At 65.6% G+C, this 51808-nt stretch carries 51 protein-coding genes (1 of these 51 only partly in view); 28 read left to right on the top strand and 23 right to left on the bottom strand.

The features are described 5' to 3' along the window. Nucleotides 1–1083: 1083 nt before the first annotated feature. A complete protein-coding gene (locus tag MJ956_RS16550) occupies nucleotides 1084–1929 on the top strand; it encodes a hypothetical protein (RefSeq protein ID WP_253965539.1) in 846 nt (281 codons plus the stop codon). Beyond that, nucleotides 1926–2300 (top strand): DUF2019 domain-containing protein, encoded by a 375-nt coding sequence (locus tag MJ956_RS16545; RefSeq protein WP_253965538.1) that lies wholly within the window; start codon nucleotides 1926–1928, stop codon nucleotides 2298–2300. The genes MJ956_RS16550 and MJ956_RS16545 overlap by 4 nt, the downstream gene beginning before the upstream one ends. A gap of 27 nt (nucleotides 2301–2327) precedes the next feature. Here MJ956_RS16545 and MJ956_RS16540 read toward each other — a convergent pair whose 3' ends face one another. Further along, the gene (locus tag MJ956_RS16540) at nucleotides 2328–2618 is read right to left on the bottom strand and encodes a DNA-3-methyladenine glycosylase I (protein WP_256477916.1); all 291 of its coding nucleotides are present in this window, start codon (nucleotides 2616–2618) and stop codon (nucleotides 2328–2330) included. Nucleotides 2619–2658: 40 nt separating this feature from the next. Continuing rightward, the gene (locus tag MJ956_RS16535) at nucleotides 2659–5304 is read right to left on the bottom strand and encodes an ATP-dependent helicase (RefSeq protein ID WP_253965537.1); all 2646 of its coding nucleotides are present in this window, start codon (nucleotides 5302–5304) and stop codon (nucleotides 2659–2661) included. Between the two features lie 231 nt (nucleotides 5305–5535). Here MJ956_RS16535 and MJ956_RS16530 point away from each other — a divergent pair, with 231 nt between their 5' ends. After that, on the top strand, nucleotides 5536–6441 hold the full coding sequence (locus MJ956_RS16530; protein ID WP_253965536.1) for a dienelactone hydrolase family protein: 906 nt from the start codon (nucleotides 5536–5538) through the stop codon (nucleotides 6439–6441). A gap of 200 nt (nucleotides 6442–6641) precedes the next feature. After that, nucleotides 6642–7112: a chemotaxis protein CheW gene (locus MJ956_RS16525; protein ID WP_253965535.1), complete on the top strand. Its 471-nt coding sequence runs from the start codon at nucleotides 6642–6644 to the stop codon at nucleotides 7110–7112. 11 nt (nucleotides 7113–7123) lie between these two features. Here MJ956_RS16525 and MJ956_RS16520 read toward each other — a convergent pair whose 3' ends face one another. Further along, on the bottom strand, nucleotides 7124–7549 hold the full coding sequence (locus tag MJ956_RS16520) for a MerR family transcriptional regulator (RefSeq protein ID WP_253965534.1): 426 nt from the start codon (nucleotides 7547–7549) through the stop codon (nucleotides 7124–7126). Nucleotides 7550–7626: 77 nt separating this feature from the next. Here MJ956_RS16520 and MJ956_RS16515 point away from each other — a divergent pair, with 77 nt between their 5' ends. The 5 genes from MJ956_RS16515 to MJ956_RS16495 are packed head-to-tail and all read left to right on the top strand — an operon-like array spanning nucleotide 7627 to nucleotide 10182. Continuing rightward, nucleotides 7627–8025: a mercuric transporter MerT family protein gene (locus MJ956_RS16515; RefSeq protein ID WP_253965533.1), complete on the top strand. Its 399-nt coding sequence runs from the start codon at nucleotides 7627–7629 to the stop codon at nucleotides 8023–8025. A gap of 10 nt (nucleotides 8026–8035) precedes the next feature. Further along, on the top strand, nucleotides 8036–8371 hold the full coding sequence (locus tag MJ956_RS16510; RefSeq protein ID WP_253965532.1) for a heavy-metal-associated domain-containing protein: 336 nt from the start codon (nucleotides 8036–8038) through the stop codon (nucleotides 8369–8371). Between the two features lie 6 nt (nucleotides 8372–8377). Continuing rightward, nucleotides 8378–8596, top strand: coding sequence for a mercury resistance system transport protein MerF (gene merF, locus MJ956_RS16505; protein ID WP_253965531.1), 219 nt, complete (start codon nucleotides 8378–8380; stop codon nucleotides 8594–8596). Continuing rightward, nucleotides 8596–8820, top strand: a complete 225-nt coding sequence (locus tag MJ956_RS16500) for a GDCCVxC domain-containing (seleno)protein (RefSeq protein WP_253965530.1) — start codon at nucleotides 8596–8598, stop codon at nucleotides 8818–8820. Before merF ends, MJ956_RS16500 begins: the two co-directional genes overlap by 1 nt. Before the next feature lie 9 nt (nucleotides 8821–8829). Continuing rightward, the gene (locus tag MJ956_RS16495) at nucleotides 8830–10182 is read left to right on the top strand and encodes a dihydrolipoyl dehydrogenase family protein (protein WP_253965529.1); all 1353 of its coding nucleotides are present in this window, start codon (nucleotides 8830–8832) and stop codon (nucleotides 10180–10182) included. Nucleotides 10183–10213: 31 nt separating this feature from the next. Here MJ956_RS16495 and MJ956_RS16490 read toward each other — a convergent pair whose 3' ends face one another. Continuing rightward, a complete protein-coding gene (locus MJ956_RS16490; RefSeq protein ID WP_253965528.1) occupies nucleotides 10214–11593 on the bottom strand; it encodes a cation:proton antiporter in 1380 nt (459 codons plus the stop codon). A gap of 387 nt (nucleotides 11594–11980) precedes the next feature. Between MJ956_RS16490 and MJ956_RS16485 the strand changes: the two genes are divergently transcribed. Beyond that, on the top strand, nucleotides 11981–12409 hold the full coding sequence (locus MJ956_RS16485) for a DUF4112 domain-containing protein (protein WP_253965527.1): 429 nt from the start codon (nucleotides 11981–11983) through the stop codon (nucleotides 12407–12409). A 128-nt stretch (nucleotides 12410–12537) separates the two neighbouring features. Further along, a complete protein-coding gene (gene chrA, locus MJ956_RS16480; RefSeq protein WP_253965546.1) occupies nucleotides 12538–13761 on the top strand; it encodes a chromate efflux transporter in 1224 nt (407 codons plus the stop codon). 7 nt (nucleotides 13762–13768) lie between these two features. Here the strand turns inward: chrA and MJ956_RS16475 are convergent, their stop codons facing one another. Further along, on the bottom strand, nucleotides 13769–14224 hold the full coding sequence (locus MJ956_RS16475) for a methyltransferase family protein (RefSeq protein WP_253965526.1): 456 nt from the start codon (nucleotides 14222–14224) through the stop codon (nucleotides 13769–13771). 139 nt (nucleotides 14225–14363) lie between these two features. On the opposite strand from MJ956_RS16475, the gene MJ956_RS16470 reads away from it, so the two are divergent. Beyond that, nucleotides 14364–15371: an OmpA family protein gene (locus MJ956_RS16470; RefSeq protein ID WP_253965525.1), complete on the top strand. Its 1008-nt coding sequence runs from the start codon at nucleotides 14364–14366 to the stop codon at nucleotides 15369–15371. Nucleotides 15372–15465: 94 nt separating this feature from the next. Further along, nucleotides 15466–16566, top strand: a complete 1101-nt coding sequence (gene ampH, locus MJ956_RS16465; protein WP_253965524.1) for a D-alanyl-D-alanine-carboxypeptidase/endopeptidase AmpH — start codon at nucleotides 15466–15468, stop codon at nucleotides 16564–16566. 334 nt (nucleotides 16567–16900) lie between these two features. Here ampH and MJ956_RS16460 read toward each other — a convergent pair whose 3' ends face one another. Further along, nucleotides 16901–17863, bottom strand: a complete 963-nt coding sequence (locus MJ956_RS16460; RefSeq protein WP_253965523.1) for a helix-turn-helix domain-containing protein — start codon at nucleotides 17861–17863, stop codon at nucleotides 16901–16903. Between the two features lie 282 nt (nucleotides 17864–18145). Here MJ956_RS16460 and MJ956_RS16455 point away from each other — a divergent pair, with 282 nt between their 5' ends. From MJ956_RS16455 to MJ956_RS16445, 3 genes are all read left to right on the top strand, one after another. After that, nucleotides 18146–18487, top strand: coding sequence for a hypothetical protein (locus MJ956_RS16455; protein WP_253965522.1), 342 nt, complete (start codon nucleotides 18146–18148; stop codon nucleotides 18485–18487). Between the two features lie 17 nt (nucleotides 18488–18504). Further along, nucleotides 18505–18864, top strand: coding sequence for a hypothetical protein (locus MJ956_RS16450; protein WP_253965521.1), 360 nt, complete (start codon nucleotides 18505–18507; stop codon nucleotides 18862–18864). 88 nt (nucleotides 18865–18952) lie between these two features. Next, on the top strand, nucleotides 18953–19399 hold the full coding sequence (locus MJ956_RS16445) for a hypothetical protein (RefSeq protein ID WP_253965520.1): 447 nt from the start codon (nucleotides 18953–18955) through the stop codon (nucleotides 19397–19399). Between the two features lie 73 nt (nucleotides 19400–19472). On the opposite strand, the gene MJ956_RS16440 is transcribed toward MJ956_RS16445, so the two are convergent. Further along, complete coding sequence (locus MJ956_RS16440; protein WP_253965519.1) at nucleotides 19473–20693, bottom strand: type III PLP-dependent enzyme domain-containing protein; 1221 nt, start codon at nucleotides 20691–20693, stop codon at nucleotides 19473–19475. A 186-nt stretch (nucleotides 20694–20879) separates the two neighbouring features. On the opposite strand from MJ956_RS16440, the gene MJ956_RS16435 reads away from it, so the two are divergent. Then, entirely contained in the window at nucleotides 20880–22184 is a 1305-nt protein-coding gene (locus MJ956_RS16435) for an amidase (protein WP_253965518.1), read from the top strand. 590 nt (nucleotides 22185–22774) lie between these two features. Here MJ956_RS16435 and MJ956_RS16430 read toward each other — a convergent pair. The 3 genes from MJ956_RS16430 to MJ956_RS16420 form a co-directional block, all read right to left on the bottom strand. Further along, a complete protein-coding gene (locus MJ956_RS16430) occupies nucleotides 22775–23626 on the bottom strand; it encodes a DUF6544 family protein (RefSeq protein WP_253965517.1) in 852 nt (283 codons plus the stop codon). A gap of 153 nt (nucleotides 23627–23779) precedes the next feature. Next, complete coding sequence (metF, locus tag MJ956_RS16425) at nucleotides 23780–24700, bottom strand: methylenetetrahydrofolate reductase [NAD(P)H] (RefSeq protein ID WP_253965516.1); 921 nt, start codon at nucleotides 24698–24700, stop codon at nucleotides 23780–23782. A gap of 14 nt (nucleotides 24701–24714) precedes the next feature. Next, a complete protein-coding gene (locus MJ956_RS16420) occupies nucleotides 24715–25728 on the bottom strand; it encodes an ArsR/SmtB family transcription factor (protein WP_253965515.1) in 1014 nt (337 codons plus the stop codon). A 132-nt stretch (nucleotides 25729–25860) separates the two neighbouring features. Between MJ956_RS16420 and MJ956_RS16415 the strand changes: the two genes are divergently transcribed. Beyond that, nucleotides 25861–26358, top strand: a complete 498-nt coding sequence (locus MJ956_RS16415; RefSeq protein ID WP_253965514.1) for an SAM-dependent methyltransferase — start codon at nucleotides 25861–25863, stop codon at nucleotides 26356–26358. Between the two features lie 3 nt (nucleotides 26359–26361). Then, nucleotides 26362–26730: a DUF2293 domain-containing protein gene (locus MJ956_RS16410; protein WP_253965513.1), complete on the top strand. Its 369-nt coding sequence runs from the start codon at nucleotides 26362–26364 to the stop codon at nucleotides 26728–26730. A gap of 42 nt (nucleotides 26731–26772) precedes the next feature. Here MJ956_RS16410 and MJ956_RS16405 read toward each other — a convergent pair whose 3' ends face one another. Then, a complete protein-coding gene (locus MJ956_RS16405) occupies nucleotides 26773–27348 on the bottom strand; it encodes an MOSC domain-containing protein (RefSeq protein ID WP_253965512.1) in 576 nt (191 codons plus the stop codon). 144 nt (nucleotides 27349–27492) lie between these two features. Beyond that, nucleotides 27493–28128: a DedA family protein gene (locus MJ956_RS16400; RefSeq protein WP_253965511.1), complete on the bottom strand. Its 636-nt coding sequence runs from the start codon at nucleotides 28126–28128 to the stop codon at nucleotides 27493–27495. A gap of 175 nt (nucleotides 28129–28303) precedes the next feature. Here MJ956_RS16400 and MJ956_RS16395 point away from each other — a divergent pair, with 175 nt between their 5' ends. Further along, nucleotides 28304–28705, top strand: a complete 402-nt coding sequence (locus MJ956_RS16395; protein ID WP_253965510.1) for a hypothetical protein — start codon at nucleotides 28304–28306, stop codon at nucleotides 28703–28705. Between the two features lie 16 nt (nucleotides 28706–28721). On the opposite strand, the gene MJ956_RS16390 is transcribed toward MJ956_RS16395, so the two are convergent. Together MJ956_RS16390 and MJ956_RS16385 are read right to left on the bottom strand one after the other, a co-directional pair. Continuing rightward, nucleotides 28722–29075 carry a response regulator gene (locus MJ956_RS16390; RefSeq protein WP_253965509.1) on the bottom strand — a complete coding sequence of 118 codons (354 nt, stop codon included), beginning with the start codon at nucleotides 29073–29075 and terminating at the stop codon, nucleotides 28722–28724. Nucleotides 29076–29088: 13 nt separating this feature from the next. Beyond that, nucleotides 29089–30570 carry a sensor histidine kinase gene (locus tag MJ956_RS16385; RefSeq protein WP_253965508.1) on the bottom strand — a complete coding sequence of 494 codons (1482 nt, stop codon included), beginning with the start codon at nucleotides 30568–30570 and terminating at the stop codon, nucleotides 29089–29091. 666 nt (nucleotides 30571–31236) lie between these two features. Between MJ956_RS16385 and tkt the strand changes: the two genes are divergently transcribed. Continuing rightward, nucleotides 31237–33246, top strand: coding sequence for a transketolase (tkt, locus tag MJ956_RS16380; RefSeq protein WP_253965507.1), 2010 nt, complete (start codon nucleotides 31237–31239; stop codon nucleotides 33244–33246). 125 nt (nucleotides 33247–33371) lie between these two features. Here the strand turns inward: tkt and MJ956_RS16375 are convergent, their stop codons facing one another. The 6 genes from MJ956_RS16375 to MJ956_RS16350 all read right to left on the bottom strand — a co-directional run bounded on the left by MJ956_RS16375 (nucleotide 33372) and on the right by MJ956_RS16350 (nucleotide 37810). Beyond that, entirely contained in the window at nucleotides 33372–34784 is a 1413-nt protein-coding gene (locus tag MJ956_RS16375; RefSeq protein ID WP_253965506.1) for a multicopper oxidase family protein, read from the bottom strand. Between the two features lie 125 nt (nucleotides 34785–34909). Beyond that, the gene (locus MJ956_RS16370; RefSeq protein ID WP_253965505.1) at nucleotides 34910–35380 is read right to left on the bottom strand and encodes a c-type cytochrome; all 471 of its coding nucleotides are present in this window, start codon (nucleotides 35378–35380) and stop codon (nucleotides 34910–34912) included. Nucleotides 35381–35444: 64 nt separating this feature from the next. After that, entirely contained in the window at nucleotides 35445–36131 is a 687-nt protein-coding gene (locus tag MJ956_RS16365; RefSeq protein WP_253965504.1) for a L,D-transpeptidase, read from the bottom strand. 61 nt (nucleotides 36132–36192) lie between these two features. After that, a complete protein-coding gene (locus tag MJ956_RS16360) occupies nucleotides 36193–36471 on the bottom strand; it encodes a hypothetical protein (protein WP_253965503.1) in 279 nt (92 codons plus the stop codon). A 239-nt stretch (nucleotides 36472–36710) separates the two neighbouring features. Continuing rightward, nucleotides 36711–37199 carry a cupredoxin domain-containing protein gene (locus MJ956_RS16355; RefSeq protein ID WP_253965502.1) on the bottom strand — a complete coding sequence of 163 codons (489 nt, stop codon included), beginning with the start codon at nucleotides 37197–37199 and terminating at the stop codon, nucleotides 36711–36713. A gap of 242 nt (nucleotides 37200–37441) precedes the next feature. Then, on the bottom strand, nucleotides 37442–37810 hold the full coding sequence (locus MJ956_RS16350; RefSeq protein WP_253965501.1) for a hypothetical protein: 369 nt from the start codon (nucleotides 37808–37810) through the stop codon (nucleotides 37442–37444). Nucleotides 37811–38339: 529 nt separating this feature from the next. Between MJ956_RS16350 and MJ956_RS16345 the strand changes: the two genes are divergently transcribed. Continuing rightward, on the top strand, nucleotides 38340–39689 hold the full coding sequence (locus tag MJ956_RS16345; protein ID WP_253965500.1) for a UDP-glucose dehydrogenase family protein: 1350 nt from the start codon (nucleotides 38340–38342) through the stop codon (nucleotides 39687–39689). A 42-nt stretch (nucleotides 39690–39731) separates the two neighbouring features. On the opposite strand, the gene MJ956_RS16340 is transcribed toward MJ956_RS16345, so the two are convergent. The 3 genes from MJ956_RS16340 to MJ956_RS16330 all read right to left on the bottom strand — a co-directional run bounded on the left by MJ956_RS16340 (nucleotide 39732) and on the right by MJ956_RS16330 (nucleotide 45652). Further along, complete coding sequence (locus MJ956_RS16340; protein WP_253965499.1) at nucleotides 39732–41675, bottom strand: polysaccharide biosynthesis protein; 1944 nt, start codon at nucleotides 41673–41675, stop codon at nucleotides 39732–39734. A 259-nt stretch (nucleotides 41676–41934) separates the two neighbouring features. Further along, the gene (locus tag MJ956_RS16335; protein ID WP_253965498.1) at nucleotides 41935–42609 is read right to left on the bottom strand and encodes a GntR family transcriptional regulator; all 675 of its coding nucleotides are present in this window, start codon (nucleotides 42607–42609) and stop codon (nucleotides 41935–41937) included. 94 nt (nucleotides 42610–42703) lie between these two features. Next, a complete protein-coding gene (locus MJ956_RS16330) occupies nucleotides 42704–45652 on the bottom strand; it encodes an FAD-binding and (Fe-S)-binding domain-containing protein (RefSeq protein ID WP_253965497.1) in 2949 nt (982 codons plus the stop codon). A 157-nt stretch (nucleotides 45653–45809) separates the two neighbouring features. On the opposite strand from MJ956_RS16330, the gene MJ956_RS16325 reads away from it, so the two are divergent. From MJ956_RS16325 to MJ956_RS16300, 6 genes are all read left to right on the top strand, one after another. Next, nucleotides 45810–47006 (top strand): pyridoxal-phosphate-dependent aminotransferase family protein, encoded by a 1197-nt coding sequence (locus MJ956_RS16325; protein ID WP_253965545.1) that lies wholly within the window; start codon nucleotides 45810–45812, stop codon nucleotides 47004–47006. Between the two features lie 50 nt (nucleotides 47007–47056). Then, the gene (locus MJ956_RS16320; RefSeq protein WP_253965496.1) at nucleotides 47057–48025 is read left to right on the top strand and encodes a TRAP transporter substrate-binding protein; all 969 of its coding nucleotides are present in this window, start codon (nucleotides 47057–47059) and stop codon (nucleotides 48023–48025) included. A gap of 138 nt (nucleotides 48026–48163) precedes the next feature. Beyond that, on the top strand, nucleotides 48164–48685 hold the full coding sequence (locus MJ956_RS16315) for a TRAP transporter small permease (RefSeq protein ID WP_253965495.1): 522 nt from the start codon (nucleotides 48164–48166) through the stop codon (nucleotides 48683–48685). Further along, nucleotides 48685–49965: a TRAP transporter large permease gene (locus tag MJ956_RS16310; protein ID WP_253965494.1), complete on the top strand. Its 1281-nt coding sequence runs from the start codon at nucleotides 48685–48687 to the stop codon at nucleotides 49963–49965. Before MJ956_RS16315 ends, MJ956_RS16310 begins: the two co-directional genes overlap by 1 nt. A gap of 4 nt (nucleotides 49966–49969) precedes the next feature. Further along, the gene (locus tag MJ956_RS16305) at nucleotides 49970–50752 is read left to right on the top strand and encodes an enoyl-CoA hydratase/isomerase family protein (protein WP_253965493.1); all 783 of its coding nucleotides are present in this window, start codon (nucleotides 49970–49972) and stop codon (nucleotides 50750–50752) included. Then, nucleotides 50752–51808 carry the 5' portion of a CaiB/BaiF CoA transferase family protein gene (locus MJ956_RS16300; protein WP_253965492.1) on the top strand. It continues 158 nt past the right edge of the window, so the window shows 1057 of its 1215 coding nt (coding positions 1–1057); it begins with the start codon at nucleotides 50752–50754; its stop codon lies beyond the right edge, outside the window. Before MJ956_RS16305 ends, MJ956_RS16300 begins: the two co-directional genes overlap by 1 nt.

Raw genomic sequence — 51808 nt, 5'->3', positions numbered from 1 at the left:
TTCCATGCCGACCTCCTGGCTATCGAGGGGGCAGTTCCTCATGGCGCCAGGGGGTCAGTTTGCCGTGTCGCCTGACAGCTGTTGTACTCTCCGAATCCTGCCACCTCCCTTCCTCCTGTTTCAATCGGTTTCTCTGTCCAACCCTTAAGCTTCGCGGCTTCCGCCGCCCCCGGCGAGGTCCATGCGCTGCCGGCTCCTGCCGCTCCTTGCGCGGTGTTCAAGCAAAGCAATCCGCATATGCCTCCGCGTCGGTCCCATTTTCCCCCGGGCACGGCCGTTCCGTCTCGCCGCGCGGCAATCGCCCTCCCCGCTGCAACGCCCGAGGCTTTGAGAACCGGCGCGAAAAAGCGCCTCCGCACCCGATCGGGTCGAAGCGTTGGATTTTCTGTCCCGCCCTTAAGCGTCGCCTTGCGGCTCGCTGGTGGGCCCCTGTTGCCGTCTCGTCTCGGACGAGACGAGCGGCGGGACGCCGGAGGCGAACCCTCCGACTGTTTTACGTCATGCGGTCCGCCTCCGGCATCCCGCGCGGCGTTTACCCAACCCTTCGACACGCAAACCCCGCCTCTTCATGGGTTCGTGTGCGCTGCCGGCTCTTCACGCCCCTGGCGGGGGCGTTCAAGCGGACCGATCCGCAGACCCCTCATTAGTGGGGGACGGTCCGGCGGAGCAAAGGGTCGTCCGGGCCGGGCCTTCTCCGGAAGAAGCCCCGTCGCGGACACCGCACCGCCAGGGATTTCTCCCCCTTGGCCCAACGAACGATCCCGGTGATCATTCGCGCCCGTTCCGTGGGCCGGCGGTGAGGGAAGTATGCGGGAGGCGGAAAGGGTGGGGAGAAAATTCTTGAGCGGGCGCGGGTTTGAGCAAGTACGCGGACCTCCCATCGCTCGTGGAAACATATGAGGCGCAGGCATCCAAACCGCGTCATTGTTGTCGCGGCGCCTCGTCGACGGCTTTGCAGATTAACTGAGCCTTTGATCACGGGAAAGGAGCGATATCTAGCCGCCTCGTATCCCGGTCAGTCCCCACCGAACTTATCCCCGTCGTTCGGCGGTCCCGTAGCATCGGGACGGTCGGTGGCGAGGGATGGGCATGGAAAGACGAGAGGCCAGAGAGGACAGTGCGGCAGCGGATATGCCGCTCGCCAGCTTGCGAGCCCAGATCGCCGGCCTGCGCCTTACCGTCGCGGCGCTGCGGCTGACCTCGCGGGCCGTCAAGGCCGGCTTCCGCCCGGGTCAGGAACGCCATCCCAAGGGCAGCGGGCGCATTTCCGGCCGCTGGCGGCGCGTCACCGGCCGCAAGCCTTTGCAGGTCGACATCCCCGGCCCGAAAAAGAAACCGATAGGGAGCGGTTCGCCCAGAACCCCACCCAAGAGCCGACGTCTAAAGCTGCCGAAACCCGGCATCGGCCACAATGGCGGCCCGCCGCTGGAAGACCCGCCGACGATTCCCAGGCAGGAACCGCCAACGCGGCGGCTCCGCCATATCGTGGTGAAGGCTGTGGTTCGCTTCGCCGCGCGCGCCTTGAGCCGCGGAGCAGCGGGTCCGATAGCGGTGTTGCTGACGGCGATCGATGTCGCACGGTGGATGCAAACCTACTATTCTTGGATCGAGGCCTATTTCGAGGCGCCGAAAACCCTTGCAGAACTCCAGCGAGGCGCGGCTCAAGGTAAACGCCACGGGTATGATATCCACCATATCGTTGAGGAGGATGCGGCCCTGAAGGATGGTTTTCCGGACTCTATGGTCAACGGCCCGAGCAACCTCGTGCGGATCTCGCGGCTGAAGCATTGGGAGATATCGGCGTGGTATCAACGGACCAATCCGAAATTCGGCCAACAGTCTCCGCGCCAGTATCTTCGAGGCAAGAGCTGGGAAGAAAGGCTACGGCTTGGCATCGACGCGCTACGAAATGCGAAGGTTCTGAAATGATGATCGTCCCCCAACTTACCGAGCTCACGGTCGACGACATCGTCCGAGAGTACATCGCGATCGGCCTTGCCCAGGACAGGGCGATAGAAGCGGACGACACCAGCACGTTCAATCGGCTGGCGCGTCGCCAGTTCGCGTATGAGAAAGAACTGAAGCTGCGTACCGGCGATCAGCGACGGGCGCTGATCCCGCTTCTCGAACATCCCAACGCGCAAATCCGGTTGAACGCGGCCCATGCGACGCTCGTCGTGGCACCACTCCTTGCGCGCGAGACGCTGGAAGCCGTCGCGGCGTGGGAGTTGGGACCGCAGGCTCTCGATGCGGGAATGGCGATTCAAATGCTCGACGACGGGCGGTTCGTGCCGGAGTGAGGCTCGCGGGCTACGGTGACAGCCGCGCTACCCCCGTCCTGGCCGCTGGAACGCGGCGCGCGCTTCCTCGCATTCGGCGCGCACGCAACAGCCCTCGACCTGGTCGTCGACGAAGCCCATCGCCTGCATGAAGGCATAGATTGTGGTCGGGCCGACGAAGCTGAAGCCGGCCTTCTTCAAGGCTTTCGACAGGCGCGTCGAGGCCGGCGTCGCCGGGTTTGCGGCAAGCCATGGGCCGGTGACGAAGGCCGGTCGCCCGGCGGCGGTCGGCTCATGCGCCCAGAGGAACGCGGCGCGCTCAATGTCGGATTCGTCCATCGCCGCCACAGTACGCCCTGGCCGTGTAGCGCCGCGCCCCTCACACCCCCTCGACAAACCCCTCCAGCACCCGCTTCTGGCCGGCCTTGTCGAAATCCACCGTGAGCTTGTTGCCCTCGACGCTCGCGACGGTGCCGTTGCCGAACTTTTGGTGGAACACCCGGTCGCCGCTGGCGAAGCGGCTGTCCTCGGCGATGACGGATTTCGCCACCAGTTCGCCCTCGATCTCGCGCGGGCCGCCCTTCCGGGCCGAGGCGTAGAGGCCGAACCCCTGTTTCGGCGGCTGGTTGTGGCCCCTGCCCGCTGCCGCGCCGGCGCGCGCGTTCGACCCGGCGCCGCCGCCATAGTCGATCTGCCGCGTGCGGCCGCCGGACCAGCCGTCGCCGCCCGAACTGCCTTTGCCCCCGGCAAAGCCGGCATTCGCCGCCTGGGCCCTTCGCCAGCCCGGCGTCTGGTAGGCGTTTTCCTGAAAGGCCGCGGCGCCATCCCAGCGCGAGGCGCCATAGCCGCCGTAGGTATTGGTGTTGGCTTCCATCACCTCGACATGCGCCTCGGGCAGCTCGTCGAGAAAGCGCGAGGGGATGGTCGACTGCCACAGGCCGTGGATGCGGCGGTTGGAGACGAACCAGATCTTGGCCCGGCGCTTGGCCCGCGTGATGCCGACATAGGCGAGCCGGCGCTCTTCTTCCAAACCGCTTCTGCCGCCCTCGTCCAAAGCGCGCTGATGGGGAAACAGCCCCTCCTCCCAGCCGGGCAGGAACACGGTCTCGAATTCCAGCCCCTTGGCGGCGTGCAGCGTCATGATCGAGACGGCGTCGAGATCGGCGTTCTGCTCGGTGTCCATGACCAGCGCGACATGTTCGAGGAAGGAGGCGAGCGACTCGTACTCCTCCATGGAGCGGATCAGCTCCTTCAAGTTTTCCAGCCGGCCCGGCGCCTCGGCCGAGCGGTCGGCCTGCCACATCGCGGTGTAGCCGGACTCCTCCAGGATCTGCTCGGCCAGCTCGGTGTGCTTGGTGGAATCCAGCAGCCCGGCCCAACGGACGAGGTCGGTGACGACGCGGCGCAGCGCGTTGCGCGGCTTCGGCTTCAGCTCTTCCGTCTCGACCATCTCGCCGGCAGCCGCGATCAGCGGGATTTCGCGGGAGCGGGCGTAGTCGTGCAGCAGGCGGATGGTGGCATCGCCGAGCCCACGCTTCGGCGTGTTGACGATGCGCTCGAAGGCGAGGTCGTCGGCGGGCTGAACGACGCAGCGGAAATAGGCCAGCGCGTCGCGCACCTCCATGCGCTCGTAAAAGCGCGGGCCGCCGATGACCCGGTAGTTGAGGCCCATGGTGACGAAGCGGTCCTCGAAGGTGCGCATCTGGAAGGAGGCGCGCACCAGGATCGCCATGTCGTTGAGGTCGTGGCTGTCACGGCGCTGCAGATCCTCGATTGCCTCGCCGATGGCGCGGGCCTCTTCCTCGGAGTCCCAGCCGGCATTGACCTCGACCTTCTGGTGCTCGGGGTCGGAGAAGTCGGTGAACAGCGTCTTGCCGAGCCGGTCCTCATTGTGGGCGATGAGGTGGGAGGCGGCGCCGAGGATGTGGGCGGTGGACCGGTAGTTGCGCTCCAGCCGGATCACGGTGGCGCCGGGAAAGTCCTTGTCGAACCTGAGGATGTTGTCGACCTCGGCGCCGCGCCAGCCATAGATCGACTGGTCGTCGTCGCCCACGCAGCAGATGTTGATCTGCTGCCTCTGATCTTCGCTCACGGCCGAGCGCTCGCTTCGCTCGCTGGCCTGCGCGGGCGCGGCCTCACCGGCCGACGGGCGTTCGCCCTTGCGGCCTGCGGCCGGGGCGCGTGTCTCTGCGATCGCGGTTGAGTCCCGCCGCGTCGGCCTTTGCGCCAGGAGTCGCAGCCAGAGATATTGCGCGACATTGGTGTCCTGATACTCGTCGACCAGGATGTAGCGGAAGCGCTTGTGATACTCGGCCAGAACGTCCGGGTGGGCGCGGAAGATCGCGATCGGATGCAGCAGCAGGTCGCCGAAATCGCAGGCGTTGAGCGATTTCAGCCGCGCCTGATAGGCGGCGTAGAGCTCGCGGCCCTTGCCGTTGGCGAAGGCGCGCGCGTCGCCCTCGGGAATGTCCTTCGCGGTCAGGCCCTTGTTCTTCCAGGCGTCGAGCATTTGGGCGAAGCCGCGCGCCGGCCAGCGCTTGTCGTCGAGATTTTCGGCCTGAATCAGCTGCTTGATCAGCCGGATCTGGTCGTCGGTGTCGAGGATGGTGAAGTTGGATTTCAACCCGACCAGCTCGGCGTGGCGGCGCAGGATCTTCACGCCGATCGAGTGGAAGGTGCCGAGCCAGGGCATGCCCTCGACCTGTTCGCCGACGAGAAGGCCGACGCGGTTCTTCATCTCCCGCGCCGCCTTGTTGGTGAAGGTGACGGCGAGGATCTGCGACGGCCATGCGCGACCCGTCGCCAGAATATGGGCGATGCGCGTGGTCAGCACCCGCGTCTTGCCGGTGCCGGCGCCGGCGAGCACCAGAACGGGCCCCTCGGTGGTCTCGACGGCGGCGCGCTGCTCGGCGTTGAGGCCGGCGAGATAGTCGGGCGCGCGGGAGCCACGGGCGGCCATGGCGCGGGCCGCGATGGAGCCGGCCCGGGGCGCGGCGGGGCCGGAAGGATCAAGGGAATCGGTCATCGCCCGCAATGTAATGAATCGGGCGCGGAACACTAGAGCGCCGTGCGTCCGTGCGGACGCACGAAGGACGCTCTAATACTTTGATTGAGCATCGGAATTACCCAAAAAACGGATTCCACTTTTTGGTCCGATGCTCCAGGGGAACGCCCCCGGGCGCGACCAGCGCGCCGCACTTCACCCGGCGCGGCGGTTGGGCTACGCTTCGACGAACCTGCGCAGGGAGCCACGACCATGGACGCCAAGACCCCCAAAACCCGCAATACTCCGACAATCACCCAGGCGATGATCGACGCCTATGACGAATACACGCATCTGACGCTGGACCGGCGCGGCTTCATGGCGAAGCTGACGCGGCTTGCCGGCTCGGCGACGGCCGCCGCCGCGATCGCGCCGCTGATAGGCGCATCGAAGGCGAGCGCCCAGATCGTCGACCCGCAGGATGAGCGGCTGACGACGGTGTGGGCGAATTTCCCCGCCGCCGGCGCCGAAATGAAGGCCTATGTCGCCAGGCCGAAGGACGCCGAGGGACCGCTCCCCGGCGTCCTCGTCATCCACGAGAACCGCGGCCTCAACGCCCATATCCAGGACGTGGCGCGGCGGTTGGCGCTGGAAGGCTTCGTCGCCGTCGCGCCGGACTTTCTGTCGATCGACGGCGGCACGCCGCCGGACGAGGACAAGGCGCGCGAGATGATCGGCGCGCTCGACGGCGACAAGACGGTCGAGCAGGCGGTCGCTGCGCGTGAGTGGGCGGCGAGCGAGGCCGGCACCAGCGGCCAGGTCGGCGCGGTCGGCTTTTGCTGGGGCGGCGGGCTGGTCAACAGCCTCGCGGTCGCCGACCCGGAGCTCGGCGCCGGCGTCGCCTATTACGGCCGCCAGCCCGACGCGGCGGAGGTCGCCAGGATGAAGGCGCCGATGCTGCTGCACTATGCCGGGCTCGACGAGCGCATCAATGCCGGCATTGATGCCTATCGCGCGGCGTTGGAAGAAGCCGGGGTGGAGCATGAGATCGTCGTCCATGAGGGCGTCAACCACGCCTTCAACAACGATACGTCGGCGGCTCGCTACGACAAGGAAGCGGCGGACCGCGCGTGGGAGACGACGGTGGCCTTCCTCAAGGAGCATCTCGGCGGGGCGTGACGGGTCGCCGCACGCCGCGATGGGCGCGACGCGACGCGGGCGAACGCGGCGCGGCGCGCCACCGGTCGCGGATTCGTGGCGTCGTTGACCCAATTTTAACCCTCGCCTGCCGCCAGATTGTTAATCCAAATGCCGTCTGGTCGTCGGATCGAATCCGTCGCTCGGCCGATCCCTGCCGCGACGCGTGGAGGGTGAAGGCGATGAAGACCCAGGACTATCACGACGGCGGCCCGCTCGAGGTCGTCGCCTTCCGTGTCAACGACCAGGAATTCTGCGTCCGGACGATTTCCGTCCGTGAGATCCGGGGGTGGTCGCAATCGACTCCCCTGCCCAATTCCTCACCCGACATTCTGGGCATGATCAATCTGCGCGGGACGATCATTCCCGTGGTCAGCATGGCCCAGAAGCTCGGCATGACCGCCGCGCCGCCGAATCCGCGCAGCGCCATCGTGGTGGTCGAGGTCCACGACACGGTTCTCGGCCTGCTCGTCGACCGCCTGTCCGACCTTTTGACCTTCGACGGCTCCACCATCCAGCCGGTGCCGGAAATGACCGGCGGCTACGACAAGAAATATACCGAAGGCATCATCGCGCATGCCGAGGGAATGATCTGCTTTCTCAATCTGGACCGGATGTTTCCCGAGGCCGCCAGGCTTGCGGCGGCGGCATAGAGCATCGCCGCTCAGACGTCGGCCGTCTGGAACAACGCATCCAGGATCGGGCAATCGGGCACATTGCCGCCCTCGCATTCCGCCGAGACCGCAACGAGCGTAACCTCCAAGCGCTTAAGGTCGGCGATCTTGGCGCGGATGCCGTCGATATGGCGGCGGGTCAGCGCCAGAACCTCGCCGCACGTCGTATCGCGCGCATCGGCGAGGCCCAGCAGGCCCCGCAATTCCTCGATCGAGAAGCCGAGTTCGCGGCCGCGCAGGATGAAGCCGAGCCGCGCCTGATCATCGGGCGCATAGAGCCGGTGACCGCCCTCTGAGCGTTCAGGAATGCCGAGCAGGCCGATCTTTTCGTAATAGCGGATCGTCTCGCTGTTGCAGCCGGCGCGCCGCGCCAGTTCGCCGCGCTTCAGGGTCGCTCGCGGAGCCGTGATCGCCATGGCGGAAAAAACCTCTTGAACCTGTAGTAGCTACAGATCGTAGATGTTGGTCCACCCGAAAGCGAGGGCCAGTCGATATGAGCGACACAACAGCCGAGATCGGAAGAAAAGACGCGCTGCCTGCCGCCCCGGAGCGGCGCGAGGGCTGGTTCGCGGGCGGCGGCGTCGTCGGCGCGGTGCTCGCCTCGTCCTGCTGCATCGCGCCGCTGGTTCTGGTCACGCTGGGCATCAGCGGAGCCTGGATCGGTAATCTGACGGCGCTGACCCCCTACCAGCCATATTTCGTCGCCCTGACGCTGGTGTTTCTCGGGCTCGGCTTTTGGCAGGTCTATTTCCGCCCGAAGGCGGCCTGCGCGGTCGGCGCCACCTGCGCCCGCCCCCTTGCCTCGGTCATCACCCAGAGCGCCCTATGGGTCGCCACCGTCCTGGTCATCCTGTCCATGACCAACTCTTGGTGGGCACCGCTATTTTATTAGGAGACCACCCATGACACGCATTTCGACGATGTTGCTGGCCGCCGCGATGCCGAGCGCCGCCGGACTTGGCGCGGCTCTGCTTGCCCCGGCAGTGATCGCGCAAACGCAGACGGAAACCGCTCCGGCGCTTCAGACCCAAACCTTCGCGATCGAGAACATGACCTGCCCGACCTGTCCGATCACCGTCAAACTGGCGATGAGCGGCCTCGACGGCGTCAATTCGGTGGAGGTCAATCTCGACGCCAAGACCGCGACGGTGGTGTTCGATCCGGCCCGCGTATCGCCGGACGATCTCGCCGAAGCCTCGACCAATGCAGGCTACCCGGCAACACTCGTCGAAAGCTGACCGGCCATGAAGGACAGGACGCTTCTGACGACCGGCATCGTCGGCTCGGTGATCGCGGCGATCTGCTGTTTCACACCGGCGCTGGTCATCCTCCTCCCATTCGTCGGGCTCGCCGCCTGGCTGGCCTTTGCCGACTACGTGCTGTTTCCGCTGTTGTTCCTGTTTCTCGGCATCACCGCCTACGCCCTCCTGCTACGCCACCGACACAAGAAAGCCGCCTGCTGATGGAACTTCGCTCCACCCTCACCTGCCCGCAATGCGGACACCAGGAAACCGAAACCATGCCGACCGACGCCTGCCAGTTCTTCTATGACTGCAAGGGCTGCGGCGCGCTGCTGAGGCCGAACGCCGGCGACTGCTGCGTCTATTGCTCGTTCGGCAGCCTGCCCTGCCCGCCGATCCAGGAAGCGCGGGCAAGCGGCGAGACCGCCGCCTGCTGCGCGAGCTAGACAGCGCGCATGACCAGGAGTTTCGACCTCGTCGTGCTCGGCGTCGGCATGGCCGCCGTCAGCGCCGCCAACAAATGCGCCGCCGCCGGCTGGTCGGTCGCGGTCGTCGACGAACTGCCCTATGGCGGCACCTGCGCGCTGCGCGGCTGCGACCCGAAGAAGATGCTGCGCCGGGGCGCCGAGATTCTCGACGCCGCCCGCCTGATGCGCGGCAAGGGCGTTGCCGGCGATCTCAAGATCGACTGGCCCGATCTCATGGCGTTCAAGCGCAGCTTCACCGACAAGATGCCGGACAAGATCGAAAGCGGCCTCGACAGGAACGGCGTCAGCACCTTCCACGGCCCGGCGCGCTTCGTGAGCGAGAATACGATAGAGATCGGCGGCGAGACCCGGCTGCAGGGCCGCCACGTCCTGATCGCCACCGGCGCCGAGCCCCGGTCGCTGGAATTTCCGGGCGCCGAACACCTCATCGACAGCACGCGGTTTCTGGAGCTGGCGTCGCTGCCCCGCCGCATCCTGTTCGTCGGCGGCGGCTACATCTCCTTCGAGTTCGCCCATATCGCGGCGCGGGCCGGCAGCGCTGTGCGGATCCTCCAACGGGGCGAACGGCCGCTGAAGCGCTTCGACCCCGATCTGGTCGACAGACTGGTCGCGCGCGGCGGCGAGGCCGGCGTCGCGGTGACGACCGGCATCGACCTCAATTCGGTGGAACGGAGCGGCGCCGGCTACACGGTCCATGTCGAGAGAGTCGGCCAGCCGGCGATATTCGCCGCCGATCTCGTCGTCCACGGCGCCGGCCGCGTGCCGGCGATCGACCGGCTCGCCCTCGAAGCGGCCGGGGTCACGGCCGGCAAGGGCGGCGTCCGCGTCGACCGGCACCTCAAAAGCGTCTCCAATCCGGCGGTCTTTGCCGCGGGCGACGCCGCCGACACAAACGGCCCGCCGTTGACGCCGGTGGCGGTCGCCGAGGGCAAGGTCGCCGCCTCGAACATGCTGAAGGGCGATCACGCCACCGTCGATTATCGCGGCGTGCCGAGCGTCGTCTTCACGATTCCCGAACTTGCCCGCGTCGGCATGACGGAATCCGAGGCGCGGGAGCAAGGCCGCAACGTCCGCGTCGCCTTCAACGACACCAGCGGCTGGTACTCCAATCTGCGGGTCGGCGAGACCTGCGCCGCCACCAAGATCCTGATCGACGCCGACAGCGACGAGATTCTCGGCGCGCATCTGCTCGGGCCGGACTATGCCGAGATCGTCAATTTCTGCGGCCTCGCCATGCGGCTGGGACTGAAAACCCGCGATCTGAAATCGATGATCGCGGCCTATCCGTCAGTCGGCTCCGACCTCGGCTCGATGCTGTAGCGCCGGCCGGCGACGGGAGATAAGGGCGCCCTCACTCGCCGGGGGCCGTCTGCCCTTCCGGCGGCGGGGCCTTCACGCCCGCACCGGTCTTGCGCGCCGCCTTGCGCCGCCGCAGCGCGCGCCTGAGCGCCCGGCGCCGCGTCTTCAGCCAGTAGCCGAAATCCTCGACCCGCTCGACCCGGTCCTCGTAGAGTTCGGCCAGCGCGTGCCGGAACTCGGCGTAGCCGAAGCGCGCCTCGCCCTCCAGATGCCGCATGACGATCATCCAGGCCGGCGAGACCAAGAGCGAGACCGCCGTCACCGCCAGCGCCAGGCGATAGACGTCACCGCCGATGGCGCCCGAGGCGAAGGCGACGGCGGCGAGCACAAAGGAGAATTCGCCGATCTGGGCCATCGACAGGCCGGCCTCGACGGCGGTCTTGTGCGGCAGTCCGGCGAGGCGGATCAGCATGACATTGACCACGCTCTTGGCGATGATGACGAACACCGAGGCGATCAGCACCAGGATCCAGTTCTCGATAATGTAGTCGAGGTCGATCAACAGCCCGATCGACAGGAAGAACACCACGAGCAGGATCGCCTGGATCGGCTCGACCACATGAATGACCGGCGAGCGCAGGGTCGATGAGCCGACGACGAGGCCGGCGATGAACGCGCCATAGGCGGGCGACAGGCCGAGGAGACCCGACAGGGACGCGGCGGCGAAGCAGAAGGCGAGCGAGCCGAGCGCCAGGATCTCGACGTTGTTTTCCACCGCCGAGGCAAAGGAGGGCTTCAGCTTCGGGCTTCGGCCGAGATACCACAACAGCGCCCCGAGCAGGGCGACCGCCACGACGATCTTGATGACCAGCGTGCCCCAGTCGGCCGCCTCATCGCCACCAAGCGAGGCGGCGATGATCAGCATCGGCACCACGGCGATATCCTGGGCGATCAGCACGGCGACGGCGATGCGGCCCGGCTCGGCGCGCAGCTCGCCGAGATCCTCCAGCACCTTCATGGCGACCACGGTCGACGACAGCGCGATGATGAAGCCGAGGATGATCGCCTCGGCGAGCGTCGCCTTGGAAATCAGCATCAGCCCGAAGGAGATCGCCATCGCGGCCAGAAGCTGGCCGCCGGCGATCTGCACCGCCGGTTTCAGCGATGCGACGAACGCCTTCAGCGACAGCTCCATGCCGATGAAGAACAACAGCATCAACACGCCCATCTCGGCGAGCATGGTGACGTTTTCGTTCGAGGTGGAGATGATCTCGAGCCCCGAGGGCCCGAGCAGCACACCAGCAAGGATGAAGCCGACCAGCGGCGGCTGCTTGAGCCGCATCAGGCCGAGGCCGACGGTGACCGCCACGACGATGACGAAGGCGATCTCGGTCAGTCCCGTGCCATGGGCGCCGACGACGGCTTCTTCCACGCGTGTCTCCTCGTTTCTGGATCGAATCGCTTAGAGCGCCGTGCGTCCATTCGGACGCACAAAGGACGCTCTACCATTTTGATTGAGCATCGGATTAATCCAAAAACCGGATTCCACTTTTTGGTCCGATGCTCTCGCCGCCAAATGATAGCGCAACCTTGGCGTGGGTGTGTCGTGCCCGGCCGAAAATCCGCCGAACGACCGGAAGTTTCAGGGCGCGCGCCCGATCCTCGCGGCTTGCTGTCGATGCCGCGGCGAGCGCGGATCGACGGTCATCGCGGGCGCGACCGGCAAGGCCGGCCGGGCCGCATCTGTTCGCACGGCCCTGTCAGCACCATATGCCCGCCTTCGGAGCCGCGCGCGGCTTGCAGCATCGAGGAACCGCCCATGCCGACCGCCGACCCGACGCAACTGGCCGATCATCGCCGCCGCCTCAAGCGGGTCGCCCGTGTCGCGCGGCTGATGGACACGGCGATCCGCATTCCCGGCACCGGCATCCGCTTCGGCGGCGATTCGATCATGGGGCTAATCCCCGGCGTCGGCGACGCCGCCGGCGGCCTGATCGGGGTCTACATCATCAACGAGGCGCGCCGGCTCGGCCTGCCGACGCACAAGCTCGTCAAGATGGCCGGCAATCTCGGCGTCGACTTCGCCGTCGGCTCGGTGCCGCTGGTCGGCGACGTGTTCGACGTCGTGTTCAAGGCGCACCGGCGCAACCTCGACATGATCCTGGACCATTTCGGCGAGGGCGACCTGTCGGCGCAGGGCGACATCGACCCGGAGGCGATGAAGGACATCACGCCGAAACGGGGTTAGCCAGCGGCGGCGAGCACGGGGCAGGCTTCGCAACGTCCTCGGCGCGTGGCATCGTCCGCCGACAAGTGGACAGGCCGCGGCGGGAACATGGCGTGAGGGAAATCGAAGGTTCGAACGCTGGTAGCGGGATTTCTGAGGATGGCGCGGGCGTAACCGCGCCCCCTGCCCCTGACGGCACTCCCGGCGAGGTCTTCGGCGCCTTCCTCAAGCTCGGGCTGACCTCCTTCGGCGGACCGATCGCTCATCTCGGCTATTTTCGCGACGAGCTGGTGACGCGGCGCAAATGGCTGGACGAGGCCGGCTATGCCGATCTGGTGGCGCTCTGCCAGTTCCTGCCCGGCCCGGCGTCGAGCCAGACCGGCTTCGCGCTTGGGCTGATGCGCGCCGGACCGCTCGGAGCGCTGGCTGCCTGGACCGCCTTCACGCTCCCCTCGGCCGTCCTGCTCCTCCTCTTCGCCTATGGCGCGGACGCCTTCGACAGCGGCGTCGGCGCCGGCATCGTCCACGGGCTGAAGATCGTCGCCGTCGCCGTCGTCGCGCAGGCCGTCCTCGGCATGACCAAGGCGCTGACGCCGGACCGCATCCGCGCGAGTATCGCCGTCGCGGCCGTCCTGATCGTCGTCTTCCTCGCCGGCCCGCTCGGGCAGATCGCGGCGATCGTCGGCGGGGTGCTGGGCGGTCTGGTCCTTTGCCGGGACGGCCCCGCCCCGCAAGCGACGCACATCGCCATTCCGATCTCGCGCGGCGTCGGCATCGCGGCGCTGGCGCTGTTCGCGATCCTGCTCGTCCTCGGGCCGTTATTCGCCGCCGCCCAGCCGTCCGGGGCGCTGGCCCTGTTTAACGCCTTCTACCGGGCCGGCGCGCTGGTCTTCGGCGGCGGCCATGTCGTGCTGCCGCTGCTCGAAGCCTCGGTGGTCGCGCCCGACTGGGCCAGCGCCGACGCCTTTCTGGCGGGCTATGGCGCGGCGCAGGCCGTGCCCGGACCGCTTTTCACCTTCGCCGCCTATCTCGGCGCGATCGTCACACCGGAGCCGAACGGGATCGCTGGCGCGGCGATCGGGCTGGTCGCGATCTTCCTGCCGGGATTGCTGCTCGTCATCGGGCTGCTGCCGTTCTGGGACGCGTTTCGCCGCCGACCCTTCGCGCAGGCGGCGATGCGCGGCGCCAACGCCGCCGTCGTCGGCATTCTCGGCGCGGCGCTCTACGATCCGGTCTTTACCAGCGCCATCGGCGCACCCGCCGACTTCGCACTCGCGCTTCTGGGCTTCGCGCTGCTGATGGCCTGGAAGGCGCCGCCGTGGATCGTGGTGGTGGTCTCGGCCCTTGGCGGCATCGCGCTGACGGGCCTGTGACACCGGCTCACCAGCGGCGGGTGCGGCGGAAGTAGGCCTCCGCCTCTGTCCCGAAAGTTTGCCGGAGCCCCGCTTCCTCGCCCATGATGAAGCGGTGGGTGATGACGAACGGGAAGACCGCCGCGACGATCAGCGCCGACAGCGCCCCGAACCAGAGCGCCGCGCCGAAGAGGGCCAGCGTCATGCCGGTGTAGATCGGGTTGCGGTTGAGCCGATACGGCCCCTCGACGATCAGCGCTTTCGGCACATTGCGCGGCTCGATCGGCGTCCGCTTGCGCCAGAACCACAGCGCCGACCACAGGATGACGGCGATGCCGCCGAGGAAAAGCGCGATACCGATCGCCGTCGTCGCCGGCGCGGCGAAGCGCCACAGCGGCAGCCACGAAGCGACGAGCCATTCGGCGAGGATCGCTCCCAGCGCCCAGACCGGCGGCAGATCGGGAAAGTCGCGGTGTATCGTCATGACGGCTCCTTTGGTGGAGGATCTTAAGCCAACATAGGTCGCGTCAGCGGGCCTGTGCCACCCTCCCGCGGCCGCGATCTTGCCGCAACGTTTGGTCGGTGTATCATCCGATCTCACGGTGAGCTTTGGAGGGACCGCCATGCAACGCGCGACCGGCCTGGGACTGTCGCTGTTCGTCTCCATCGCGATGCTGGCAATCACCATGCCCGCCGGTCCCGCGCTCGCCCAGGAGGATATCGCGGGTGCCACCGACCACCCGCTGGTCGGCCGCTACCAGGGTTCGGTGATCACATTCCACGAGACCAAGGCGTATGAGGAACTGACGCTGCCGGACGCGACGCCACCGCGCAATTACCGGGAGGCGCCGGATTCCTTCCAGACCGAGCTGGCCGGCAAGCTGACCTCGATCCGCTACGAGGGTCCCGCCGACCGCTCGATCCTGGAGGTGATGCGCAATTACGAAAAGGCACTGAAAGACGACGGCTTCGAGATCCTGTTTTCCTGCCGAGGCAAGAAGGAATGCGCGCCGAACACGTCCTCGGTGGCCCCGCTCTGGGACGCGGCGCGCGGCGGCATCGGCATGCCGAGCACATGGGACAGCACTCTCTACACATTGGCCCGCAAGGACGACCCGGCCGGTCAGGTGACGGTGGGGCTCCTCGGCGTCGAGACCCGCGCTAGCAACACCCGATCGCTGACCCCGCATGTCGCGATGACGATCGTCGAGGGCGAGCCGATGCAGACCGACCAGATCGTGCTGGTCGAGGCGAGCGCGATGGAATCGGCGATCGCCAAGGACGGCAAGATCGCCGTCTACGGCATCAATTTCGATTTCGACAAGGCGGACATCACGCCGGACTCAAAGCCGCAGATCGACGAGCTCGGCAAGCTCCTGACCGACAATCCCGAACTCGCCGTCCTGATTGTCGGCCACACCGACGGCGAAGGCGGATTCGACTACAATCTGTCGCTGTCGCAGCGCCGCGCCCAGGCGGTCGTCGACGCGCTGGCGCGCGATTACGGCATCGCCGCGACACGCCTGCAGCCGGCCGGCGCCGGCCCGGTCTCGCCGGTCGCCAGCAACCGCACCGAGGACGGCCGGGCAAAGAACCGGCGGGTCGAGATCGTGGAGCGTTACAAGGGGTGAGCCGGACAACGCCAGCCGGTCATCCGCCACGATTGATCCCGAACCATTCAAAGTGGCCCGCCCCATCGGGCGCCAGGAACTGAAGGAATTCCGGATGCGTCTTCTGCTTGCCGCGATCGCCGTTTGCGCCGCCGCTCTCCCCGCCTACGCAGAGGACCCGCTGCTGGACGACGCGGTCAGCTTCACCGGCCAGATCTTCCACCTCGATACAGCCGTGCCGGGGCTGGTCATCGCGGCGGTCCGGGGCGGCGAAAGCGCCGTGTTCGGCTTCGGGGAGACCGCCAAGGGCTCGGGCCAAGAGCCCGACGGCGACACGCGCATCGGCGTCGGGTCGATCACCAAGACCTTCACCGGACTGACGCTCGCCCATCTCGCCGCCGCCGGCACGGTGGATCTGACCGACGCGGCCGGACCGAATGTGGGCGTCGTCGAGACATTGCCGGAGCGTGAGCACCCGATCCGCCTCGTCGACCTCGCCACCCATTCGAGCGGTCTCGGCCGGGAGCTGAAGCCGGTCGACGGCGCGGAGAAATACAGCGACGCCTCCTTCGCCGGGACCCTCGGCGGCGATCCCCTGCTTTTCACGCCGGGAACCGGCATCCTTTATTCCAACATCGGCTTCGACCTTTTGGCGATGGCGCTGTCCGGCGCCGCGGACCGGCCCTACCGCGACCTTTTGCGGGAAACCGTGCTCGATCCGCTCGGGCTGGATGCGACAGGCTACGAGCGGCCGGACGGCGACAACGTGATGACCGGCTATGACTGGAACGGCGGGGAAATGGACCCGGGCGAGCCGATACCCAACCGGTTCGGCGCGTCCGCCCTCCACACCACGGCGAACGACATGATCCGGTATCTCGAATGGAATCTCGACCGCTTCGGCGACGGGATGGAGGCCCGAACGCTGAGTCACGCCGCCTATCTCGTTCGCGACGGCCTCGATCCAGTCTACGGCATGGACGAATCGGGCCATATGGACGCGATGGGTCTCGGCTGGGTCGTCATGATGCCACAGGACGACCGCCCGCTGATCCTCCAGAAGGCGGGCGGCGCCAACGGCGTGTTCAGCTACATCGCCTTTGCGCCGACCAGGGGCGTCGGCGTTTTCATGTCGATCAACCAGTTCAACTTCTCCGCCTCGATAGCGATGGCCGAGGTGGCGAACCAACTCATCGCAACCCTCGCGCCGCGCTGAAGAAGGACAGGGCGGAGTGGGCAAAAAAGCCCGTCCGGGCCTCTCCGGAAGAAGCTCCGTGGCGGACACCGTTCGCCAGGGATTCCTTTCCTTGGCCCAACGAACGATCCCGGTGATCTTTCGCGCCCGTTCCCTGGGCCGGCGGCGAGCATCGCCCCGAGCGCCCTCACGGGCGGCAGATCGGGAAAATCGCGGGGCAACGCCATGGTCAATCCTTGCGTCGGTCGCGGTCGGGCTGTGACAAACAGGTCCAGGATTGCGCCGAGCCCCACCGTGCCCGCCCGGCCGGAAGGTCCTTTTAAGCGGCGGTCGCTCGACGCCACGCGGCGCCCGGTTATGCTTGCCCCGCCACGAGGAAGAGGTCGCGGCGAAAACGGCCCGGCGACACGCCGAACAGATCGCGAAACGTTCGGCTGGCGTGGCTGTCCGAGGCGAAGCCCGCCTCGAAGGCGAGTTCGGCGATACTTCGCGCGTCCCCCGGATTGCTGAGCAGCGCATGCAAGCGGGCCGCGCGCCGCGCCTGCACATAATGCGACACACCGCCCAGCGGTTTGAAAAGTTCGTAGAGGACCGAGCGCGAGAGGCCGGATTCAGCTGCGATCATGGTCGGGCTGAGGTGTTTCACCGTCAGCTTGGCTTCCACCAGCGCGCGTGCCCTCGCGAGTTTCTTGCCGCCCGGCGCGTCGCCATCAAAAGCCGCCGTCGGCGCCTGCAGAGCGATCGCCAGGAGTTCGCCGAAAGCACGAACCGCCCCGGCAGCCCCGGCGGCTGGAATGGCATGGGCGTGTCGCATGAGCGCGACCATAACGGCGGCGAGCAGGCCGGCCCGCGCTGCGTCGATTACGGTTCCATGCGGGTCGCCCGCCCAGGGCGCCGCCGCTTCGATGAACGCAGGCGTCAGGCGAACTGTCATGAGATGGATGCGGTCAGCCGACATGCGCAGCGGCCGACCGGTATTGAACAGGGCGATTTCGCCCTCGCGGATTTCGATCGGGCGGTCCGGCAGTTCGACCCGCAGCGTTCCGGAAACGGCCAACTGAAGAAATACGGATCCGTTGGCGTTGGAGGACGGCGCGTGGCGCTCGTGGCTCATGTCATGAAGCCGGCATTCATACAGAACGAGCGGCCCCAACCGTTGCGTTTCCACCTGCGCGAACGACTCCGGGCCCGCAACGATGGTGTCGGCGATCTCGCCAAGCAGCGCCCGATAGATCGCGGACCGATCGACCGATGCCCCGGCGATAATGTCGAGCGGGGGAAGAGCGTCTGCCGCTGGCGAGACAAGATCCGCGATCATCTTCATTTCTGCGAGAGATGACGAAACACACCCAACGAGAAGCCGTCGGTAACATCGAGCCCAACGGCTTTTCCATTCTAGCAGGTATCGCAGGCGTCGCCATCGGTTTGCGAGCATCGCCGCAAATTTTTGCCGACACGGCCGGACCGGCAGCCAAGAAGTCTGGACAGATAGATATATTCGGATTCTCAGCGACGGGATAAAAATCGTCTGTCGCGTCGACGGCAAGGCCTTCTTGCGATCGGGATGCTTCCCGTCTTCACCTTCAGCAAGGACTGCCTGATGTCGGGTTCGCTTTCGTCACTCTCTTGCCTGCCCCTCGCAGTGGCTCTCATCGTGTCGCTCGCGAGCGTTGCCTCCGCCGAAAATCGCGACGTCACCATCACCCACGCCAGCAGCCACGCGATGATCGCGTTCTTCACGTCGAACACCGGTACGAACAACTGGGAAGAGGACATTCTCGGCGTCGACGTGCCGGCGGTCGATGGAGCGATCGACGTGACCATCGATGACGGCTGCGGCTATTGCGTCTTCGACTTCGATGCGACGTTCGCGGACGGGTCCGGCGCAGTCATGACCAAAATCGATGTCCGCGCGATTCCGCGGTTCGACTTCACCGATTGAGCAAAGGGAGAGAGTTCATGAAAACAGCGCTTTTAGCGGCCCTGGTCGCCATTGCCGGCATCGGCGTCGCCGGTCCTTCCGTCGCCGACCCGTCCGGCAATTACGACATCAGCGGCGTCAACCCGGATGGCACGACCTACAGCGCGAGCGTGCTTGTGTCCAAGGTCGGTGACGTCTTTGCGCTGACCTACACGCTGAACGACGACAGCAAGGTCTCCGGCAGCGCCATCGGCGACGACGAGGTGCTGGCGATCGGCTACGCCCAAGAGGACGACACCGGCGTCGCGCTGATGTTCTCCGAGGACGGGAAGTGGAAGGGCGTGTGGACGTATCTCGGCGCCAAGGGACTCGGCACCGAGGAATGGACGCCGCAGTAAAGCCGCGAAGCATGACGATGGGAGGGCCGGTCACAGATGGTGACGCTGCCCTCCCGTTTCGACCTTTCCCAAACGACGGTACTCATCCATGTTCCGACTTCCGTCCGTTATCGTTCTGCTGACATGCGGCCTTCTCGTCCCGCTACCGGCCATGGCTCAACCGGCCAAGGACGTCCTCGGCCAGATCGAAGCGCTGCACGGCGATGCCGATGGCTTCAGCGCCGCGTTCGACGTGCTGCAGCAGGCGATGGCCGACGGCGACGCGGCGACGGTGGCGGAATTCGGCTCCTATCCGCTGACCGTCCGTGCGAATGGCGAGGTCTACGACGTCCTCGAAGCGCAGGATCTGATCGACAATTTCGACAGTCTGATCGCACCGGATACCCAGGCCCGCGTCGCCAATCAGGATGTCGGGGATCTGATGGTCAACAGCGAGGGCGTCATGATCGGCGCCGGCGAATTGTGGCTATCCGCCGTCTGCGACGACAACGCCTGCAGCAGCGCCCGCTGGCGGATCATCGCGATCAACAATTGAGGACGGCGGAATTCGGGGCGGCTCATCGGTCATCGCAACCAACTGCCCGCGCCCGATTTACTCTACTCCTCCCTCAATCCGCCATCGTTTCCAGGCTCGCATAGCCCTCCGCCGCGGCGCCGGCGTCGAAGGGCGTGGTCACTTCGACGAAGCTGTCCGGGTAAAAGCCGTTGAAGCGGGTTCGCAGCGACAGCGAATAGGCGCCGATATGGCCGATCTCGATCCAATCGCCGGTGTCGACGGTCTCCGGCAGCCAGAACGGCCGCGACAGGATGTCGACCGAGTCGCAGGTCGCGCCGCAGACCTTGAAGGCCTGGATGTTCTTCGGATCGCCATTGCGGCGCGTCCGCGCCGGATCGGGGATGAAGCGCGCCGGTAAAGTGATCTTGCCGGTCCATGAATCCGACAGCGACGCCCAGATGCCGTCATTGATGTAGAGCCGCTTGCCCTTGCGCAAGAGCACCCGGACGATCAGCGAGAAGGCTCTCGCGACGATCACGCGCCCCGGCTCGGCGACCAGCGGCAGATCGTCGAAGGCCCGTTCGACGAGATCGGCGCGCAGCCGCGCCATGATCTCGTCCTGCCCCGGCATCTCGCGCTTTTTCCGGCGCGGGTCGTGGCCATATTCGGCCGGAAAGCCGCCGCCGACGTCGAGGCCGGCCAGCGGCACGTCGGCGCGGTTCCTCACCCAGTCGGCCGAGGCCAGCGCCCGCTCATATGTCTCCGGGTCCTCGATCTGCGAGCCGACATGGAAGCACAAGCCGACCTTGAAGCCGATCTTGTGACAGCGCTGCAAAAGCTCGACCGCGTGGGCGGGCGCGGCGCCGAACTTTTTCGACAGTTCGTAGGCGGCGCTGCCCTTGGTCTGCAGCCGCACGAACAGGGTGATGCTGCCCGGGTCGAGATCGAGGGCGCGGACGATCCTGAGGATCTTGGCCACCTCGTCCTCATGATCGAGCGACATCACCCGGATGCCGTAGGTCTCCAGCGCCAGACGGATGTCCGACTGCGCCTTGACCGGATGCATGTAGAGCATCTCGGCGTCGGGCTGGGCCGCGGCGACGGCGGCGAACTCGCCCGGCGAGGCGACGTCGAAGATCCTGATGCCCGCCTTGCTCAGGGTTTCGAGTACCATCGGCTCGCCATTGGTCTTGACCGCATAGGCGGTGTCGCCGGGAAACGCCGCCATGAAGCGCTTCGCGTCGGCGGTCAGCACATCGGGGCGGAAGCAATAGACCGGCACGTCGGGGCGCAGCGTCAGGGCGGCGTCCTTCGCCGTTGGAAAACTCTGCAAGGCGTCTCTCCGCTGGGCCGGCGGCCGGATGACCGGCCTGTGGGTCCGCAACTAGAGCACCGAACGCGAATGGGCAGGCATCGTTTCGCCTCGGTCGATCGCGCTCACCTTTTCCGTCCCTCCCCCGTTGCCGTAGCCCCCGCCGCGCTTCTAGAAAGACGGGCGACAAAACAGGATCGACCGCCCATGTCCCTTCCCTCGCCCATCCCCATGCGGCTGGCGCCGCTCAGCCTGACCCGCGTCGTCGCCGACATCGAGGCCGGACGCGCCACGCCGGAGACCGTGATCCGGGAAGCGAACGAGCGTATCGACAGCCTGGACGGCGTGATCGGCGCTTTCGTTCGCCGGGCATCGGCGGACAGCATTGCAGCCGCGAGTGCCGCCACCGGGCCGCTTCGCGGCGTGCCCTTCGGCGTCAAGGACATCTTCGACACGTTCGACATGGCGACGGAGCACGGCTCGCCGATCTATGAAGGCCATCAGCCGCTGGCCGACGCGCCGCTGGTGGCGATCGCCCGCTCGCTGGGCGCGGCGATCCTCGGCAAGACCGCGACGACGGAATTCGCCTCGATGGACCCGGCGGCGACGCGCAACCCGCATGATCTGGCGCACACGCCCGGCGGCTCCTCCTCGGGGTCGGCGGCCGGCATCGCGGCGGGCATGCTGGCGGCAGCCTGCGGCTCGCAGACCGGTGGCTCGGTGATCCGTCCCGCGTCGTTCTGCGGCATCGCCGGCTACAAGCCGAGCTTCCGGCTGTTGCCGACGGTGGGCATGAAGGTGTTTTCCTGGACGCTCGACACCGCCGGGCTGTTCGCGGCGGGCGTCGCCGACGTGGCGTTGCTGGCGGAATGCCTCAGCGGGCGGGAATTGACGGCGCCGCCGCTCGCCGACGCATCGGGCCTGACGATCGGGCTCTACCGCACGGCAATGGACACCGGGCCGCAGGGGCGTCTCGATCCGGCGATGGCGGCGGCGTGGGAGACGGCGGCCAAGGCACTCGAAACGGCGGGCGCCAAGCTTATCGATATCCCCGAGCCGGCGGCGCTGGAAGCGGCGCGTGACGCCCATGGGACCGTGCAGAATTTCGAGGCGGCGCAGGCGCTCCTGCACGAGCGGACGATGCATCGGAGCCGGATGGGGCCGCAGGTGCTGGCGCTGCTGGACGAAGGCGCCGCGGTAACCCCCGAGGCATACGACGCGGGACGGCGCACGGCGCGGATCGGCCGGAAGGCGGCGGCGGCCCTGTTCGACACCTGCGACGCGCTGCTGGCACCCTCGGCCTTCGGGCCGGCGCCGAAGGGGCTCGCCACCACCGGCGATCCGGCCCTCAACAAGCTGTGGACGCTGACCGGCAACCCCTGCGTCAACGTGCCGGGGCTGGCGACGGCGGAGGGCCTGCCGCTCGGCCTGACGATCGTCAGCCGCTTCGGCCGCGACCGGACGGCGCTGTCCGTCGCAAGGCTGCTCGAGGACAAGATCCAGGCGGCATGACCAAGCGCCTGCTCATTTGCAGCCGCAATGTGGCAGAGACCGGCCTCGACCGCCGCGATTGCGCCGACGCCATCGATTCGAGACGCGGCGCCGGCCCGATGACCGGATCACGAGGAATTTCAAGGCGAAATATCGAAAAGCGCGACCATCGTACCAGTCCTTGCGTCGCTGGCGATACGGTACCCGTGCGATCACGGAAAAGCGGGTGGGCAAGAAAATGAGCCCGCTCTTCGCGGCTGCATCCCGAGTCATTGCAAGGGGTTACCGCGGCCGGCTCCAGACGGCAGTGCGGCGCAGCAACGAATTGGGGTTTACGATCGATTCAGGTTCGTTACCTTCCGGGCACATCTCGTCAACGAGGAGGCGATGCACATGGAACTGACGCGTTCGCTGAATTTGGTGATGATCCTGGCCGCTTTCGTCTTTGTCGGCGCCATGATCATGGGCGTCGTGCCCTGATCTCGAGTACCATCCGACGCCGCGTTCAAGCGGCCCCAATTTGAAGAAGCCGGGTTACCCCCCGGCTTTTTTGCGTTTAAGAATCCATTGGGTGACAAGTTGGCTCGAACGGCGGCGACAATGGCCCGCCCTTACCCGCCGCCAATGAAACGGATACTGTCGACCTCGGCCTTGTAGAACGGAAAATACGCGTCCGTCCCGATGAAATTGCCGCCCTCGACCCTGGTCGGCAACCTGTAGCCGTCAAATTCCCGGAAATTCGACAGATATCCGCCGAAAGGCTGGAGGCGGTAGGTTTTCCGCGGATTGGCGTCGGTCCAGCGTGGTATGACGACCATGACGGGGCGACCGTCCTCGGCCACGGTGACATCGACGGTCTGCGTCATGCCGCCGAAGCAGACTGTCGCGCGCGCGACGTCGTGCGAAACCGCCTCCCACTTCACGCAATTACCCCGCAGGAGCGCCGCGGGCGCCCAGAACACCGCTTCCGCGACGACCCGGCCGAACGCCGCGCGGGAATGGTCCTGGCCGCCCCCGACGCGGACAATCGGGATGGTCTTGAAAAGCCAGAAACGCACCCACGAGGTGCCGCCGTCGAAGCCGTCGGAACCCTCGATTCGCAACGCGCCGCGCCCGGCCTCCAGCCGCCAGACGAGGCCCGCCGGCGGCGCCAGTATCTGACGCGCGCGCATCGGCATGTAATTCGGCTTGGCCTTTGTCCCCAAGCCGATTTCTCCCGCCATCCGGATCTCGCTGATCGAACGAAGCGGCGTCCCCGGCGAGATGGCGAACAGGAAGAAGCGGCGAGCCGGTTCGGGCAGATCGCCGACCAGACCATGGTGGAAGCGTGGAGGCGAGGCCTCGGCGGATGCGGCGAGACGATTCCATACACGAGCGGCACGGCGGCGGTCGGACCACCGCCAAGCCTGAAGCCAGAGCGGAATGATCAGGATCAAGCCGAGCACGATCGTCACGACAGCCATGTGTCACCCGCCGCCGGGATGAAGAGCGTTCGCGCCCGTGGCGAGCGCGATAGAGTCGCAATGGATCGCGAACAGCAGGTGCCGTGGATCATAGGCGGAAGGCGCCCAGCCGGCCTCGGCGGGTCGGGAAGCTCGACCATCGATCGGCAACCATCAGGCTGCTGCCGCCTCGCCCTCATTCGTGTCCGCCGCCGGCGTCTCGCCGGCGCGAAGCCCGAGGATGTGGCAGATCGAATAGACCAGATCGGCCCGGTTCATGGTGTAGAAGTGGAAGTCGGAGATGCCGCGCTTCTGCAGATCCAGCACCTGATCGGCGCAGACCGCCGCGGCGACGTGGCTGCGGGTCTGCTCGTCGTCGTCCAGCCCCTCGAAACGCGCCGCGAGCCAGGCCGGGATGCTGGCACCGGTGGCCTTGGAGAAGCGCGCGACCTTGGTGAAATCGTGGATCGGCACGATGCCCGGAACGATCGGGATGTAGATGCCGGCGCGGCGGACCCGCTCGACATAGCGCTCGAAGGTATCGTTGTCGAAGAAGAACTGGGTGATCGCGCGGGTGGCGCCGTTGTCGACCTTGCGCTTCAACAGGTCGATGTCGGTGGCGAAATCCGGGCTCTCGGGGTGTTTCTCGGGATAGGCAGCAACCGAGATCTCGAAGTCGGCGAAGGCCTTCAGCCCGGCGACCAGCTCGACCGCGTTGCGATAACCGTCCTTGTGGGCGACATATTCGCCGCCGACGCCGGCCTGGCTGTCGCCGCGCAGCGCCACGAAATGCCGGACGCCGGTTTCCCAATATTGCCGGACGACGGCGTCGACCTCGTCCTTGGTGGCGTCGACACAGGTCAGATGCGCCGCCGGCGTCAGCTTCGTCTCCTTCAGGATGCGATCGATCGTCTGATGGGTGCGCTCGCGGGTCGAACCGCCGGCGCCATAGGTCACCGAAACGAAGCTCGGGCCGAGCGGCGCCAACCGCTCGATCGCGCGCCACAGATTCTCCTCCATCCTCTCGGTCTTCGGCGGAAAGAACTCGAAGGAGACATCGATGCCGGACGTCGAAAGGGGATTGGGGCGGCTCATGACGGCTTCTCTTCTCAGCTGACAAGGGTTTGATGGGCAGCGGCGGTTGTCGCGACCAGGAGGCGCGGGTCCTTCGCAATGCAGATGGTCACGGTGAGTTCCCCGGTCTCACCGCCGCTGGAAACGAGATGGTCGATGCTGACCAGCTCGAGACCGGCTTCTTCCAGATAGCCGGCCAACGTCGCGTCGGAAAAGCCGAGGCGCAGATGCGCGTGCTCGGCGCGCAGGAATTCCAGCTCGTGGGGCGCGAAATCGACGATCGCCAAACGGCCGCCCGGTGCGACGGCCCTTGCCGCCTCCGCGATCGCGGCTTGCGGATCGTCGAGATAATGCAGCACCTGATGGACGGTGACGAGGTCGAAAGCCTGACGCTCGACCGGCAGATGATAGACATCGCCCTGGCGGACCTGCGCGTTGGCGATATCGGCCGCATCGAGCTTGGCGCGGGCGATCGCCAGCATCTCGCGCGAGGCGTCGATGCCGACCGCCCGTTCGCAGCGTGGCGCCAGGAGTTCCAGAATTCGCCCCGTTCCCGTGCCAATGTCGAGCAAGGTTCCGATCCGCTTGCTTCCCAAGGCGGCAAGAAGCGCTTGCTCGACATCCGCGTCGGCGGCATGCAGCGCCCGGATGCGATCCCAACTGCCGGCATTGCGGGCGAAATAATCGGCGGCGCGACGCGCACGCTCGGCGCGCACCGCTTCCAGCCGCTCGCCGTCGCGCGCAATCGTCGAGTCGGCCTCGTCGGCCCAGGATAAAAGCGAGCGCACCAGCCCGACCACCGACGCGTCGTCGCTGACACGGAAATAGGCCCAGGCGCCCTCCTGATAGCGCGCCAGCACGCCCGACTCGACCAGCAGCTTCAAATGCCGCGAAATGCGCGGCTGCGATTGTCCGAGAATCGTCGTAAGCTCGCTCACCGTCAGATCGCTGCGGGCGAGCAGCAGAACGAGGCGAAGGCGCGTCGGCTCGGCGACCGCCTTGAGGGCGTCGACGAGCGGATCGAAGGAAAGCTTTTGTATGTCCAGCATGACGCATCTCGATTACGATATAAAGATATCTTTATATGAAGAACCCGCTCGATACAAGCGGTTTTCGATCAGTTCGGCGCTTTCGTCAAAACAGTTGGAGGACAGGCGCCATGGACGATCGGAGGATTGGCGGTGACGACCTCCGAGCAGAGCGCGCCGGCCGTTCGCCCCGGCGCGGTTCGCTTCGACGGGCCAGAGCCAAGCTATGACGATGCGGGGCTGGTCTTTATCGGCCGCGTCCGCTCGCCCTGGGCGAGCCGGGACGATTGTCCGAAAAACCTGTCCGACGCACGCGAGCGCGGGCAACCCGCCCGAGTCGAGATCGACGCGCGCTGGCGGGGCGCGCTGACCGGGCTCGGCGTGGATCGTTGGGTGTTCCTGCTGACTTGGCTCGACGGCGCCGAGCGGGATCTCGCCTTACAGGCGCCGCGCCATGCCGACGGCCCGCGCGGCACCTTCACGCTGCGTTCGCCGGTGCGTCCGAACCCGATCGGGCTGCACCTCGTTCGGCTGCTCAGCGTCGATCTTGATGCCGGCATTCTCACCATCGACGCCATCGACGTGCGCGACGGCACGCCGCTCATCGACATCAAGCCGTATCTGGCGTCGATCGATGCCCCGCCGGAGTGAAGAATGCCGATTGACCGGCAAAGGCGTATTGCCCGCGCACTGACCGCGACGATCCCGCGCGCGCCTTTCCTCGACGCCGAGGCGATCCGGGCGGCGGCGCGTGCACGCCACATGCGGGCGCTGTCGCCCCAGAGCGCCGTCTGGCTGGCGACCGTGGCCCACATCCGGCATGCCCATACCGAGTACGACGCCTTGATGGACGAGGGTTACGACCGGGATGCCGCCCGCTTTTTCGTCCTCGATGCCATCAACGCCGTATTGGATCGCTGGGGCGCGACGCGGCAGCTGAATGCGGAGGCGGAGGACGGGCCGCCGCTAGCAGATGATGCCGAGATCGACGCGGCCGGAGGCAAGGACTTCAGCCGCGCCTGATCAGCCCGCACGTCCATGGCAGTCGACCGCCGCCCCACCGCTTCATTCGTATATCCACTGCTCCGGAATGCGCGCCTCGAATTGCTCGCCCAGTGTGATACGGCCCGGCTTCTCCACCCAGGCGACGAGGCCGCGCCGGCGCTTTGCCGCCGCGACAAAGCCGAGTTCGATGTCGGCGCGTCCCTCGTACCGCCCGGCAATGGCGCGGCCCGAGGCTCGGCACGGACCATTGTCGCCATCGATCCGCAAGGTGACACCACCGGAAAACATCAAAATCGTGCGGGGCGGTAGCCAGGAGAGGTTGGCAATGCCTTCGACAAGCAGATTGCCGCCGATCCATTCGGGCCTGATCTCCGAGACATCCAACCGAGCGGCGGCCTCGGCGAGTTCGTCGGTAGCCAGCAGCGAAAGCTGGCGCTCGTTGCGGATTTCGGTGCCGCGCGGATACCACGGTTCGCGTCCGCCGGACCGGCGGGTGGCTCCACCATGGCGATCTCCGGTGATACTGTCGAAGCCCAGATCGAGTGACGCGACCGGTGCCGTTTCGAAGCCGCCGTCGCCGGTGCGAAACAGCCCCGCAATTCGGCCGGCCCGCATCTTCGCGCGCGTTCGTATCATGGCTTCCCCCCAACGGCCCGGCTCGGGCGGTCGTGTGCCAGCTAGAGCGCCGCGCGTCCATCCGGAAGCGCAAAGGACGCTCTAACATTCTGATCGAGCATCGCAATCATCCAAAAACCGGATTCCACTTTTCGGCCCGATGTTCTAGCCTTCCGCTTGCGACGGTTCGCTGGCGTCCGGTTCGTCCTTCGCCTCGAAGGTTATGACCCGGTAGATGTAAAAAATCACGATCAGCCCAAGAACGACGTTCGACACAGGACCAACATAGGCCTCGACCACTTCGTAGTTCTGCCCGAGCAGGTAGCCCGCGCCGGCAAGCAGACTGGTCCAGACCGCGCTACCGATCGCCGACAGCACGAGAAATACCAGCAGCGACATCTTCGCGATACCGGCGGGCACGGAGATCAGCGTGCGCACGGTGGGGATCAACCGTCCGAACAGCACGGCGGAATAGCCGTGACGGCGAAACCAGCCGTCCGCGGAATCCACGTCGCTCGGCGATAGCGTCAGCCAGCGACCGTGACGCGCCGCGAGACGTTTCAGCCGCCGTCTGCCGATCAGTTTTCCCGCGTAATACCAGGGGATGACACCGGCGAGCGAACCAACCGTGCCGGCCAGGATCACCGCCACCATCGACATCTGGCCGCCGGCGGCCTGATAGCCGGCAAGCGGCATGATCAGTTCGGACGGGATCGGCGGAAAAATATTCTCCAGGAACATCAACAGGGCAATGCCGAAGACACCTAGGCTGTCCATCAGGGACTTGACGAAAACATCCATGAAAAACTCCCAGGTTTCCGAGTATGAACCCTGTTCGACGCCGGGTCGGGTCAGTTCACCGCCGAGCAACGAATAAACGATGCGTTGCGATCCGCCGCGGGAGGAAATAATCCCGCCGCTACCCGCACTGCTCCGCCTGCTTGCGGCCATCAGCGGTCAATGCTCTTGTGGCGCGATGACGACTGGTCTTCAGAGCTTCGACAACTTCTCCTGGGCCAGTCTTCTGGCCGGTCGCGACGTGTTGATCTGCGACGGCGACGCCGGGCGGGCGCTACAAACCGCCAACGCGCTAGAGCGTGCCGGCGCTCGCGCGACGATCGCCGAAAGCCAGAGGGTCGCGCTCGACCGCCTGCCCCGCCGCGATTTCGCTCTCGTCGTCGTCGTATTGGACGGTCAAGGCGAACTCGACGCCACACTTTCGCAGGCGCTGGAGGCAAGCGACGCGAAGCTGCTGCTGATGGTCGACGCCGATCGGCGCGAAATTTCCGGCAAAATGGCGACCCGAGCGCGGGTTGCCAGTCTCGGAATGAGCGAGCGCCAACTGGTGATGTTCCTAACCGAGACGAGCGACGAATAGGGCGGCCATCTGGACGTTAACCCAGGGCCGAACCGATCGAGCTCTCGATCTGCCGCTCGGTATAGGGCTTCTGCAGGACAGGACAGCTTTGCCATTCCTGCTCGAGACCCGAGCGGCCATAGCCGGTGGCGAAGATGACCGGCACCCCGGCACTGCGGAAGCGTTCCGCCACCGGATAGACCTTTTCCCCGCCGACATTGACATCCAGAATCGCCACGTCGACCTCGATCCCAGCGTCGATCATTTCATGGGCACCATTGAGGCGCATCGCGAGACCGACGACCTCACAACCCAGATCGAACAGCATGTCTTCCAGTTGCATGGCGACGAGGCTTTCGTCTTCGACGACGAAGATTTTGAGACCCTTCATGTGACGAGATTCATTACGCGGCTGAGCTTTCAAATTCGTCCACCTCGGACAAGGCGACATCGAACCAACAAATGAGACCGGATTCGCCAAGATCAAGGGACATCGTACCAGCGAGTTCGCCCTCGATGATCCGACGCAGCATGCGTATGCCGAAACCGGCGGTCAGACGGCGATCGACGGGATCACCCATAGTCTCGCGCCAGGTCACCTCGAGGGGCTGGCCGTCACTACGCGGCGAGATGTTCCATTCAACGGCGAGGGTGCCGGCGGGAGATGCCATCGCTCCATAACGGGCCGCATTCGTGGCAAGTTCGTGAAAAACCATGGCCAGCGCAATCGCCCATTTCGACGTCAAATGCACTTCTGGACCGGCCATCCGGATCCGGGCCGGGTCGAAGGCGGCAAGCTCCTGGCGCAGCAGCACCGAGAGGCCCGCCGCTTCCCAGCGACGCGCCGAAAGAACGTCATGGGCCTGGCTCAGCGCCATAATCCGCGCCTCGAAGGCATAGCGGGCCTCCTCCGGATCGGTGATATTGCGAAAACTCTGCCGCGCCATCGCCTGAACGGTCGACAGCGTGTTCTTCACACGATGGTTCAATTCGTCGATCAAAACCCGTTGACGTTGTGCCGCGCGGATCGATTCGGTTCGGTCGAAGCCTTGCACGAAGACACCGGATACCGCCCCCTCTGGGTCGCGGATCGGGTTGAAGGAAAAGTCGATGAAAGACTCGGTCGGATCACCTTGCGCCTCCGATCGGATCATCACCCTGACGCCCTCGCCCGAAAAGCTCTGACCTTTGCTATAGACCTCATCCAGCATTTCGAGGAAGCCCTGCCCCTCGATCTCCGGGAGGACCGCGGAGATCGTCCTGCCAACCGTGTCGCGCCCGCCGATGAAGCGGGAATAGCTGTCGTTCACGAACGTGAAGACGTGATCCGGTCCCTGGAGCACCGCGATCATTCCCGGGGCCTGTCTGAACAGACCGCGGAACTCTTCTGCCTGCGAGACCGTCGCCTGGTAGGCTTCCTCCACGTCCTGGGCGTGTTTCAGCAACGCCAGTTCACTTGGGACCGTGCGGAACGGCACCGAACTGGCTTCCTTCAGCCGAACGATCTCGGTGACGTCCGCGGTATTTTGGATAATGAACTCGACGTCGCCCGCGGCGCTCTTCACAGGCGTATGCGTCGCTGTCCAGTAGCGTTTTTCGAAGCCACCGCCAGCCGCCGCCGGAAGGGGAATATCATAGGGAATGAAGGCTATCGTATCGGGCTCGCCAGACTTGAGCACCTCATCGAGGGAGGCCTTCAGCCGGCGCCCGCTCTCCCCTTCATTGGGGAACATGTCGAAGAGCTTCCGTCCCACCAGATCGTCGCGCGAGCGCAGCACCGCGGTCTCGTAGGCCAGATTGACGGCGACATAACGCAACTCCGAATCCAGCACCATGTAGGGACTGGAAAGGGCATCGAAGAATAGCTCAAACCGCAGAGGTATCATTCAGCAACGTACTCTGTCGCGCAAGGCTCCCGCTTCGCTTGCGTCCCACTCATGTACAGGTCCTCTTGCATTTGAACCTCGGCGCCCTTGCACCTTGGCATACCCATTTTTCCTGCTTGCGGATTGCCTAGGCAAGCCGAAGGATCACCACAGAGCCGAACATCCGGACCGTCGTGATGACTGCTTTCGTGCATGTATGCAGCCGCCGCTCGTCCAAAAGACCCCGCACTGCAGACGAACGCCAGTTCGTACCAACGCGCGGGCGGGTCTTCGGTTTCACAGAAATGTAGCCGGCTACGGCTGGCGCAGTTTTTCTTCGTCGGTGAATGCCGCTTCCATGCCCGTGTTACTATCCAGGCGCCGCCTCCCAGCGGCACGATCATCCATTCGGGATCCCGTCTTCGACTCTCGGCCTCCGATTACAAGTTTTCTAACTGTTCGGGTGATCAATTCTTACCTCGCACGTAATTGAAAAACCCGGGCAGGCCGTGCATTAGGTCATCCGTGTTTTGGTGGCGGAGGCAGGGAGGCGGCAACCGGCAGACGGTCCGCCCTTACCTGCCGGCGCCGCAAGATGCAGCAAGGCCGCAGCGGGCATGGGAAGCGCCGCGGGCCTGACGAAAGAGCCGCGAAGCCGCTTCGGCGGATTCCACGAAGGAGAGACCGATGCAGGATTCAGCCGAGATGGCCGTGGCCACGGACGCCACCACCCTCCGCCACATGGCGAACGGGATCCGCTTCCTGTCGATGGACGCGGTTGAGGCGGCCAAATCCGGCCATCCCGGCATGCCGATGGGCATGGCGGACGTCGCCACCGTCCTGTTCAGCCGGTTCATGAAGTTCGATCCCGTCCGCCCCGACTGGCCGGATCGCGACCGCTTCGTGCTTTCCGCCGGCCACGGCTCGATGCTGCTCTATTCGGTCCTGCATCTGACCGGCTACGCGGACTTTCCCATCGATGAACTCAAGCGCTTCCGCCAGATCGGCTCGAAGACCGCCGGCCATCCCGAATTTGGCCACGGCGCCGGCATCGAGACGACGACCGGGCCGCTCGGCCAGGGGCTCGCCACCGCCGTCGGCATGGCGCTCGGCGAGCGCATCCTGAACGCCCGCTTCGGCTCCGAACTCTGCGAGCATTACACCTACACGATCGCCGGCGACGGCTGCCTGATGGAGGGCGTCAGCCAGGAGGCTATCTCGCTCGCCGGCCACCTGAAGCTGAACAAGCTGATCGTCTTGTGGGACGACAACCGGATCACCATCGACGGCTCCACCGACCTGTCGACCTCGGAGGACATGCACAAGCGCTTCGAGGCCGCAGGCTGGGCGACGCTGGCCGTCGACGGCCACGATTCGGACGCCGTCGCGGCGGCGATCGGGACCGCGCAAAAGTCCGACCGTCCGACGATGATCGCCTGCCGCACGACGATCGGCTACGGCGCCGGCAAGAAGGCCGGCACTGCCGGCATCCACGGCTCGCCGGTCGGCGCCGAGGGCATCGCCTACGCACGCGAGCACCTCGCCTGGAGTTCTGAGCCTTTCGTCCTGCCCGACGACGTCACCGATTTCTGGAAAGCGGTCGGCCGGCGCGGCGCGGCGGAGGCCGACGCCTGGGCCGATCGTCTGGCCAAGGCGGATTCGCAAAAGGCCGCAGACTGGAAGCGCATGATGACGGAGGGCTTCGACGGCGACGCCGCCGCGATCCTCGCCGAGGTCAAGGTCCATCTTGCCGGCGAAAAGAGCGTCGCTACCCGCAAGGCCAGCCAGACGGTGATCGACGCGCTGACCGGGCAATCGATGAAACTGATCGGCGGCTCGGCCGATCTGTCCGGCTCGAACCTCACCAAGGCCGGCGCGGCCAAGCCGATATCGGCGGAGGATTACACCGGCAACTACATCTATTACGGCGTGCGCGAGCACGGCATGGCGGCGCTGATGAACGGGCTGTCGCTGCATGGCGGCTTCGTGCCCTTCGGTGGCACCTTCCTCTGCTTCACCGACTATGCGCGCCCGGCGATGCGCCTGTCGGCGCTGATGGGGCGGCCGGTGATCTACGTGATGACCCACGATTCGATCGGCCAGGGCGAGGACGGCCCGACGCATCAGCCGATCGAGCATCTCGCCTCGCTGCGGGCGATGCCGAACATGAACGTTTTCCGCCCGGCCGACGGGGTCGAGACGGCCGAATGCTGGGAACTGGCGCTGGCCGCGAAGGCGACGCCGTCGACGCTGGTGCTGACGCGCCAGGGCGTGCCGACGCTGCGCACGGACGGGGCCAAGGAAAACCGTTCGGCAAAGGGCGCCTATGTCATCGCCGCGGCTGACGGCAAGCGCGACGTGACGATTCTCGCCACCGGCTCCGAAGTCGGCCTGGCCGTGGAGGCGAAGGCACAGCTTGCGCAAAGCGGCATTAATGCCGCCGTCGTCTCGATGCCCTCCTGGGAACTGTTCCAGGCGCAGCCGAAAGCCTATCGCGACGAGGTGCTGGGGTCGGCGCCGCGCGTCGCGGTGGAAGCGGCCAGCCCGTTCGGCTGGGCGCGCTATGTGGAGAGCGAGGACGATGTCGTCGGCATGACGAGTTTCGGCGCCTCGGCCCCCGGCCCCGATGTCTACGCCCACTTCAACATCACCGCGGCAGCCGTTGCCGACAAGGCCCGCGCCAAGCTCGGACGCTGATCCGGAAGAGGCTGTCGCGACATGGGCGGCGGCCTCAGCTTGCCGGGCCAGGCTGGCCGCCGTGTGTTTCGACCCTCACCGGCAGAGCGTTCCGCCGCACGCGCGGCCCCCCGGTTCGGCTGTCCCTACGCCACCTCGAACCAGGTTTTCATGCCCGCGACCTGATGTTCGAGCATGTGGCAGTGCAAGAGCCACTTGCCCGGATTGGACGCCTCGAGCGCGATCTCGATGGTCTCCATCGGCGCGTTGAGCACGGTATCGCGCCAGTCGCCGTCCGGATCTGCCTTGCCGTCGCGGGTCAGCACCTTGAAGTGGTGGCCGTGCAGATGCATCGCATGCGGCCAGCGCGTATCGTTGAAAATAGTCAGCTTGACCGTCCGGCCAACCGAAGCGCGGAACAGCGGCTCGTCCATGTCGCCGGCAACGCCATTGAAGGCCCAGATCCGCCGCAGCTTCACCAGTTCGTCGAAACCCCGCTCGCGACCATCGACCATCGCGCGCTCCATCGATCCCATGGCACCGCCGGACATGTCGAGCCGGACGTCGAGGGCTTTGTCCATGTCGAGCTCGTGGCGCATGGTCTCGGCCAACGGCTTGATGTCGCTCGGTTTCGTGGGCAGCGCCGCACGGTTGTCATAGACGAGATCGGCGGCATCGATCCAGGATCGATCAGCATAGACCTTGACGGGGACGCGCGCGCCGGGTTCGGCCTGGCAATCGACGACGACGTCGGCGCGCTGCGCCGGGGCGAGAACCACCACGTCGTCCTTGAGACCGCGAGGCGCGACAGGATGGCCGTCGACGGCTATCAATCGAGGGCCAAGCCCTTCCAGCGAGACCCCCAGGATGCGGGCATTGGCGCCGTTGATCAGGCGCAGGCGAATGCGCTCGCCGGCCCTGACCGGCAGTACGGGTCCAACGGTGCCATTGACCGTCACCACATTGCCGATGCGGCCGCCATGGCCCCAATCCATCAGGCTGCCGAGGCTGTCCTCGTCGATCATGCCCTCGCCGGTGAGGCGCCAGTCGTCGATGAACAGCGTCAGTTCGCGATCGGCGCCAAGCCAGGGCTCCGGCTCCTCGACGATCAGCGGACCGCTCAGCCCGCGCGCCATCTGCTCCCAGCTGCGATCGTGGCTGTGGTACCAGAAGGTGCCGGCATCGGGCGCGACGAAGTCGTAGTCGAAGCGGGCGCCCGGCTGCACCGGGTCCTGGGTCAGGCCGGCGGCCCCGTCCATGGCATTGTCGATCCGGATGCCATGCCAGTGGACCGCCGTCGATTGCGGCAGGTCATTGACGAGGCGGCGCCGTACCCGCTCGCCGGCCTTGACGCGGATCGGCGCGCCGGGCGTGGCGCCGTTATAGGCCCAGACCTGGGTCGGTCCGAACGTGTCGGCGGGCAGAAGCTGCGCGGTTGCGGGCGCGGCCCGTAGTTCCGGGAAGGGTTCGGCCGCGGGCGCGGCACGGATCGCGGCCGGCGTGAGTGCCGATCCGGCGAGAGCGGCCGTACCCAGCATGAAGCGGCGTCGGGAAATCATGGGTATCCTCGAGAATTCTGGCCGTTGGGGCATAAGAAATCGGCCGGAGCGGCGCGGCGCCCCGGAGAGAGGCACGGAATATAACACGGACAGCGGGCACCCCGGTCAGGGATGCCCGCCGTCGATCATTTACTTTTTGCCCGCGCGGCGTTCAACGAATCGTGCCGCGTGCGGATTTCCTCGGGCCAGGTCGACTTGATGTAGGAGAGCACGGCGATGATTTCCTCATCGCTGAACATGTCCTCATAAGCCGGCATCGCCGACTCATAGTCCCCCCCGACGACCGCTGCCGGACCCAGCTTGGTCAGCCGGAACAGGGTCTCGTCGTCGTGGTGCCAGGTATGACCGCTCTCGTCGTGGGGCGGCGCCGGCATCAGCCCGTCGGGACCGGGCGAGCGCCAGTCCGGCTGCCCCTCGAGGCCCTCGCCATGGCACGAGGCGCAGTTCGCCGCGTAGAGCGCCCGCCCCTCAGCCACCACGGCGGCGTCCGCGGGGCGCAACAGCCCCGCCTCCCCGCCGCCAGGAAGCGCCATGAAGGTCCAAAGGCCGACTCCCGCCGCGACGGCCGCGGCGAGAACGAGGCCCCACCGCATCATCGGGCCGACCGCCAGTCGAGGCCGGTGGCCGCCATGGCGTCACCCAACTGAAGCATTTGCGCCATCACACCAGCCCTTCCGGTTCCTTCGCTGCGCGCACCAGCACCGTCGTACCCTCGGGAACGCGGTCGTAGAGATCGATGATCTCATGGTTCAGCAGCCGGACGCAGCCGGAAGACACGGCGCGACCGATCGAATGGGCCTCCGGCGAACCGTGGATGCGGTACAGCGTGTCCCTGCCGTCCTGGAAGAGATAGAGCGCCCGCGCGCCGAGCGGATTGTCCAGGCCCGGCGGCTGGCCGCCATTCGCGGCGGAGTATTTTTCCAGTTCCGGCTGACGCTCGATCATCTCTTTCGGCGGCGTCCAGGTCGGCCAATGGCGCTTGTACTGGATCGTCGCCTTGCCCGACCAGGCAAAGCCGGCGCGTCCGACCCCGACGCCATAGCGCAACGCCTTTCCGCCCTCCTGGACGAGATAAAGAAAGCGCGCGCCTGGATCGACGACGAGGGTTCCGGGGACCTCTCCCGTGGGGTCGTCCACGATCTGACGCCAATATTGCGGCGCGACCACACCCGGCGGAACGGCCGGGATCGGATAGGGCTCGGTGGTGATGGGCCCATATGACAGGGGATAGGGCGGAACCGGATCCGGTTCGGGAGCGGGTATAGGCGGCGGCGAGGTGACACAGCCGCTGACAGCCAAAGCCGTCGCGGACAGGCCAGCGCCGAGGATAGCGCGTCGTGTAAGCATAGGGATATTCCTGATTCAATAGAATGTGCGGCCGAATGGGATCGGCCGGAGACGGCGAGAATCAGGCGCGGGGCGGCTTCGTCAGGGGACGCGGCGCCAACGATCGCCAGCCGAGGTCGGCAGTGTGGTTCTGGGACACCCGGTTCGTGGAATCACCGGCCGAAGCGGACGCAAGAATAGCGATCAGGTCGACGACGCAGCGGCTGGACTGCTGGCCTTTCGCGGCCATGCCGCAACGCTTGCCCGCATTGCTCCACGCGCGCGCCGTCGCGCCGCTCGCCTCCGGGATCGAGATGTCGATCGCCGGTGCCGGCGCCATGCCATAGGCGGGCGCCAGCAAAATCGGAACGATCAAAAGGAGCGTCAACAAGAGCCGCATCATAGCCGGTGTCTAATTCATCATCCCGTCGAATTGAAGGCGCGGAAATACAACGCTGCGTGATTTTCTGGCGACCGCTACAGACCGGCGGTCCTGCCGAACCGCGGGCCCGCGCGACAATCCACCGGGCCTGCGGGGCTTCTCGCATGGCGTCCGGCATCGATCGGCCGAGGCCGCTCGACACCGGACCCGGCACGAACCTACTTCGCCGCGACGATCAACGGGCCGTGCATGCCCATTTCGTAGTGACCGGGAATCAGGCAGGCGAACTCGAACTTGCCGGTCTTCGTGAAGGTCCAGACGATGTCGCCGTCCTCGCCCTCATCCAAACGAATCGCGTTGGGGTCGGCATGCTTCATGTCGTCCGCCATCGCCATCTCCCCCTTGTGTTTCTGGTTCGCCTCACGGGTGCCGATCACGAATTCGTGCTCGAGCACGCCCTCGTTGTCGATCGCGAAGCGAATGGTTTCACCCTTTGCCACCACGATCTTTCCGGGATCGAAGATCATGTCGCCGTCCTCGGTCTCCAGCATGGCGATCTCGACAGTCCGATCGACAGCGTCGGCCTTGCCGGGCTTGCCGTAGGCCATTTCCTTGTTGTCTCCGCCGGCGTGCGTTCCGCCGGCAAACGCCGGAGCGGCAATGACAGTGGATGCGAAAGCCGTGGCGATGATCAGTTTGTTCAACATAGGTCGTTCCTCGTTAACTCACTTGCGATGTGCCCTTCCGATCTGCGGCCGTCAGCGGCCGAAGCGTTCCCCGCCACGCAGCGTTTGCACCGCGCGGATCTGGAAGGAGTGCTGATAGTCGAAGGTGCAGGGATCCCGGCCGGAGTCCGACGCCGGCCCGCGCTCAGGAAGACCGGCTGTAAAGCCGAGAGCCGCCGAAAGCGATCGGATGCGACAAGGACGCAGGACGCGACATCGAGATGTCAGGCGCGTGGCGGCCCGACACCAGCCGCGACCGGCCGTCCGATCAGCTCCGCGACGTGAGAAGGAATACGAGCTTTGGGGGAGTCGGAGGTCAGGGCACCGAACGCGACAGCGACGTATTTGACCGGACAATCGCTACTGCATGAACTGTCCGTCGCGCCGTGCTCACCGGCGAGCGACACCACCGGATTGGCCACACCGTGCGCATGATCGCCGTCAATGGAAAGGGCGGCGCTCCACGAGGCGACGTGACGATAGGTCGGAGCCGCTCCCGCAGGTGCGAACTGCGACAACAAAACCGACAGCGTCACCAGGACCGCGGTCAGCAGTCTGATGGTCGCTCGCGGCGGTTTCGTCGATCGCGTCATGCGGACTCCAGTAATGATTCCAAGGGAATCTGTCGATCCTGAAATCTTGCATAGATTGCGACGTAAATAGCCATGTTGCATCGCAATACCTGGCCCGCGCCATCCGTACCGGGATTTATCGAAGCGCTGAAATTGCACCGGAAAGTGGCTATAGTCTGACGAAGAAGCTCCCCTGCCGGGTCCATGGCGTCCCGACCAAGGGCTTTTTCGTCGATCGCTCTATTATAGCACCTGCGATGCGACGACCGCACCTCGCCGTCATCGCGTCATCGCCGCCTCCCGCTTCCAGAGCGGCAAAGGACGGAGCACGCACGCCGCCCGCTACCGCTTTGCAGGTGTGAAGATCGCGATGGTTTGAGGTGTTGCGTTTTCCGGCTGCAATCCGTTCGCATTGCAATGCCAGGTGTGTCCACGGCCCGGGGCGATCGTCCGGCCGGGGCATGTTTTCTATTGCTCTTCAAACCTTCCGACTGTTTATCCGGAATACTCTTTTTCGGCTCGCCTTGCATTCTGGACCTGGACATAGCGGATGATGATCACGGTGATTGGTAGCGGCTATGTCGGGCTGGTGGCCGGCGCCTGTTTGGCCGAACTTGGCAATGATGTCGTTTGCATCGACACCGACGCCGCCAAGATCGACATGCTGCGACGAGGCGAAGTGCCGATCTTCGAGCCGGGACTCGAGTCGCTGCTGCGGCGCGGCCAAGAGGCCGGGCGGCTGGAATTCACCACCGATTACGACCTCGCTGTCAGCCGCAGTACCATCTTCCTGATCGCCGTCGGCACGCCCCCCGAGGAAGACGGCAGCGCCGACCTGCGCCATGTCCTGTCGGCCGCCGCGGCGATCGGCGAGCGGCTGACGCGCAAGGCGGTGATCGTCAACAAATCGACGGTTCCGGTGGAAACCGCGGCAAAGGTCGAGGCGGTGATCGCCGAAAGGCTTCAGGCTCGCGGCGTCGATGTGGAGTTCTCGGTCGTGAGCAATCCGGAGTTTCTCAAGGAGGGCGCCGCGATCGAAGACTTCACGCGGCCGGATCGCATCATCATCGGAAGCTCGGATGCTTGGGCGACCGAAGTGATGCGGAATCTCTACGCGCCGCTCAATCGCCGCCAGGACAAGATCATCGTGATGGATCCGAGAAGCGCGGAACTGACGAAATACGCGGCGAACGCGATGCTGGCGACGCGCATCAGCTTCATGAACGAGCTGGCCCATCTATCGGAAGCCGTGGGAGCGGACATCGAGGCTGTGCGGCGGGGCATCGGAAGCGACCCCCGCATCGGACTCCGGTTCCTTTATCCCGGCTGCGGGTATGGCGGCAGCTGCTTCCCCAAGGACGCCCGCGCCCTGATACGCATGGGCGCGGAGCATAAGGTGCCGCTGCGCGTCATGCAGGCCGTGGAAGAGGCGAACAGACGCCAGAAACACGCGCTGTTTGAAAAGCTTGCCACCTTTTATGGTGGCGAGCGCGAACTGGACGGCAAGACGATCGCGCTTTGGGGGCTCTCCTTCAAGCCCGATACCGACGACATGCGCGAAGCACCCAGTCGCGTGCTGATAGAGGACTTGCTGTCCCATGGCGCCCAGGTGCGGGCCTACGATCCGGCGGCGATGAAGCAGACGCGGCAGATTTTCGCGGATGCTTCGCGGCTAACCTTGTGCCCCAGTGCCGCGGATGCGTTGGAGGGAAGCGACGCCCTCGCCATCGTGACCGAGTGGCGCGAGTTTCGTAGCCCCGATTTCGATGAAATCGCGTCCCGGCTGAAGGACAAGGCGGTCTTCGATGGCCGCAACATGTACGAGCGAAGCGTCACCGATACCGCCGGCCTGGCCTATTTCGACATCGGAAGGAATCCCGTCGAGCCCCGGGAGAGGTAAAACCGCACCAGTCTGCGCAAGATACCCGCGGGACAGACGACCTCAATGATCGCCAGCGTCGGATTTCTCGTGACCGGTGTCGCTCGTAAGAGCGACGAGTTCGGGCGGAAGCGTATACGGCCCGCCCTTCATCATGGCGAGCACCTCCTCGCCAGGGTTGAATTCGGTTACGGTCGACTTCAACAGACGCAAGGCTCCCGCCAGGTCGTGCGCATCGATCAGACGTCTCATCTCGTCAAAGATACGCGAGATGACGCCGCACTCGATCGCCCGCGGGAACGCCACCAAAATACCCTCGATATCGGTCTGCTCCAGAGTCTCGCGGGAATCGAACAGCTCTTCGTAGAGCTTTTCGCCGGGCCGCAACCCGGTGTAGACGATCTTCACGTCCGTATCCGGCCGCAAGCCGGAGAGGCGAATGACGTTGCGGGCGAGTTCGGCTATCTTCACCGGAGCGCCCATGTCGACCACGAAAATCCGCCCCCGTTCCTCGGGTTCTTCCAGACTGTGGGCGGCCGATTGCAGCACCAGTAGGCAGGCTTCCGGAATCGTCATAAAATAGCGTTCGATCTCCGGATGGGTAACCGTCAGGGGGCCGCCCGCCTTCAACTGCTTTTCGAACAGCGGAACGACGGAACCGGCCGAGCCGAGGACATTGCCGAAACGGACGGTGACGAAACGGGTCCCGGTCTTGCCGGCACTGAGGTCCATCGCCTGGCAGAACATCTCCGCCATCCGCTTGCTGGCGCCCATGACGTTCGCCGGATTGACGGCCTTGTCCGTGGAGATCATGACCACGGCGCCCACTTTCGCGCGTACCGCGGCTTCCGCCACGTTGCGGGTTCCGATCGCATTGGTGAACAGCCCTTCGAGCGGCTGTGCTTCGACGATCGGCACATGCTTCAGCGCCGCCGCGTGGAAGATGACGTCCGGCCGGTGCGTATCGATGATGCGGGCGATCCCTTCCCTTTCGCGCACGTTGCACAACAGCGGATGCAGGTCGTATTGCGGATTGTTCCGGCGAAGCTCGGCATCGATCGCGTAAAGCAGGTACTCGCTAGCGTCCACAAGGATCAGGCTCGCCGGTTCTAGGGCGACGATCTGGCGGACGAGTTCCGATCCGATCGAGCCGCCCGCGCCGGTGATCAGGATCTTCTGATCCTTGATCATCGTCGCCATTTTCGGGAGGTTTAACTGTAACGGCTTGCGCTGCAACAAGTCCTCCAGCTTGATCGGACGGACTTCCACTTCCGAGCCGAGTTCGCGGAGGTCGAGAACCTTCGGCAAGCGCAGCATCTCGAGGTGATGCTCGCTGGCGATGTCGATCAGATCCTGCATTCGCGCGTGGCGCTCGTAGTCGTCGCGCGTCCGCGTCAGGATCAACGCTTCCGGCCGGCGGCCCTGTCGGTCGAAACGCCGGATGATCTGCGGCAGTTTCTCCAGGGAGCCGAGTACCGGAACGCCGCGAATGAACCGGCCGGTGCGGCGTCCGCGTTCGTCGATGATCGCCAGAACCTCGAAGGCCTGCCCGCTTCGTTCCGCGATCGTCTTCAAGAACGTCTCGCTGTTATCGCCCGCGCCGATCAACAGGACGCGTTTGGCCACGCCGCCATCTCTGCGGACATCCCGGCGCGTATCCCGCCAGTTGCGGTAAACCCGATAAACGGCGCGCGGCGCCGCCAGCAAGACGATCAGAAACGCCCACGCGATAATCATGGACGAGCGCGGGATCGCCTCCAGCCGCACCAGCAGGAAATGAGCGACGATGAAAATTGAAACGGCGATGGTCGCCGCCTTGATGATCGCCACCAGATCCGGGAGCGACGCATAGCGCCAGACGCCCCGGTTCATCCCGAGCACGAAGCCGACGATGCCGACGACCGCGCCAAAGATAATCGCCGCGAGGCCATATTCCGGCAAGTTGGCAAGGACCCTGTTCAGGTCCAGCCGCAGGACCAAAGCCAGAAACAGCGCCGCGACCCCCATGATGCTGTCATGGACTAAAGCTATGCCTCGAAGGAAAAGCATCCGGGAGACGTGACTTGAACGTACCATGACAACCATCCACCCACAGTGGAATTTGGAGGAATTGAAGGCTTCTTATCCAAAAAATCCGTGGCGGGCTAGGCCGAGGTCAGCTCTACCCCAAAGCGTCGGTATGGCCCGCTTCATGGCCAGAGTTGGCCCGCCAGCGGTCAAGGATGTGACAGGCACCGCCCGCCCCGGCAAGGTTGATCGCGTCGGCTCAGTCGTCGCTGATCGCGACCAGCGTCTGCAGCTTGTGCTGGAGATGTTCCTTCATCAACCGCCCCAGAAGCGCGCCGTTCCGGGCTGCCAGCGCGGCATGGATCGCTTCATGTTCACGGGTCGCGGCAAGCCATCGCTCGGGCGTCAGATTGGCCTGGTAGCGCGCCCGGTAAACCCTACGCGCCACCATGGCGTGGTGCTGAATGAGGGTGGGATTGCCGGCAGCAGCCAGGATGGCACCGTGGATCGCCTGGTTGATCTCGAAATAAGCCGGGCGGTCGTGGGTCTCGTAGGTTTGACGAAGCCGCCGTGTCAGATCCCCGATCGCCGCTATATCGGGCTCGGACGCCCGCTCGGCCGCGAGCTCGCCGGCCAGACCTTCCAGCGCCGCGATCAGGGGGAACAATTCCGCGAGTTCCGCCAGCGTCTGCCGCGACACGACGGCGCCCCTGTTCGGAATGAGCTGGACGAGCCCTTCGTGAGCCAGGACCTTCAGAGCCTCCCGGATCGGCGTGCGTGAGACGCCGAAGCGTGCGGTCAGCGCTTTCTCCGGCACCTTCTCGCCCGGCGTCAGTTCGCCTTCCATGATCATCCGGCGCATTCGGTCGGTGAGTTCGACCGCCAGCGCGGGACGCGTCACGAAGCCGTCGGGGTTCAGGTCGGCAAGGCTCATGTCTCATTGTCCCGCGCACTGTGGCGGTCGACCATGGGGCCACCGCGCTCGATCCTTATCCTCCCGCAACAGGCGGCGGTCGGGATGCCTGCTGCTACGCCGCCGTGGCCGGCCGGTCCAGCGCGCCGGCCAGAACCTCGGCGACGTGAACCGCCTTGCGATCAGCGCCGTCGGCAATCTGGTGGCGACAGGAGGTGCCGTCGGCGACGATGATCGCATCCTCCGGCGCGCTTCGCACGGCAGGCAGCAAGGACAATTCGCCCATTGCCAACGACACGTCGATCGTCTCGGCATCGTAGCCGAAGGCGCCGGCCATCCCGCAGCAGGACGATTCGATGATCGCCAAGTCGAGCTTTGGAATCAGACGCAACGCCGCTTCGACCGCGGACATCGCGCCGAACGCCTTTTGGTGGCAGTGTCCGTGCAGACAGGCCTTCCGGTCCAGCGGCCCGAGCGGCAAGGACAGGCGGCCAGCCCGACTTTCGCGGACGAGAAACTCCTCGAACAGCATCGCGCCGGCGGCAACGGCTTCGGCGTCCTCGCCCGGCACCAATGCCAGGAATTCGTCGCGCAGCGTCAGGATACAGGACGGCTCGAGCCCGATGATGGCCCGGCCCGCCCGCACGTGCGGCAGCAAGGCGGCGATGGTGCGCCGCGCCTCCTCCCTGGCACGATCCGCCATGCCCGCCGCGAGATAGGTCCGGCCACAGCACAGCGGCCGCTCGCCACCGCCGAGACTGGCGATCTCGACGTGGTAGCCGCCCGCCTGGAGCACCTTGACGGCCGCGCGGAGAGTCTCGGGGTCGAACCAGCGGCCGAAGGTGTCGGCGAAAAGAACCACGCGACGCTCTTGAGCGTCCGCCGGAATCTCGCCACCCCGCCCTTCCTCGTCGCGGAACCAGTCCCGCCGAAAGACCGGCAGCGTCCGACGACGGGAGAAACCGAAGAGGCGCTCCGACAGCGCGGCAAGTCCGGGAACACGGTCGCGCAGCGCCAGCAAGTCCGTCAGCCGCGCCGCCACCGGAGCATAGCGCGGCAACCCGGCGATCAGCCGATCCTTCAGCGAAAAGCCCTTCCCCTTGCCCCGTTGATAGAGCACTTCCGCCTTCATCTTCGCCATGTCGACGCCGGTCGGGCATTCGCGGCGGCAGGCCTTGCAGGAGACACACAGTTTCAGCGTCTCGACCATCTCGTCGGAGGCGAGCGCATCAGGGCCAAGCTGGCCGGAGAGCGCCAGGCGCAGCGTGTTGGCGCGGCCGCGGGTCACGTCCTTCTCGTTCCGGGTGACGCGGTAGCTCGGGCACATGACGGCCCCGGCCATCTTCCGGCAGGCGCCATTGTTGTTGCACATCTCCACAGCGCCCTGGAATCCGCCCGCCGCTCCCGGCCAGGCCGACCAATCGAAGGCCGTCGCGATCTCCTCGACCGCGTAGCCCGGCGGGTAGCGCATCAAACTGCGATCATCCATCTTCGGCGGATGGACGATCTTACCGGGATTGAGCAGCCCGGACGGATCAAAAGCCGCCTTAACCTCCTCGAAAGCGCGCACGATGCGCGAGCCGAACATGGCCTCGTGAAATTCGGAGCGGACGATGCCGTCGCCGTGTTCGCCGGAATGCGAACCCTTGTACTCACGCACCATCGCGAAGGCCTCATCGGCGATCGCGCGCATCGTCGCGACATCCTTGTCCAGCTTGACGTTGAGCACCGGGCGGACATGCAGACAGCCTTCGGAGGCATGAGCATACCAGGTGCCGCGCGTGCCATGGCGCTCGAAGATCGCGGTCAGCCGGTCGGTGTAATCGGCCAGGTGTTCGAGCGGCACCGCGCAGTCCTCGACGAAGGAGACCGGTTTGCCCGCTTCCTTCATCGACATCATGATGTTGAGGCCCGCGGCGCGCAGGTCGGCGATGGCGGCCTGCAGCTTGGCGTCCTTGACCGCGACGACGCCGCCTTCTCGTTCGCCTCCCTTGCCAAAGCCGTAGCCAAGACCGCTCATGACGTCCCGCAGCGCCTCCATGCCGCGGTCGTTCTCGTCCGCCTCGTCGGCGAATTCGACCAGCAGCAGCGCCGCCGGGTCGCCCTCGACGAAGGCTTCGAGGGTCGGCCGGAACATGGCGATCTCGCGGGCGAGCGCGATCATGGTCGAATCGACCAGCTCGACCGAGGTGGGTTTGAGCGCAACGATGTGCTGCGCGGCCTCCATCGCCGCCCGGAAGCTCGGGAAATGGCAGGCGCCGAGCAGCCTGGTGCTCTTCGGCAGCGGCGACAGCGCGATCTCGATGGCCGTCGAGATCCCGAGGGTGCCTTCGGAGCCGACCAGGAGATGGGCGAGATTGATCGGCTCGGCCGCCGGCATCAGCGCATCCAGATTGTAGCCGCCGACCCGGCGCTGCACCTTCGGGAACCGCGCCTCGATCTCGTCGGCCTCGCGCCGCCCGAGCGCCAGCATAGCGGCGATCAACTCGCGCGGCGGCTCGTTGGACGTATCCTGATCGAGCTGGGCAAAGCGGCCCTCGGTGCCGTCGGCCAGAATCGCTTCGATGGCGATGACATTGTCGCGCATCGTGCCGTAACGCAGCGAGCGCGAGCCGCAGGAATTGTTGCCGGCCATGCCGCCGATCGTCGCCCGGGAGGCGGTGGAAACATCGACCGGAAACCACAGGCCATGCGGCTTCAGAAAGCGATTGAGGTCGTCCAGGACGATGCCCGGCTCGACCAGCGCGCGCCTGCCTTCGACATCAAGCTCCAGCACGCGGTTCAGGTATTTCGAGGTGTCGATGACGAGGCCGGAATTGACGGTCTGGCCGCATTGCGACGTGCCGCCGCCGCGCATCGTCAGCGGCAGTCCCTCCTCGCGGGCCGCGTCGAGGGCCGCGGCGACGTCGTCGGTCGTCCTCGCGACCACCACGCCGGCCGGCATGATCTGGTATATCGACGCGTCGGTCGCGTAACGCCCGCGCGAAAAGCGATCGAACAGCACCTCCCCGGCGATCTCTTTCGACAGCCTGCGGAACAGGCCCGGCCGGATAATCTCATTCACGATTCCAGATCTCCGCTCCGGGAAAGCGCCATTCGCCGCTTGACAGAAATAATGAATTCATAATTCAATATGACCGGAATTCAGTTGCGCCGGCAAGAGCGCATGGCAGGAAAGGGATCGGATGCGACAAGGCGTCACGATCCGAGGGGGGATGATCGTGAGCTATCGACCGGGACGGCATTTCCTACAGATCCCTGGACCGACCAATGTTCCCGATCGGGTATTGAGGGCGATGGACGGTCCCACGATCGATCATCGCGGCCCGGACTTTCAGGCTTTGGGCAAGCGGGTTCTCTCGGGCATCCGCACGATCTTCCAGACCAAGCACCCCGTCATCATCTATCCCGCGTCGGGGACCGGCGCCTGGGAAGCGGCGCTGGTCAACACGCTGTCGCCCGGTGATCTGGTGCTGATGTATGAGACCGGTCACTTCGCAAGTCTCTGGAAGAAACTGGCGGAACGCCTTGATCTGAAGACCGAATTCATCGGGGGGGACTGGCGTCACGGCGCCGACCCGGCGGCGATCGGCGAGCGTCTCGCCGCCGACACGGCTCACACGATCAAGGCGGTCTGCGTCGTCCATAACGAGACCTCGACGGGCTGCGTGTCGCCCATCGCCGACGTCCGCAAGGCCATCGATGCGGCGAACCATCCGGCGCTTCTCATGGTCGACACGATCTCGTCGCTCGGTTCGATCGACTACCGCCACGACGAATGGGGCGTCGACGTCACCGTGGGCGGATCGCAGAAAGGCCTGATGCTGCCTCCCGGCCTGTCGTTCAACGCGCTGTCCGAGAAGGCCATCGAGGCCTCGAAATCATCGAGGCTGCCGAAATCCTATTGGGCCTGGGACGAGATGCTGCCGGCCAACGCCAACGGATTCTTTCCGTATACGCCGGCGACCAACCTGCTCTATGGCCTCGATGCAGCAATCGAGATGCTGCACGAGGAAGGTCTCGACAACGTCTTCGCCCGACACCAGCGCCACGGCGCGGCAACGCGCGCCGCTGTCGCCGCCTGGGGCCTCGACGTGCTCTGCGTCGAACCCAAGCACCATTCGGGATCGTTGACCGCCGTTCTGATGCCCGGCGAAAAGGGCGCGGACGCGCTCCGCAAGACGATCCTCGAGCGCTTCGACATGTCGCTCGGCGCCGGCCTGTCGAAAGTGGCCGACAAGATTTTCCGCATCGGCCATCTCGGGGACTTCAACGATCTCATGCTTGTCGGTACGCTGGGGGGCGTGGAGATGGGCTTGCGGATAGCGGGCGTGCGGCACGAGGCGGGCGGCGTGGAGGCGGCGATGGAAGTCCTCGCCTCGGCGACGGAGGGGCAGGCGCAACAAGCGGCAGAGTAAGAATCGGGCGGAAGAAACCGCCCGTCCGAATGCAACCGGGAGGAAAGACAATGAACATTCGCACATTGATGATGGGCGCCGCGGCCGCGGCGCTTTGGGGAACGAGCGCGAACGCCCAGGAGGTCCTGAAGCTGGGCCATGTCGGCGCGCCGGGATCGCTCTACGAATCGACGGGCAACAACTTCGCCGAATGCGTCAATGAAAGCGGCAAGGCGAGCGTCGAGGTCTACGGCTCGTCGCAGCTCGGCAACGACGAGGAGATGCTGCAAAAGCTCAAGCTCGGACAGATCGCCTTCTCGATTCCGTCCTCGATCATGAGCTCCGTGTCGCCGACCTTCGGCATCTTCGAGATGCCCTATCTGATCAAGGACCGCGACCACATGCGCAAGGTCCGCGACGAGATGGGCGGGACCTTCGTCGACGCGGCCAGCGGCAAGGGCTACCAGATCATCGGCTTTTGGGAAAACGGCTTCCGCAACGTGACCAACAACGTCCGGCCGGTCACCGTGCCGGCCGATCTGGACGGCATCAAGCTGCGCACGCCGAAGGGCGAATGGCGGGTGAAGATGTTCCAGAGCTACGGCGCCAACCCGACGCCGATGGCCTTCTCGGAAGTGTTCACGGCACTGAAGACCGGCGTGATCGACGGCCAGGAAAACCCGCTTGCCCAGATCTATTCGGGCAAGTTCCAGGAGGTGCAGAAGTACCTCTCGATGACCGGCCACGTCTATTCGCCGGCCTATCTGGCGAGTTCGGCCAAGCAGTGGGAAGGCTGGGACGACGAGCTCAAGACGGTCATCCAGGACTGCGCGGTCAAGGCCAGCGACTTCGCCTATGACGAATCGGCCCGTCTCGACGGCGAACTGGTCGACAAGATCAAGGAAGCCGGCGTCGAGGTGAACGAGGCCGACAAGGATGCCTTCATCGAGGCATCCAAGCCGATCTACGAGGAATTCGGTCAGCAGGTCGAGGGCGGCCAGAAGCTGATCGAGGACATCCAGTCGCTCGCCTCCAGCTGATAAACCGGAGGCCGGCGGCGTCCGCGCCGCCGGCCTACCTTCATTGCTGCACGGCCCGTCCGGCGGACGGCCGTTCCCTGTTACCGATGATCGATAAACGGAGCGCCCGAAAAGGCGCGGGAGGCCGATTTGCGCCTGATGGCGAAGCTTCTGGGCGAGGTTCTGACCTGGGTGGTCATTACCCTCATGGTCGGCCTCACTACCGTGGTCGTGGTGGCGGTCGTATTCCGCAAATTGGGAGCCTCGCTCTCCTGGTACGACGTGGTTGCCTCGGTGCTCCTGGCATGGACCACCTATTACGGCGCCGCGCTAGCGGCGCTCAAGCGCGGCCATATCGGCTTCGACGACGTACTCCTCGCGCTGCCACGCCGGGCGCGAGCCGCGGCGGTCATCCTCGCGGAGATCCTGGTGATCTCCTTCTTCGCGCTGCTCGCCTGGGCGGGACTCGAGGTGCTCAGCATTCTCGAGGGCGAGACGCTGGTCAGCCTGACCTGGGTACCGGTATCGCTGACCCAATCCATTATCCCGATCGGCGCCATCCTGTTCATCGTCGCCGAACTTCTGAGCCTGCCCGACTACTGGCGGGACGTGATGGCGGGACGCTCGGTCGAGCACGCCGTCATGGCGCATGGCGAAACGCCGGAGAAGGACCAGGCCTGATGTTCATGTTCGGTATCTTCATCGCGCTGGTCGTGATGGTCTGCATCAACGTGCCGATCGCCATCGCACTGGCGCTGGCGGCGGTCATTGCCATCGGTCTCACCGACGGTGCCGGCGCCCTCGTGACCATCGCGCTCGATATGTACTCGGGCGCGAAATCCTTCTCGCTGATCGCCATTCCGATGTTCGTGCTCGCTGGCGCGATCATGAACGCCACCGGCATCACCCGGCGCCTCATCGCCTTCGTCACCGCGATCATCGGCTTCGTTCGCGGCGGCCTGGCGATGGTCAATGTCGGTGTCTCGCTGTTCTTCGCCGAGATCTCGGGCTCGGCGGTCGCGGATGTCGCGGCAATGGGCTCGATCATCATTCCCGAGATGAAGCGGCGCGGCTATCCCGCCCCCTTCGCGGCTGCGATCACCTCGTCGTCGGCCTCGCTGGCGATCATCATCCCGCCTTCGATCCCGATGATCCTGTATGGCGTGTCGTCGGGGGCCAGCATCGAACAATTGTTCGTCGCGGGCGTCGTGCCGGGGCTGCTCGGTGCAGCCGGGCTGATGGGTGTCGCCTACTACTACGCCCTCAAATATGACTGGCCAACCGAAGAGGCCTTCAATCTCCCGGCGCTGCGCGCCACTTTCGTCGAGGCGCTGCCGACCTTCGCGCTGCCGGTGATCATTCTCGGCGGCATCTTCGGCGGCTTCATGACCGCGACGGAAGCAGCCGGTATCGCCGTCGTCGCGGCGATACTGGTGGGTGTCTGGTATCGCGAGATCGATTGGGGGCAGCTCAAGGAAGCGATGCTGGAAGGCGGCATGCAGACGGCCGTGGTCATGCTGCTCGTCGCCACCTCGGTCCTGATGGGCTCGTTCCTGACCACCGCCCGCGTCCCGCAGGACATCGCGGCGGCGATCCTGGACCTCACCAGCAACCAGTACCTGATCCTGCTGATCCTCAACGTCTTCTTTCTGGTCATCGGCTTCTTCCTGCATTCGGCCGCGGCGATCATCCTGGTCGTCCCGATCATCACGCCGCTGATCAGCCAAGCGGGAATCGATCCGGTGCATTTCGGCCTGGTGGTGACGCTGAACCTTGCGATAGGCCAGCAGACGCCGCCGGTCGCCTCGGTGCTGATCACAGCATGCTCGATCGCCAAGGCAAACATCTGGGAGGTGACCAAATGGAACCTGCCACTGATCGCCGTGCTGCTCTTCGTGCTCATCATCAGCACCTACGTGCCGGCGATACCGATGTTCCTCGTCGAATATTTCTACAGGTGATCCGATGTCCGAAAACGAACTCCTCTACGAAGTCCGCGGGACCACCGGCTGGATCACGCTAAACCGCCCGCAGGCCCGCAACGCGCTGACCTTCGCCATGTATGACGGCCTTGCCGAAATCTGCCGGAGCGTGCCGACCGACGGCTCGGTCAAATGTCTCGTCGTCACCGGCGCCGGTGAGAAAGCGTTTGCCGCCGGCACCGACATGACGCAATTCCGGGGCTTCACCAGCGATCAGGACGCGCTCGACTACGAACACCGCATGGACGTCGTCCTCGGCGCGGTCGAGGCCTGTCCGGTGCCGACCATCGCGGCGATATCAGGCGCCTGCACCGGCGGCGGCGCAGGAATCGCGGCCGCCTGCGACATCCGCATCACGACCGCAGACCTGCGCTTCGGCTTTCCGATCGCCCGTACCCTCGGCAACTGTCTGTCGATCGCCAACCTGTCGCGGCTGTCGGCGCTGATGGGCGCGGGGCGGACCAAGGAGGTCATCTTCACCGCGCGCCTCGTGGGCGCCGACGAGGCGCAGGCGATCGGTCTCGTCTCGGAGATCGTGGCCGATCACGCCGCGCTGATCGCCCGCGCCGAAGCACTGGCCGAACAGCTCGCCGGCCACGCGCCGATCACCCTTGCCACGACCAAGGAGGCGCTGCGGCGGCTGCGTGTCGAGGGGGCCGGTGCCGACGACCGTGATCTGGTCATCCGGGCTTACATGAGTGAGGACTTCAAGGAAGGCATGGAAGCCTTTCTCGGCAAACGCAAACCCGAGTGGAAAGGCCGGTAATGACGACCGCCGCGAAAGGCCCGCTGGAGGGCATGAAGGTCATCGAGCTAGCCCACATCATGGCCGGTCCCGTCTGCGGCATGATGCTCGCCGACATGGGCGCCGACGTCATCAAGGTCGAAAAGCCGGAGGGCGACGACAGCCGGCGCTTCCTGCCGCCCGATATCAACGGCGAGTCCGCCGCCTACATGATGATGAACCGCAACAAGCGCGGCGTGGTCCTCGACCTCAAGAGCGAAGACGGCAAGGCTGTCCTGCGGCGCATGCTGGAGACGGCCGACGTCGTCATCGAGAACTACCGCATGGGGACGATGGAAAAGCTCGGGCTCGGCTACGAGGATCTGCGCAAGACCAATCCGGGCCTGATCTATTGCGAGATCTCCGGCTTCGGCCGCAGCGGCCCTTATGCGACGCGCGGCGGCTTCGACCTGATCGCGCAAGGCATGAGCGGACTGATGTCGATCACCGGCGAGGGGCCGGGCCGGCCGCCGGTGAAATCCGGCGCGCCGGTCACCGACATCACCGCCGGCATCCTCGCGGCACTCGGCTGCGCCAGCGCCTATGCGCGGAAACTCCAGACCGGCGAAGGCCAGAAGGTCGACACCTCGCTGTTCGAGGCCGGCATCACCCATACCTACTGGCAATCGGCGATCGCGTTCGCCACCGGCGTCGCGCCGGGCCCGCTCGGCTCGGCTCATCCGCTCAACGCACCCTATCAGGCGTTCCAAACAGCCGATGGCTGGATCACCGTCGGGGCGGCCAACCAGAAGAACTGGGAGCGGATGCTGGCGGTCATCGGCGCGGAGGAACTGGCGAACGACGAACGCTTTTCGTCCAATCATGCCCGGATGCAGAACCTGGCCGCGCTCGAAGATATCCTGAACGGCTACTTCTCGCAGCAGTCATCGGCGGACTGGCTGGAGCGGCTGGAGTCGGCGGGCGTTCCCGCCGGTCCCGTCCTCGACGTCGGCGAGATGCACCGCGACCCGCAAACCCTGTTCCGCCAGATGGTCGTCGAGACCGAGCATCCGAAGGCCGGCACTGTGAAGGCGATCG

Source organism: Aurantimonas marianensis, assembly GCF_024195285.1.
GTDB classification, from domain to species: domain Bacteria; phylum Pseudomonadota; class Alphaproteobacteria; order Rhizobiales; family Rhizobiaceae; genus Aurantimonas; species Aurantimonas marianensis.
Note: the sequence above shows the minus strand (reverse complement) of the source record. Positions and strands in the feature narration are given on the sequence as shown.

Coding starts and splice junctions, on each gene's coding strand:
- MJ956_RS16400 (WP_253965511.1), bottom strand. CDS start 28,128: ATGGATGTTTTCGTCAAGTCCCTGATGGACAGCCTAGGTGTCTTCGGC.
- MJ956_RS16395 (WP_253965510.1), top strand. CDS start 28,304: ATGACGACTGGTCTTCAGAGCTTCGACAACTTCTCCTGGGCCAGTCTT.
- MJ956_RS16370 (WP_253965505.1), bottom strand. CDS start 35,380: ATGATGCGGTGGGGCCTCGTTCTCGCCGCGGCCGTCGCGGCGGGAGTC.
- MJ956_RS16320 (WP_253965496.1), top strand. CDS start 47,057: ATGAACATTCGCACATTGATGATGGGCGCCGCGGCCGCGGCGCTTTGG.
- MJ956_RS16375 (WP_253965506.1), bottom strand. CDS start 34,784: ATGATTTCCCGACGCCGCTTCATGCTGGGTACGGCCGCTCTCGCCGGA.
- MJ956_RS16495 (WP_253965529.1), top strand. CDS start 8,830: ATGACCAGGAGTTTCGACCTCGTCGTGCTCGGCGTCGGCATGGCCGCC.
- MJ956_RS16545 (WP_253965538.1), top strand. CDS start 1,926: ATGATGATCGTCCCCCAACTTACCGAGCTCACGGTCGACGACATCGTC.
- MJ956_RS16460 (WP_253965523.1), bottom strand. CDS start 17,863: ATGATCGCGGATCTTGTCTCGCCAGCGGCAGACGCTCTTCCCCCGCTC.
- MJ956_RS16535 (WP_253965537.1), bottom strand. CDS start 5,304: ATGACCGATTCCCTTGATCCTTCCGGCCCCGCCGCGCCCCGGGCCGGC.
- MJ956_RS16305 (WP_253965493.1), top strand. CDS start 49,970: ATGTCCGAAAACGAACTCCTCTACGAAGTCCGCGGGACCACCGGCTGG.
- MJ956_RS16365 (WP_253965504.1), bottom strand. CDS start 36,131: ATGCTTACACGACGCGCTATCCTCGGCGCTGGCCTGTCCGCGACGGCT.
- MJ956_RS16530 (WP_253965536.1), top strand. CDS start 5,536: ATGGACGCCAAGACCCCCAAAACCCGCAATACTCCGACAATCACCCAG.
- MJ956_RS16445 (WP_253965520.1), top strand. CDS start 18,953: ATGTTCCGACTTCCGTCCGTTATCGTTCTGCTGACATGCGGCCTTCTC.
- MJ956_RS16475 (WP_253965526.1), bottom strand. CDS start 14,224: ATGACGATACACCGCGACTTTCCCGATCTGCCGCCGGTCTGGGCGCTG.
- MJ956_RS16350 (WP_253965501.1), bottom strand. CDS start 37,810: ATGACGCGATCGACGAAACCGCCGCGAGCGACCATCAGACTGCTGACC.
- MJ956_RS16315 (WP_253965495.1), top strand. CDS start 48,164: ATGGCGAAGCTTCTGGGCGAGGTTCTGACCTGGGTGGTCATTACCCTC.
- ampH (WP_253965524.1), top strand. CDS start 15,466: ATGCGTCTTCTGCTTGCCGCGATCGCCGTTTGCGCCGCCGCTCTCCCC.
- MJ956_RS16510 (WP_253965532.1), top strand. CDS start 8,036: ATGACACGCATTTCGACGATGTTGCTGGCCGCCGCGATGCCGAGCGCC.
- MJ956_RS16450 (WP_253965521.1), top strand. CDS start 18,505: ATGAAAACAGCGCTTTTAGCGGCCCTGGTCGCCATTGCCGGCATCGGC.
- MJ956_RS16340 (WP_253965499.1), bottom strand. CDS start 41,675: ATGGGGGTCGCGGCGCTGTTTCTGGCTTTGGTCCTGCGGCTGGACCTG.
- MJ956_RS16500 (WP_253965530.1), top strand. CDS start 8,596: ATGGAACTTCGCTCCACCCTCACCTGCCCGCAATGCGGACACCAGGAA.
- MJ956_RS16435 (WP_253965518.1), top strand. CDS start 20,880: ATGTCCCTTCCCTCGCCCATCCCCATGCGGCTGGCGCCGCTCAGCCTG.
- MJ956_RS16485 (WP_253965527.1), top strand. CDS start 11,981: ATGCCGACCGCCGACCCGACGCAACTGGCCGATCATCGCCGCCGCCTC.
- MJ956_RS16345 (WP_253965500.1), top strand. CDS start 38,340: ATGATGATCACGGTGATTGGTAGCGGCTATGTCGGGCTGGTGGCCGGC.
- MJ956_RS16515 (WP_253965533.1), top strand. CDS start 7,627: ATGAGCGACACAACAGCCGAGATCGGAAGAAAAGACGCGCTGCCTGCC.
- MJ956_RS16355 (WP_253965502.1), bottom strand. CDS start 37,199: ATGTTGAACAAACTGATCATCGCCACGGCTTTCGCATCCACTGTCATT.
- MJ956_RS16525 (WP_253965535.1), top strand. CDS start 6,642: ATGAAGACCCAGGACTATCACGACGGCGGCCCGCTCGAGGTCGTCGCC.
- MJ956_RS16310 (WP_253965494.1), top strand. CDS start 48,685: ATGTTCATGTTCGGTATCTTCATCGCGCTGGTCGTGATGGTCTGCATC.
- MJ956_RS16540 (WP_256477916.1), bottom strand. CDS start 2,618: ATGGACGAATCCGACATTGAGCGCGCCGCGTTCCTCTGGGCGCATGAG.
- MJ956_RS16335 (WP_253965498.1), bottom strand. CDS start 42,609: ATGAGCCTTGCCGACCTGAACCCCGACGGCTTCGTGACGCGTCCCGCG.
- MJ956_RS16420 (WP_253965515.1), bottom strand. CDS start 25,728: ATGCTGGACATACAAAAGCTTTCCTTCGATCCGCTCGTCGACGCCCTC.
- metF (WP_253965516.1), bottom strand. CDS start 24,700: ATGAGCCGCCCCAATCCCCTTTCGACGTCCGGCATCGATGTCTCCTTC.
- MJ956_RS16520 (WP_253965534.1), bottom strand. CDS start 7,549: ATGGCGATCACGGCTCCGCGAGCGACCCTGAAGCGCGGCGAACTGGCG.
- MJ956_RS16430 (WP_253965517.1), bottom strand. CDS start 23,626: ATGGCTGTCGTGACGATCGTGCTCGGCTTGATCCTGATCATTCCGCTC.
- tkt (WP_253965507.1), top strand. CDS start 31,237: ATGCAGGATTCAGCCGAGATGGCCGTGGCCACGGACGCCACCACCCTC.
- MJ956_RS16390 (WP_253965509.1), bottom strand. CDS start 29,075: ATGAAGGGTCTCAAAATCTTCGTCGTCGAAGACGAAAGCCTCGTCGCC.
- merF (WP_253965531.1), top strand. CDS start 8,378: ATGAAGGACAGGACGCTTCTGACGACCGGCATCGTCGGCTCGGTGATC.
- MJ956_RS16410 (WP_253965513.1), top strand. CDS start 26,362: ATGCCGATTGACCGGCAAAGGCGTATTGCCCGCGCACTGACCGCGACG.
- MJ956_RS16385 (WP_253965508.1), bottom strand. CDS start 30,570: ATGATACCTCTGCGGTTTGAGCTATTCTTCGATGCCCTTTCCAGTCCC.
- MJ956_RS16470 (WP_253965525.1), top strand. CDS start 14,364: ATGCAACGCGCGACCGGCCTGGGACTGTCGCTGTTCGTCTCCATCGCG.
- MJ956_RS16550 (WP_253965539.1), top strand. CDS start 1,084: ATGGGCATGGAAAGACGAGAGGCCAGAGAGGACAGTGCGGCAGCGGAT.
- MJ956_RS16405 (WP_253965512.1), bottom strand. CDS start 27,348: ATGATACGAACGCGCGCGAAGATGCGGGCCGGCCGAATTGCGGGGCTG.
- MJ956_RS16455 (WP_253965522.1), top strand. CDS start 18,146: ATGTCGGGTTCGCTTTCGTCACTCTCTTGCCTGCCCCTCGCAGTGGCT.